The organism is Streptomyces sp. NPDC051243, from assembly GCF_044455405.1.
Classification (GTDB): domain Bacteria; phylum Actinomycetota; class Actinomycetes; order Streptomycetales; family Streptomycetaceae; genus Streptomyces.
In genome coordinates, this window is sequence record NZ_JBITES010000028.1 from 1 (window position 1) to 55,277 (window position 55,277).

Below are 55,277 nucleotides of genomic sequence, written 5' to 3' on the forward strand. Positions count from 1 at the left end.
GACCCTCGGCTCGCTGGTGCTCGGCGCGATCGCCGGGGCGCCGCTCGACAAGGCCATCGCCAGCTTCTCCACCGGGCTCGGGGCCCCCCCCGCCCGGCGGGGGGGGGGGGTAGGCCGCGGCGGCGGGGCGGGCCACAAGTGAGCCCGCCCCCGGCGCCCCCCCCCCCCCCGCCCCCCCCCCCCGGGCGGGCGTGGCCCGCCCCCCCCCCCCCCCCCCCCCCCGCGCCCCCCCCCCCCCCCCCCCCCCCCCCCCCCCCCCGCCGTAGAAGAAGGGGAAAGAGCCGGGCTACCGATCCGCGTCCAGTGGCTCCAGGTCCTCGTCCTCGTCCAGGTCGGTGTCGACTTCGTCCTCGAGATCGTCATCGTCGTCGATCTCGTCGTCGATCTCGTCGTCGAACACCGCGCTGACGTCGAACCGGCACACCACCCGCTCCGGATCGGCCCCCTCGAACGGCATCTCCAGCCACTCCCCGGGGTCGGCCGAGTCGTCCGCGGCGGTCACCCAGAGCGTGGAGTCGCCCTCCTCCAGGCCGAACTCCTTGTGCCGGGAGGCGATCTCGTCCGGTTCGAACTCGCCGAACAGGATGCCCAGCGCCCCGTGCACCGTGCCGGCGGCCTCCGCGCCCTCGTCGTCGTCCGCCGCCTCGACCCGCTGGGCCTGCGCCAGCAGCCGCTGTGGCTCCACCACGGTGTAGTCGCGGCGGATCAGCACGCTCAGCGCGTTCGGTTCCTCGGGGCCCGTGTACGGCGGCAGCGCGTCCTCCGTACCGGGGATCTCGAAGGGAGTGACCTCGTCATAGCGGTCGTAGAGCAGCTCGTCGTAGGCCTCGGCGGCCGCGGCCAACTGGTTGAACGCCTCGTAGACGGCAGGGTCGTCCTCACCCGACCGGCGTTCGACCGCGGCAAGGTGACGGTCGAGCGCGGTCTTGACCGCCTCGGCGGCGGCGCGTACCTCGGCAGCGGTGGGCTGCACAGCATCAGACATAGTGCAGACGCTATCCGTACCGGGCCCCAGCCCGCACAATAGATGCGATGCCCGAATACGAATTTGTCGACGTGTACGTACCTCGCGGGGTGTCCCGCAAGGACGCCACACGCCTGCTGACGGACCATGCCGAGTACGGACACTGGGAGTTGGACCGCCTGAGCCTGCTGCGTGACGGAAGCCGCAGGGTGCGGCTGCGCCGCAGGATCATCCGCCAGATGCGGGCCACGTGGTGAGCTGAGGCGACAGGAAGCCAGGACAGGCACAGCGGGAGAAGGAAGCACAGAACGGAGCGGCCCCGCCTCGGCGGGGCCGCTCCGTTCGTGCCGGAGACCGTGCCCTACGCCGATGCGCGTGCCTTGCGGTACAGCACGGCGCCCGCGAGCAGCGCTCCCGCGCCGACCGGCAGGGTCAGGCCCAGTGGCAGGTCACTGCCGGTCTGGGCGAGCTCCGCGCGACCCTGGGGCTGGGTGACGTCCTGGGTGCCCGGGTGGTTGCCGTTCGGGGAGTCGTCGCCCGGCGTGACGCCGCCCGAGCCGGGCGGCGTGCTCGGGGTGCCGGGCTGGTTCGGCTCCTCGGGGTTCTGCGGGCTACCGGGGTTACCGGGGTTGCCCGGGTTTCCGGGGTTGCCCGGGTTATCGGGATTCCCCGGCTCCTCGGGATCACCCGGGTTTCCGGGGTTGCCCGGGTTACCGGGGTTGCCCGGCTCCTCCGGCGACTCGGGCGGGTTCTCGTGACCGCCGCCACCGCCGTTGTTGGCGCAATCATTGCCCTCGGTGGAGTTGCCGATGCCGATGACGTCGACGCTGTTGCCGCACACGTTGACCGGCACATGGACCGGCGCCTGGACGTGGTTGCCGGAGCCGACACCGGGTGAGTCACTGGCGTGCCCGTCGGCCGACGCCCCTCCACCGCCGTGGTTGCCGCCTCCCCCCTGGTTGGTGCAGCTGTTGCCGACCGCCGGGTTGAGGATCCCGACGACGTTGACGGTGTTGCCGCAGACGTTGACCGGTGCGTGCACCGGCGCCTGCACCGTGTTGCCCGACAGCACGCCGGGCGAGTTCGAGGCGGCGCCGTTCGCGCCCGCTCCGGTGGCGTGGGCGGTGCCGCCGGCTGCGGCGATGACGCCGGTCGCGGCCGCCACGGTCAGCAGGCCCTTGCGGGTGACCTGTCGCATTGCTGATTCCCTGCCTTCGACCTTGTTCCGGGAAAGCGGCGCCGGAATCGGCCCGGCGCCGCCGAAAGGCCGGTCGGCCCCGGAGCGCATGGCACGCACTCCGGGGCCGACGGGCTCAGCCCCTTTCACGGGGCGAGGCACAACGTCACTTGTTGATGCAAACGTTGCCGAAGGCGGGGTTCAGCACGCCGACGACCGAGATCGTGTTGCCGCAGACGTTCACGGGAACGTGAACCGGCGCCTGAACGACGTTGCCGGACAGGATGCCGGGCGAGTGCACGGCGGCACCCTGGGCACCAGCGTCGGCGACAGCGAGGCCCGCGCCCGCGAGAACCAGCCCACCGGTGGCAGCCGCAGCGGCGACGACCTTCTTGATCATTATTCCTCCTTGTTGGCAATGCGATCACAAGTAGCTGATCGCATCACCTGTAACGAGGAGGAACTAATAGGGCTACGACCTTATGAGCGCGTTCACCCTCCCCAGCCACGCCCCGTACGTCCGGTCGAATTCTGAAGTGTCGTTTCAGTGGGCCAATTCAGGACGCATCGATGAACCGGTCGAGAACCCGCACCCCGAATTGCAGCCCGTCCACCGGCACCCTCTCGTCGACGCCGTGGAACATGCCGGCGAAGTCCAGCTCCGGCGGCAGCTTCAGCGGCGCGAAGCCGAAGCCCCGGATGCCGAGGTCGTCGAAGGACTTGGCGTCGGTGCCGCCGGAGAGCATGTAGGGGATCGCCTTGGCCGCCGGGTCCTCGGCCACCAGCGCGGACTGCATGGCCGCCACGAGCGCCCCGTCGAAGCCCGTCTCCACGGCCTTGTCGGCGTGCACGTCCTCGCGCCGCACGTTCGGCCCGAGGATCTTGTCGATGTCCGCGAGGAACTCCTCCTCGAAACCCGGCAGGAAACGGCCGTCGACGTGCGCGGTGGCCTCGCCCGGGATGACGTTGACCTTGTAGCCGGCGTTCAGCTGGGTCGGGTTGGCCGTGTTGCTGAGGGTCGCGCCGATGAGCTTGGCGATGCCGCCGAGCTTGGCGAGGGTGCCCTCCATGTTCTCCGGGTCGAGCTCGGTGCCGAGGGCGTCGCCGAGCTCGTCGAGGAAGGCCCGGGTGGTCTTGGTGACCCGCACCGGGAACTTGTGCCGCCCCAGCCGGGCCACGGCCTCCGACAGCTCGGTGATCGCGTTGTCCCGGTGGATCATCGACCCGTGCCCGGCCGTGCCGGCCACGGTCAGCTTCATCCAGTGCATGCCCTTCTCGGCCGTCTGGATCAGATAGAGCCGCCGCTGCTCGCTCACGGTGAACGAGAACCCGCCGACCTCGCTGATCGCCTCGGTGACGCCCTCGAAGAGGTCCGGGTGCTTGTCGACGAGGAACCGGGCGCCGTACTTGCCGCCGGCCTCCTCGTCGGCGAGGAACGCGAGCACGATGTCGCGCGGCGGCTTGCGTCCGCTGCGCAGCCGGTCGCGTACGACCGCCAGGGTCATCGCGTCCATGTCCTTCATGTCGACGGCCCCGCGCCCCCACACGCACCCGTCCGCGACCTCGCCGGAGAAGGGGTGGTGGGTCCAGTCGTCGGCGTTGGCCGGTACGACGTCGGTGTGCCCGTGGATGAGCAGCGCGGGCCGGGAGGGGTCCGCTCCCTCGATCCGCGCCACGGTGGAGGCGCGGCCCGGGTGCGACTCGAAGATCTTCGGTTCGAGGCCCACCTCGGCGAGCTTCTCGGCGACGTACTCGGCCGCCTTGCGCTCACCGGGCCCCGAGTGGTCGCCGTAGTTGCTGGTGTCGATCCGGATCAGCTCGCGGCAGAGGTCCACGACCTCGTCCTCGCCGGTGACGCCCCTGGCCGTGTCCGTCTGGCTCACGCTGCTTCCTCCCGCGCTGTCACTGCTGGTGGTCCCCCTCATCCTCCCCCTCGGCACAGCGCCACCCAAGGGCGGCCGCGCCCCGTCACACACCGTTCACGCCACGACGGGGGGTGATCGGGGCACCCTCCGGAGCCTGGTAATGTTTCCTGTGTCGCCGCGAGGGAAACCCCGCACGACAGACACCTTGTCCGGGTGGCGGAATGGCAGACGCGCTAGCTTGAGGTGCTAGTGCCCTTTATCGGGCGTGGGGGTTCAAGTCCCCCCTCGGACACGCGAGATGGCGAGGGCCGTGACCATGAGGTCGCGGCCCTCGGCCGTTGTGTGGGGGAAGTCTCCTCCCTCGAAGATCACCAGGTCAGCGCCCATTTGCCGCTGCCTCCGCGTACCCGAACGGCTGCTCCGAGTGGCGTATCGGAGTGCCCGAACCTAGCGTCGTACTAAAATTTCCGGCTTGTTACGGAGCTGGAGCCGGACAACCCCAGGCAAACCTGCGGGCCCGCCAGCGCCCCGGAGGCATCCGGGATCTAGACGCGAGGACCGGATGGCAGCCATACAGGAGAGCAACGCTCTCGGCCTGCTCGAGGAAGAGCTCGGCGCGGAGATCCACCAGCGGTTCGGGGACACGGCACGTTTCTCGGGAGGCCCGGCGGCCTCGCCGCGCACGCTCGTGGACGTCTTCGAGGCGTCCGTGCGGTCGTATCCGGACGAGCCCGCCCTGGACGACGGCACGACCTGCCTCACCTACCGCGCGCTGGCCGTGGAGGCGGAGCGGCTGCGGCGCCGGCTCGACTCCGCCGGGGTCGGGCTCGGGGACCGGGTCGGGGTCAGGGTTCCGTCCGGTACCAATGATCTTTACGTCGCGATCCTCGCCGTGCTCGCGGCCGGTGCCGCCTACGTCCCCGTCGACGCCGAGGACCCGGACGAGCGGGCCGAGTTGGTGTTCGGGGAGGCAGACGTACGGGCCGTGATCGGGGCCGGGCACGAGATCGCCGTGCACGGTGTCTCCGAGGTCCCCGCGGCCCGACCCGGTGTGGAGCACGACGCGTGGATCATCTTCACCTCCGGCTCGACGGGCAAGCCGAAGGGCGTCGCCGTCTCGCACCGCAGTGCCGCCGCGTTCGTGGACGCCGAGGCCGCGCTGTTCCTCACCGAGGAGCCGATCGGACCCGGGGACCGGGTCATGGCGGGGCTGTCGGTCGCGTTCGACGCGTCCTGCGAGGAGATGTGGCTGGCCTGGCGGTACGGGGCGTGCCTGGTGCCGGTGCCGCGCTCGCAGGTCAGGAGCGGGGCCGATCTGGGGCCGTGGCTGGTCGAGCAGGAGATCACGGTCGTGTCGACCGTGCCCACGCTGGCCGCGCTCTGGGAGCCCGAGACCCTCAACGACGTACGGCTGCTGATCTTCGGCGGTGAGGCCTGTCCGCCCGAGCTGGCGCAGCGCCTGGTGACCGAGGGGCGCGAGGTCTGGAACACGTACGGGCCGACCGAGGCGACGGTGGTGGCGTGTGCGTCGCTGATGGGCGGCGAGGAGCCGATCCGGATCGGGCTGCCGCTGGACGGCTGGGAGCTGGCCGTCGTCGACGAGGCCGGGGAGCCCGTGCCGATGGGCGGCAGTGGGCAGCTCGTGATCGGCGGGGTGGGGCTCGCGCGGTATCTCGACGCCGAGAAGGACGCGGAGAAGTACGCGCCGCTTCAGTCCCTGGGCTGGGAGCGGGCGTATCGCAGCGGGGACCTCGTCAAGGCGGAGCCCGAGGGACTGGTCTTCCTCGGGCGGGCCGACGAGCAGATCAAGCTCGGCGGTCGGCGCATCGAGCTCGGTGAGGTGGACGCCGCGCTGCAGGCGCTGCCGGGGGTGGCCGGTGCGGCCGCCGCCGTGCGGACCGCTCGCAGCGGCAATCAGCTGCTCGTCGGGTACGTCGTCACGCAGGACGGCTGGGATCACGCGGTCGCGGTTGAGAAGCTGCGGGCCGAGTTGCCCGCCGCGCTCGTGCCGCTGCTCGCGCCGGTCGAGGATCTGCCGACCAGGACGTCGGGCAAGGTCGACCGCAACGCGCTGCCCTGGCCGCTGGAGGGGCTGGAGAGCGGTGGTCCGGCCGAGCAGCTCTACGGCACCGAGGCCTGGCTGGCCGAGCAGTGGACCGAGGTGCTCGGCATCCCGGTCACCAGCGCCTCCGACGAGTTCTTCGCGATCGGCGGCAGCAGTCTGGCCGCCGCGCAGCTGACGACCCGGCTGCGGACCCGCTATCCGAGCGCGGCCGTGCTGGACATCTACCAACAGCCGGCCCTGCGCAAGCTGGCCCGGCGGCTGGAGGAGTCCGCGCAGGACGACGGCGCCGAGCGCGTCGTCGCGCCGGTGCCCCGTCGGGCGCAGGTGATCCAGCTCCTGCTTCTCCTTCCGTTGTTCACGCTGCTCGGCCTGCGCTGGACGGTCGTGCTGGCCGCACTCGGCAATGTGCTGCCCGGGTACGCGTGGCTGCCGACGGCCCCGTGGTGGCTCGTCGCGGTCGGGGCTGTCGTGCTGTTCAGCCCGCCGGGGCGGCTCGCGCTGGCCGCGGGTGGTGCTCGGCTGCTGCTGAGGGGCGTGAAGCCCGGACGGTACGCGCGCGGTGGCGGTGTGCATCTGCGGCTGTGGGCGGCCGAGCGGCTCGCCGAGTTCAGTGGGGCGACCTCGCTGACCGGGGCGTGGCTGGAGCGGTACGCGCGGGCCCTGGGCGCCAAGGTCGGGCCGGACGTCGATCTGCACTCGCTGCCGCCGGTCACCGGGCTGCTGAAGCTGGGGCGGGGCGCGGCCGTGGAGTCGGAGGTGGATCTGTCCGGGTGGTGGCTGGACGGTGACCGGCTGGAGATCGGCGCGATCAAGGTCGGCGCGCACGCCACCGTCGGCACCCGCAGCATGCTCTTCCCGGGTGCCCGGGTCGGCAAGCGGGCCGAGGTGGCGCCCGGCTCGGCGGTCACCGGGCAGGTCCCGACCGGCCAGCGCTGGGCCGGGGCGCCCGCGGTCAAGCTCGGCAAGGCCAAGCGCAACTGGCCGAAGGAACGGCCGCGGCGCGGGACGTACTGGCGGGTGATGTACGGCCTCACGGGCTTCGCGCTCAGCGCGCTGCCGGTGGTGGCCGGGGCGGCGGCGTTGCTCGTGGCCCGGGTGTTCTTCACGCCGGACGCGCCTCTCACGGGCGCTGCCCTCGCCCTCGTTCCGGCGACGCTCGCCTTCGGGCTGGCGTACGCCGTGCTGCTCCTGATCGCCGTACGGCTGCTGAGCCTGGGGCTGCGGGAGGGGACGTATCCGACGCACAGCAGGGTCGGCTGGCAGGCGTGGACCGTCACGCAGCTGATGGACCGCTCGCGCGAGACGCTGTTCCCGCTGTACGCCGGGCTGGTCACGCCGGTGTGGCTGCGGCTGCTCGGGATGCGGATCGGCAAGGGCGCCGAGGTGTCGACGGTGCTGGCGCTGCCCAGCCTGACGACGGTCGGCGAGGGCGCGTTCCTGGCCGACGACACGCTGACCGCACCGTACGAGCTCGGCGGCGGCTGGATGCGGATCGGGCGCGCGGAGATCGGGCGGCGGGCCTTCCTCGGGAACTCGGGGATGACCGCGCCCGGGCGGACCGTGCCGGACGGCGGGCTGGTCGGTGTGCTGTCGGCGACGCCGAAGAAGGCCAAGAAGGGCACCTCGTATCTGGGGCTGCCGCCGGTGAAGCTGCCGCGCAGTGCCGCCGACGGTGATCAGAGCCGGACGTACGAGCCGCCCGCACGCCTGCTGTGGGCGCGCGCGCTGGTGGAGCTGTGCCGGATCGTGCCGGTGTTCTGCTCGGCGGGGCTGGCGGTGCTGACCGTGGCGGCGCTGTGTGCGCTGGGGGTCTGGGCGCCGCTGCTGTCGGGGCTGGTGCTGCTCGGGGCGGGGGTCGTGGCGGGGCTGGTGTCGATCGTCGCGAAGTGGCTGCTGGTGGGCCGGCATCACAGCGGGGAGCATCCGCTGTGGTCCTCCTTCGTGTGGCGCAACGAGCTGGCGGACACCTTCGTCGAGGTGCTCGCGGTGCCGTGGCTGGCGGGTTCGGTGCCGGGTACGCCGGTGCTGACGGCGTGGCTGCGGGGGCTCGGCGCGCGGATCGGCAAGGGCGTGTGGGTGGAGAGCTACTGGCTGCCCGAGACCGATCTCGTGACCCTCGAGGACGCGGCCACCGTGAACCGGGGCTGTGTGCTGCAGACACACCTCTTCCACGACCGGATCTTGCGGACGGATACTGTGGTTCTCCGTGAGGGCGCGACGCTGGGTCCTGGCGGGATCGTCCTGCCCGGCAGCGCGATCGGGGCCCGTACGACGCTGGGTCCCGCGTCGCTCGTGATGGCGGCGGAGGCGGTCCCCGACGACACCCGTTGGCTCGGCAATCCGATCGAAGCATGGCGTTCCTGAGCGCGGCCCGCTCAGGGCCGGAGAACGTCGGGCCGGCACGGAGTGGCAGCAGTACGGCGCAGGGAGCACAGACAGCAGTGGCAGTTCAGCAGGCGGCGGGCGCGGACCCGTACTTCCCGGAGCACGGCGACCCCCGGTACCGGGTGCACCGGTACGAGCTGGTGCTGGACTACCGCCCCGGCCCCAACCGGCTGTCGGGGACGGCACGGATCAACGCCATAGCGGGGCGCTCGCCGCTCACCGAGTTCGTGCTGAACCTGGCCGACTTCAGGATCGGGCGGGTCCGGGTCGACGGACGGCAGCCGCATTACACGCACCGTGGCGGGCGCCTGCGCGTCCGGCCCGCCAAGCCGGTGCGCGCCGGTGCGGCCTTCACGATCGAGGTGCAGTGGTCGGGCAACCCCAAGCCGGTGAACAGCCCCTGGGGCGGCCTGGGTTGGGAGGAGCTGGAGGACGGGGCGCTGGTGGCGAGCCAGCCGATCGGGGCACCGTCGTGGTACCCGTGCAACGACCGGCCCGCCGACAAGGCGTCGTACCAGATCTCGATCACCACGCCGTCGGCGTACGCGGTGGTGGCGGGCGGGCGGCTGCTGACGCGGACGACGAAGGCGAGCACGACGACCTGGGTGTACGAGCAGTCGGCGCCGACGTCCAGCTATCTGGTCGGTCTGTCGATCGGCAAGTACCAGACGGTGCTGCTGGGCGACCCGGGGCTGGGCGGCGTGCCGCAGCACGGGCACATCCCGGCGCAGCTGCTCGGCGACTTCTCGCGGGACTTCGCCCGGCAGCCGCAGATGATGGAGGTCTTCCAGGAGCTGTTCGGGCCCTACCCGTTCGACGAGTACGCGGTCGTGGTGACCGAGGAGGAGCTCGATGTGCCCGTCGAGGCACAGGGGTTGTCGCTGTTCGGCGCCAACCACGTGGACGGGGCGCGCGGTTCGGAGCGGCTGGTCGCGCACGAGCTGGCGCACCAGTGGTTCGGCAACAGCGTGTCCATCGCGGACTGGCGGCACATCTGGCTGAACGAGGGGTTCGCGAAGTACGCGGAGTGGCTGTGGTCGGAGCGCTCGGGCGGCCGTACGGCCCAGCAACACGCCGCCGCCGCGCACCGGTTGCTGGCGTCGATGCCGCAGGATCTGCGGCTGGCGGATCCGGGGCGGAAGTCGATGTTCGACGACCGGCTGTACGAACGTGGCGGGCTGGTGCTGCACGCGGTGCGCTGCGCGCTGGGTGACATCGCCTTCTTCCGCATGCTGCGCGGCTGGGCGCAGCTGCACCGGGGTGGCACGGTGACGACCAAGGGCTTCGCCGCGCACGTTGCCCGCTTCACGGGCGAGCCGGTGGACGAGCTGTTCGAGGCGTGGGTGCACGGGGCGGCGCTGCCGCCGCTGCCCGGGGCCGAGACGCGGGCGGCGGGCTAGCAGAATGGCAGGCATGACCACACGTTCCTGCCCGTGCGGGCTGCCCAAGGCGTACGGCGAGTGCTGCGGCCGCTTCCACTCCGGTGCCGCCGCGCCGACCGCCGAGGCGCTGATGCGCTCGCGGTACAGCGCGTTCGTCAAGGGCGATGCGGCGTACCTGCTGCGGACCTGGCATCCGCGGACGCGGCCGGCGCGGCTGGAGCTCGATCCGGGGATGCGGTGGACCGGGCTGGAGATTCTGGAGGCGGTGGACGGGTCGGCGTTCCACTCGACGGGGACGGTGACCTTCCGGGCCTCGTTCCGGGGTGGGTCGCTGCATGAGCGGAGCCGGTTCGAGCGGGTGGACGGGGCTTGGGTGTACGTCGACGGGGAGTTCCTGGAGTGATGGCCTAGGCGGGGTCCCGGCGGCCCGGCGGGAACTCGTTGCCGTCGCGGTCGGAGACCGTGGCGAAGAAGGACGTCGCCCAGACGGTCAGGCAGTCGGGCTCGTGGACCGTCTCGAACGGGCGGTCGTTCCAGGTGCCGTACGAGGTGACGTACACGGTCTCCCCGGGCTCCAACCAGTAGTCCTGGCCGAAGGGCTCCAGCCACAGCTGCAACGGCTTTGGGCCGCTGTTCTCCACCAGCATGGGCATGGGGTTGCCCAGCCGTTTGATGGCCTCGAAGCCGAAGTCCCCGGCCTCGGGCATGTTCGCCTTCAGCGGCTCCAGGATCCGGTCGAGGCCGGGTGGGCCTGCATCGTTCATGGCGCGAGGATGTCCAGTTCCTGAAGCGCGCCCACCGTGATCTCCCGGGTGAGGTGTTCCGCCCGGGCCGCGTCGCCCGCGCGGACCGCCTCCGCGACCTGGACGTGCAGCGTGACGGCGGCCGGGTCGGGGTCCTCGAACATGACCTCGTGGTGGGTGCGGCCCGTGAGGACTTCGGCGACGACGTCGCCCAGGCGGGCGAACATCTCGTTGCCGGAGGCGTTCAGGATGACGCGGTGGAAGGCGACGTCGTGGACGAGGTAGCCCTCCAGCTGGTGGCCGCGGGAGTGGGCGACCATGCCGAGGGCGCACTCGGTGAGTTCGGCGCACTGCTCGGCGGTGGCGTGCTTGGCGGCCAGGGCGGCCGCCGCCGGCTCGATCGCCGAGCGCAGCACCGTGAGTGAGCGCAGCTGCTGGGGGCGGTCCGCGCCGGCCAGGCGCCAGCGGATGACCTGGGGGTCGTAGACGTTCCACTCGGACTTGGGGCGCACCGTCACGCCCACGCGGCGGCGGGACTCGACCAGGTGCATGGACTCCAGGACCCGGACCGCCTCGCGCATCACCGAGCGCGACACGTCGAAGCGCTGCGCCAGCTCGTCCGTACGCAGGACGCTGCCCGGCGGGTACTCACCCGCGGTGATCGCGGGGCCGAGGGTTTCCAGTACATGGCCGTGCAGCCCCCGGCCCGGTGTGCTCATGCACTCAGCGTACGGGGCAGATCACGGCAACAAAAAGTCAGACTTATTCATCACAGGGCCTTGAATTCGTCGTATCTAATGAGCTTCAGTTGCGTCGACATCACGTGTCGACGAAGACAGCAGACAGTGAGGCAGCGATGAACACCCCCCATGTCGTCGTGGTCATGGGCGTCGCGGGCACCGGCAAGACCACCATCGGTCCCCTGCTCGCCGCCCGGCTCGGCGTCCCGTACGCCGAGGGCGACGACTTCCACCCGCCGGCCAACATCGCCAAGATGTCGGCCGGCACCCCGCTCGACGACGCGGACAGGTGGCCCTGGCTCGACGCCATCGGCGCCTGGGCTCACGAGCGGACCGGGCTCGGCGGGGTGGTCAGCTGCTCGGCGCTGAAGCGGTCGTACCGCGACCGGCTGCGGGCCGCCGCGCCCGGCGTGGTCTTCGTGCACCTCACGGGCGACCGCGCGCTCATCGAGGACCGGATGTCGCACCGGCGGGGGCACTTCATGCCCACGGCGCTGCTCGACTCCCAGTTCGCCACGCTCCAGCCGCTGGAGCCGGACGAGGCGGGCGTCGAGGTGGACGTCACGGGCAGCCCCGAGGAGATCACCGGACGGGCCGCGACGGCCCTGAAGGCGCTCCCCGAGCCGACCCCCTGAGGCCTCCTGGAACCTTCCAGGGCCTGGTAGCCCCCCCCCACCCCTCCCCCATCCCCGTACCTGCAAGGGAACCCCGTGACCAGACTCAGCGTCGAGATGCTGGCAGCGGACACCGTCGAGCCCATCACCTCGGCCGGCCACGCCCAGCTGGGCATCGCCGTCCTGGCGGGCATCGCCGTCATCGTCCTGCTCATCACCCAGTTCAAGCTCCACGCCTTCCTGTCGCTGACCCTCGGCTCGCTGGTGCTCGGCGCGATCGCCGGGGCGCCGCTCGACAAGGCCATCGCCAGCTTCTCCACCGGGCTCGGCACCACCGTCGCCGGCGTGGGCGTGCTCATCGCCCTCGGCGCGATCCTCGGCAAGATGCTCGCCGACTCCGGTGGCGCCGACCAGATCGTGGACACGATCCTCGCCAAGGCCGGCGGCCGTTCGATGCCGTGGGCGATGGTGCTGATCGCCTCGGTGATCGGTCTGCCGCTGTTCTTCGAGGTCGGCGTGGTGCTGCTGATCCCGGTCGTGCTGATGGTCGCCAAGCGCGGCAACTACTCGCTGATGCGCATCGGTATCCCGGCGCTCGCCGGTCTGTCCGTGATGCACGGCCTGGTGCCGCCGCACCCCGGTCCGCTGGTCGCCATCGACGCGGTGGGGGCCAACCTGGGCGTGACGCTGGCGCTCGGCGTCCTCGTCGCGATACCGACGGTGATCATCGCCGGCCCGCTGTTCTCCCGGTACGCGGCCCGCTGGGTGGACGTCCCGGCGCCCGAGCGCATGATCCCATCGCGCGTCTCCGAGGACCTGGACAAGCGCCCCGGCTTCGGCCCGACGCTCGCCACGATCCTCCTCCCGGTCGTCCTGATGCTCTCCAAGGCGCTGGTCGACATCGTCATCGACGACCCCGGGAACACCGTCCAGCGGGTCTTCGACGTCATCGGCTCCCCGATGATCGCGCTCCTCACCTCCGTGCTCGTCGGCATCTTCACGCTGCTGCGACCCGCCGGGTTCGGCAAGGAACGGGTCTCGCCGCTGGTCGAGAAGAGCCTCGCGCCGATCGCGGGCATCCTGCTGATCGTCGGCGCGGGCGGCGGCTTCAAGCAGACGCTGATCGACACGGGCGTGGGCCAGATGGTCCTCGACATCTCCGAGGACTGGTCGATCCCGGCGCTGCTGCTGGCCTGGCTGATCGCGGTGGCGATCCGTCTCGCCACGGGTTCGGCGACGGTCGCCACGGTCTCGGCGGCCGGCCTGGTCGCCCCGCTCGCGGCCGACATGTCGACGACCCACGCGGCCCTGCTGGTCCTGGCCATCGGCGCCGGCTCGCTGTTCTTCAGCCATGTCAACGACGCCGGGTTCTGGATGGTGAAGGAGTACTTCGGCCTCAGCGTCGGCCAGAACATCAAGACCTGGTCCGTCATGGAGACGATCATCTCGGTGGTCGCCGGTGGTGTGGTCCTGCTGCTCTCACTGATCATCTAGGAGTACGACGATGACGGCTCACCCCCTCTTCGACATCAGCGGCCGCACGGCCCTGGTCACCGGCGCCGGCCGGGGCATCGGACTCGCCCTGGCCCGGGGTCTCGCCGAGGCCGGCTGCACGGTGGTCCTCAACGGACGGGACGGCGAACGCCTCGCCAAGGCCGCCGCCGAGCTCGGGGCCGCCGCCGGGCTGCCCGGCGACCGGATCCACACGGCCGTGTTCGACGTGACCGACGGCCCCTCGGTGGCCGCCGGGATCGCGGATGCCGAGGAGCGGGTGGGCCCGCTCGACATCCTGGTCAACAACGCGGGCATGCAACTGCGCGCCCCGCTCCTGGAGTTCACCGACTCCGACTGGCACCGCATCCTGGACACCAACCTGACCGGCGCGTTCCTGGTCGGCCGGGAGGCGGCCCGGCGGATGACGGAACGCGGCCACGGCAAGATCGTCAACATCTGCTCGCTGCAGAGCGAGGTGGTCCGCCCCGGCATCGCGCCGTACGCGGCCACCAAGGGCGCGCTGAAGATGCTCACCAAGGGCATGTGCGCGGACTGGGGCCCGTACGGCGTCCAGGTCAACGGTCTCGGCCCCGGCTACATCGAGACCGAGCTCACCCGCCCCCTCGTCCAGGACGAGGAGTTCAGCGCATGGGTGCGGCGACGCACCCCGGCCGGACGCTGGGGCCGTACCGAGGACCTGGTGGGCGGGGTGCTCTTCCTCGCCTCCCCGGCCGCGGACTTCATCAGTGGACAGATCCTGTACGTCGACGGCGGCATGACCAGCGTGCTGTGAAGGAGGCCTCGGGGATGCTCGGGTGTGTGATCCACGGTCAGGGCGATCTGCGGGTGGAGGAGTTGCCCGTGCCGGTGCCGGGCCCCGGGCAGGCCCTGGTCGCCGTGCGCTACGGCGGGGTCTGCGGCTCCGACCTGCACTACTGGCGGCACGGCGGGGTCGGGGACTTCCGGCTGAAGGAGCCGATGGTGCTCGGGCACGAGGTCGTCGGGACGGTCGTCTCGTACGGTGCCATAGCGTCAGGGCCGGTTCCCGGTACGGCCGTCGCGGTGCACCCGGCCACGCCCTGCGGGGTGTGCCCCGAGTGCGCGGACGGGCGGCGCAACGTCTGCCGGGACACCCGTTACCTCGGCAGCGCGGCGCGCTTCCCGCATGTGCAGGGCGGTTTCGCGGCCCAGGTGGCCGTCCCCGCGGGCCAGTTGAGGCCAGTCCCGGCCGGCCTGGAGCTGCGGCGGGCGGCGCTCGCCGAGCCGCTGTCCGTCGCACTGCACGCGGTGCGGCGGGCCGGGAAGGTGGCCGGACGGCACGTCCTGGTCACCGGTGCCGGGCCCATCGGCTGTCTGGTGGTCGCGGCGGCGAAGGCGGCGGGGGCCGCGCGCGTCACGGTGACCGACCTGCTGCCGGCCGCCCTCGAGTACGCGCGGACCGCCGGCGCCGACACCGTCGTACGGGCCGACGATCCGCAGGATGCCGGGTGGCCTGCCGAGGTGGACGTGGCGATCGAGGCGTCCGGGGTCGCGGCGGGGCTGGACGCCTGTCTGCGGCTGGTGCGGCGCGGGGGTGTCGTCGTGCAGCTCGGGATGCTGCCGCCGGGGCGGAGTCCGTTCGCGGGGAACCTCGTCGTGAGCCGGGAGATCGAGCTGCGCGGGGCGTTCCGCTTCGACACGGAGTTCGACGACGCGCTGGAACTGCTCGCCGCCGAGGCATCGTTCGACGGGCTGGTCAGCGCGGTGGTGCCGGTGCGGGAGGCCGAGTCGGCGCTCGCGCTGGCGGCGGACCGGAGCACGTCCTGCAAGGTGCTGCTGGACTTCGGGGCCTGAACAGCCGCTGTCCGGCGGGGATTCCGGTTCCCGCGGGTGGGACGGTTCTGTGTGCCTGAACTCGCACTGACGATCACATGAAGCGGCTTCCCCAAGGGGGTCGCGAGCCCGATGATGAGGGGACCCCCGCAGGCTTCCGCGGCCGCCGGGGGCCGGAACATCGGGGGGTGTCATGGCGGTCTCCCTCGGGATGCGTATCTCGGGGCTGCTGGTCGTAGGGGCGGTGGCGGTGGCCGCCGCGGCTTTCACCAGTGACGGGGGTGGCTCGGCGGACGGCCGGGGCGGCGGGGGCACCATCGTCACCGCCGGGCCCTCCGACGGCAGCCGGAGCCTGCCGGCCGGACCCTCGGTCAGCTCCGCTCCTCCGCTACGGCCGTCACCCGAGGGCCACATCGGCGCGCCGGCGGTCACCGACACACCGCACCCGTCCCGGAGCACACCGGCGAGCGAGCCCCCGGCCCCCACCCCCAGCCCCTCCATGAGCCGCAAGCTCCTCGAAGTCCCGGACTGGCTCCCGCCCGGCCCCGGCTCACCGAACGCCGACGGCGTTCCCGACCCGTCGAGCGTGTACGACCTGCTCCGCTCCCCCGCCGAGTGCCGTAACGCCCTGAGCGCGGTCCCCCGCACGCCGGACACCCCTGAGTGGACGCTGCTGCGGGGGCTGGCCACCGCCTGTCTGGTCGTGCAGGGCGAGGGCGGCGGCTGGGAGCGGGCGGCCCGGGACCATGCCGCGTCGGCGGGGAGGACCGACACCTGCAAGGGGCGCGCCGCGTCCGCCGTCCTGGGCGGGCTGCTCGACTTCCATCGGCGGCATCCCGGCGCCACCGTACGACTGAAGCCCACGTCGAGCGGCACACCCGCGGCCTGCGGTTTCCGGATCGCCGGGGTGGACACGGGCGGTGACGGGGAGGCGAAGCCCGGTGACACGATCCGGATCGCGTTGGCGGACGCCTACTTCGACCACGCCGAGCTGCAGTCGGCCGCGAGCGTGAGCATCGGTGGACAGCAGGTGCCCGGGGTGCCCGTACTGGAGCCCGAGTCGGGCGACGGGCTGGTGCTGTCCGTCGTCGTACCGGCGCTGGAGCGGGGTCCGGTCGACGTGGTGGTCCGGTACGCCGATACCGAGGTCCGCCTGCCGACCGCCTTCAGTGTGGCCGCTCCCGACGTGGTCCCGTCTCCGAGCGCGGCTCCGGGGACACCCGGCGAATCGGCGTCCGTGCTCGACGCGTTGGTGTCAGTGCCGCCACAGCGAGTGCTCCCGCTCCGCCCACTCCCGGCTCACCACGCCGGTCCGCATGCCCCGGCGGGCCTCCGGATCCCCGAGGGCCATGCCGATGTGCCCGGCCAGGACGATCCCGATGGTGAGCGCCAGCCAGTCGTGGACGAAGGTCGCGCTGGTGCGCCACACCAGCGGTGTGAGCTGGGTGAACCACATCATCAGGCCGGTACCGAGCATCACCAGCGTCGCACCGGCGAGCCACGCCGCGTAGATCTTCTGCCCGGCGTTGAACTTGCCCGCAGGGCGGGACGCGGCCCGCTTGTCACGGCGGAACGCGGCACGCAGCCAGACGCGGTCGTGCGGGCCGAAGCGGTTGAGGAAACCCAGGTCGGCGCGGAACGCGCGGGAGGCGAGAGCGGCCAGCACGGGCACGGGCAGGGCGAGACCGGCCCACTCGTGGACACGGACCACCAGCTCGCGGCGGCCGACGAGTTCGGCGAGCTGCGGGACGTACAGGCAGGCCGCCGTCACCACGCACACGCCCATCAGCGCGGCCGTCGTGCGGTGCACCCAGCGGGTGGCCGGGCCGAAGCGCCGCACGCCGGCGGTCCGGCCGGGGGTGTCAGCTCGTAGGCTCATCGTCGCGTCCGTTCGAGCGGCCGACCCAGGCGTCCACGTCGTAGCCGCGTTCCTCCCAGTAGCCGGGCTTCACGTCCGCGGTGACGGTGATGCCGGAGAGCCACTTGGCGGACTTGTAGAAGTACATGGGTGCCACATAGAGGCGGGCCGGGCCGCCGTGGGCGTGGCTCAGGTCCTTGTCCTGCATGCGCAGGGCGACGAGGACGTCCGCGCGGCGGGCCTGGTCGAGGGTGAGGCTCTCGGTGTAGGTGCCGTCGAAGCAGGTGAAGCGGACCGCCCCGGCTCCTTGGCGCACTCCCGCGGCGTCGAGCAGCCGGGACAGGCGCACCCCTTCGAACGGTGTGTCGGGGACCCGCCAGCCGGTGACGCACTGGACATCGCGCACCAGCCGGGTCTGCGGCAGGGCGCGCAGTTCGGCCAGCGTGTAGGTCCGGGGGCGGTCGACCAGGCCGTCCACCGCGAGGCGGTAGGTGGTGGCGTTCTTGCGGGGTACGGAGGAGGCCACCGAGTAGTAGCGGAAGCCGCCGCCGTTGGGGAGCAGACCGGTCAGGCCGGTGGGGTCCTTGTCGGAGGCGCTCGCGAGGAAGGACTCCAGGCCGCCTTGCAGGGTGGGCGCGGTGACCACGCCGAGGGCGCCCAGGCCGAGGGTGCCGAGGAAGACGCGGCGGCCGATGGGTTTGCCCCGCTGCTCCTCGGGTGGTTCGGAGTTCACGTACTCATTCGAGCACCCGCATCCCTCGCTGGGCCAGGGATCGCGGGTACTCGTCAGAGTTCGGTAACCACCTACGACGTCTCGGTCGCCGCCTTCTCCAGCTGGAACGCCTCGTTGCCGAGCCCGATGCGGGCGTGCCGCTCGGGGGCGCGGGAGCGCAGGAGCAGGCCCTGGGTCACGCCGGCGGCCAGGGCGGCGGCGATGACGGCGGGCAGCGCCCAGCTCAGGGCGGAGTCCGGGCCCGCCCCGATCAGGACGTCGAAGTCCTTGACGGTGTAGACGACGATGAACAGCAGTGCGAGGACGGAGAGCCCGGAGGCGGCCAGTCGCCAGAACTGCGCTGCGACGGCTCCGCGGCGGACGAAGAAGACGATGACGGAGAGCGACGCCGCGGCCATCAGGGCTGCCACGCCGAGTGCGCCGAGGCTGCCCATCCAGGTGAACAGGTGCAGGACCGGTGCGGTCGGGTCTCCGGTCGGCTTGTCGTCGGTGAGCGCGAAGGCGGCGACGACCACGAGTGCGACGACGGTCTGCAGCAGCGAACCCGTGCCGGGTGCGCCGCTCGTGCCGCTGGTGCGGCCGAAGGCGGCGGGCAGCAGGCCCTCTCGGCCCATGGCGAAGGCATAGCGGGCGACGACGTTGTGGAAGCTGAGCATCGCGGCGAACATGCCGGTCACGAACAGCACGTGCAGGACGTCGGTGAAGCCGGTGCCGAGCAGGTCCTCGCTGAGGAAGAACAGCAGTCCCGCGCTCTGCTCCTGCGCGGTGCCGACGATCGCCGAGGGGCCTGCGGCGACGGTGTACGCCCAGCAGCTGATCGTGTAGAAGACGGCGATGCCGCCGACGGCCAGGAACATCACGCGGGGCACGAGGACGTGCGGGCGGCTGGTCTCCTCGGCGTAGACGGGGGCCTGCTCGAAGCCGAGGAAGGCGGCCACGCAGAAGCACAGGGCGGTGCCTATTCCCGCGCCGGTGAGGGTGTCCGGGTCGAAGGCGTGCAGCGACAGGCCCTCCTTGCCGGGGTCGGCGATCGCGGCCACGTCGAAGATGACCACCAGGGCGACCTCGATGATCAGCAGCACGCCGAGCACGCGCGCGTTGAGGTCGATCTTCAGCCAGCCGAGGGCGCCGACGAGGAGCACGGCCGCGAGCGCCGGTATCCACCAGGCGACCTCGGTCTCGAGGTAGGTGGCGAACAGCCCGGAGACCTCGAAGCCGAAGATGCCGTAGATGCCGACCTGCAGCGCGTTGTAGGCGACGAGCGCGACCATCGCGGCGCCGGCGCCGGCCGTGCCGCCGAGGCCGCGCGAGATGTAGGCGTAGAAGGCGCCGGCGTTGTGGACGTGCCGGCTCATCTCGGCGTACCCGACGCTGAAGAGGGCGAGGACGAGGCCGAGGATCACGAAGAGCAGCGGCTGTCCCAGGACACCCATCACCCCGAAGGTCGTGGGCATGACACCCGCGACGACCATGAGTGGCGCTGTCGCGGCGAGCACGGACAGCAGCAGGCCCGTCGTGCCCAGCCGGTCGGCGCGCAGGGCGCGGTCCTGCCCCTTGAACGTACTGATGCCGCCGCTGCCGGCGGTGGCTCTGCTCGTGCTGGAACTGCCGGTGGTCATCGAAGGACCGTCCTTTGTCGGGTCGGGGGCGCTGATGGGATCAGGTCGGGTCGGTGCTCCTACGCCGTGCCGAGTGCCGTGGCGCGTGCGGCGCTGAAGGCGGGGTACGGGTCGCGGTCCGGGTACGACCAGGGCGAGGGGGTGGCGTGGTCGCCGATGCGGTGGAACAGGGCGGCCGCCTCGGCACCCCGGCCCTCGCAGACCTTGGCGTGGGCGAGGAAGTTCAGGTCGACGAGGCGGCGCGGGTGGCCTTCCTGCTCCCACTCCAGCCACCAGTCGAAGGCGGCCCGCATCACCTGCCGGGCCCGGCGGCCGGTCCAGTGCCCGGAGGCGGCCGCGTCCCGGGGCTCGTGCCCGGCCGCCGCGAGGACGCGGTAGCGCTCGGCGTGGGCGACGACCGGGAGGACGGCGAGCGGGGAGTCGGCGGGGGCGCGCTCGGCGGCGTGGTTGGCGAAGTCGTAGACCTCGTGGAGCGGGTCGGGGCCGGCGCCGGGATGGCGCTCGGCGAGCCGGGCGACCATCAGGTGGTGGGCGTGGTGATGGTCGGCGTAGCGGGCGCGGACCTCGGCGAAGACACGGCGCACCTCCTCCTCGGCGCCCAGCCGGTTCTCCAGCATGAGCAGGCCGAGCCAGGGCGTGGGGTCGGCGGGCACGAGTGCGGCGGCGGCGTGGCAGGACTCGCGGGCGCGCACCGGTTTCTCCTTGCCGCGCAAGGCGCGCCGCACCTGGGCGAGGGCGAGCAGCACGGCGGCATCGGCGGAGTCGGGCTCGGCGAGCAGCCAGTCGCGGGTCCAGGGGACGCAGTACGGCTCCTCGGCGAGGACCGTGACGCGGTGCCCTCTGCGGTCCCAGTCGTCGCCGGTCCGGGCGAGCAGTGAGCGGGCCGTCTGCCATCTGCCCTGGGCCAGCGCGGCGCGGGCCGCGGTGAGCTCGGCGTCGTCGAGGGCCGCGTCGAAGGTATGGGTTGCGCGCTTTCGACCGCGGCCGAGGGGTGGCGGAGGTGGGGACACCGTTTTGGGTTCTGTCGGGGGAAGTGTGTGGACCGTCATCAAGTGATCACGCACAGCAAACCCGCAGCCAATGGTTCGCGTCAAGGGCCGTCGTCGCGTTACACGCGTCAACTCGCGTTACTGGTGGGGCAGTTGAGGCACTCAACGAGCCCGGAATGTCGGAATTGTTCAGAGTGTGTGGCGTACGTCATGGCGCCGGCCGGTGAGCACACCGCAGGATGGCAGGACGCGCATGCCGGGCTCCTGGCCGCTACAGTCGGCCCTTACGCACCCCGTCCCCCCACACCCGGCAGGATGATCGAGGTACGCAGCGTGTCGCTTCAGATCCTGATACTCGCCGTCACCGCCGCGTGCTGCCTGGGCTTCGGCTTCGTACTGCAGCAGAACGCGGCCCAGAAGGCGCCGCTGAGCGACTTCCTGTCGCCGCGGATCCTCCTGGACCTGATGAAGGTGCCCCGCTGGCTCGGCGGCATCGGGCTGATGGTGGTCGGTATGGCGCTCGGCGCGATGGCGCTGGGCCAGGGCGAGATCTCCCTGGTGGAACCGCTGCTGGCGACGAACCTGCTGTTCGCGCTCATGCTCTCCCGCCGTCAGACCAAGCAGCCGCTGGGCCGCCAGGGCTGGACGGGCCTCGCGCTCCTCGCGGGCGGTGTGACGGCCTTCATCGTCGCCGGACAGCCCCACGGCGGAACGGCGACCGACAACCCCCTCCGGCACTGGCTGATCATCGGCGTCATGATCGGAGTGGCCCTGCTGCTCACGGGGTACGCCAAGCGCTCCCGGCTCAGCTCGGGTCCCGCGCTGCTGGCGACCGCCGCCGGCCTCCTCTACGGCGTGCAGGACGCGCTGACCCGCGTGACCGGGCAGCGCTTCGCCGAGGGCGGCATCACGGAGGTCCTGACCGGCTGGCAGCCGTACGCCGTGGTCGCGATCGGCCTGACCGGGCTGATCCTCGTCCAGAGCGCGTTCGAGACCGCGTCCCTGCGCATGTCCCTGCCCGCCCTGACCGCCGCCCAGCCGCTGGCCGGCATCGCCTGCGGCGTGGGCTTCCTCGGCGACCGGCTGCGCACCGACGCGGGCGCGCTGGCGTGGGAGGCGGCCGGGCTCGCCGGCATCGTGGTCGGCATCATCCTGCTCGGGACGCATTCGGCGATGCCGTCCGGCGCCACGCAGCCGCGGCGGGTCGCGGCGGCACTGCAGACGCCCTGAGCGACACGGGTGCCGCGGCGCAGTCGCGCCGACCGGGATGCGCCGCCCTGCTTGGATGGCCCCATGAGCGCTGCTGACGAAATCCTCGACATCGTCGACGAGCAGGACCGGGTCATCGGACAGTCCCCGCGCGGCGAGGCCTACGCCAAGGGGCTGCGCCACCGCTGCGTCTTCATCGAGGCCCGGGATGCACAGGGCCGTCTCTTCGTGCACCGCCGCACTCCTACCAAGCTGGTGTTCCCTTCGCGGTACGACATGTTCGTCGGCGGAGTGGTCGGCGCGGGCGAGTCGTACGACGAGGCCGCTCTGCGCGAGGCCGAGGAGGAACTCGGGGTGAGCGGCCTGCCCCGCCCGTCGTACCTCTTCAAGTTCCTGTACGACGACGGTGCCGGGCAGACCTGGTGGTCGGCGGTGTACGAGGTGCGCTGCGAGCTGCCCGTGAGCCCGCAGGTGGAGGAGGTCGCCTGGCACGGCTTCCTGCCCGAGGCCGAGGTGGAGCGGCGGCTGCCGGAGTGGGCGTGGGTGCCGGACGGGCTCGCCGCGTACGAACGGCTCAGGGCGTACCGGTCGGCCGGCTGATCCGCCCTCCGGCTGGCGGGACCGTCGGCGCCCTCCGAGAGCCGCCCGGATAGGGTCGTGCATGTGATCGAGTTCGTACGAAACGTCCGGCTGTGGTTCGAACCCCAGCAGATCCGGCGGGAGGGCGGCACCCCCGACTACCGGTTCTCGCTGGCGAACGAGCGCACCTTCCTGGCCTGGCTGCGTACCGCGCTCGCGCTGATCGGCGGCGGCTTCGCGGTGGACCAGTTCCTGCCGGACCTGCGCTGGGGCTGGCGCGTGGGGCTGGCGCTCGCGCTGCTCGCGGCGGGCGTGCTGTGCTCGTTGCGCGCGGTCAATCACTGGGTGCGCTGCGAGCGGGCGATGCGTCGCGGCGAGGATCTGCCGGTGTCCCGGTTCCCGGCGGTACTGAGCCTGGTGGTCGCGGTCGTCGCCGTCGCGATGGTCGTCGTCGTGCTCGTCGGGTGGGAGGGGTGAGCGCCGGGTCGATTGCGGAGCCGGTGCGGGATCCGGGGCTGCAGCCCGAGCGGACGCGGCTGGCATGGCGCCGTACGACACTGTCCGGCACCGTGGCCGCCGTACTCGCCATGAAGACCGCGCTGCACGGCGGGGTCTCGGTGGTCGGCATGGTCGTCTGCGCCCTGTGCTGCGGGCTGTGGCTGGGCTTCCTGGCCCTGGCACACCGCCGTATCCGCACCCTCGCCGCATCGGCCGAGCCCCCCGCCCTCACTCCCCGGCAGGCCACGGCCACGGCCCTGACAACCGTCGCGCCGGCCATGTACGCGGCAGCCCTCCTCCTCTGACGACAGCCACCCCGCGACCACGGTGGCCGACACGGCCCTCTACGCCCCGTGCTACGGGCCGTGGCCCGGCTTCCCGGCCCTGGCACACCGCCGCATCCGCACCCTCGCCGCATCGCCCGAGCCCCCCGCCCTCACTCCCCGGCAGACCACCACCACGGCCCTGACAACCGTCGCGCCGGCCATGTACGCGGCAGCCCTCCTCCTCTGACGACGGCCACCCCGCGGCCACCCCCGGACGGACGGCGCTCGCCGGCAGACACTCCCGGACGTGTCACTCCGCCCCCTGCCACAACCCCGCCGGCGCCACCCCCTCCTCCGCGTCCCAGTCCACCGTCACCACGATCTTGCCCCGCGTGCGGCCCTCCTGACTGAGGCGGTGGGCGTCGGCCGCCCGCTCCAGCGGAAGCGTCTCCGAGACGTGCACGGACACCACCCCCTCCTCCGCCAGCTCGGACAGCCGCAGCAGGTCCAGGGCGTCGGGGCGGACGAAGTAGTAGCGGCCGCCGTAGTCGAAGACGTCCGGGTCGGCGATCGACACCAGACGGCCCTCGGGCGCCAGGAGGTTCGCCGAGACCTTCAGGGCCTCACCGCCGATCGTGTCGAGCACCGCGTCCACACCCTCGGGTGCCAGCTCACGCACCCGGTCGAACAGGCTTCCGTCGGCGTACTCGACCGGCTCGCCGCCGAGGCCGCGTACGAAGTCATGGTTGTGCGCGCTCGCGGTACCGATGACCCGGGCGCCCAGATGACGGCCGAGCTGGACGGCGAGCGAGCCCACCCCGCCCGCCGCGGCGTGCACCAGAACGGTCTCGTCACGCTTGACCTGGAGCACCTTGGACAGCACCTGATAGGCGGTCAGTCCCACCAGCGGCAGCCCGGCCGCCGCCTCCCAGGTGAGGTTGCGGGGCTTGCGCGCGAGGGTACGCACGGGGGCCGCGACGTACTCGGCGAAGGTGCCCCGGGAGAGGAAGTCCTCACGTACGTAGCCGATGACCTCGTCGCCGACGCCGAACTCCGTGACCGAAACGCCCGGTTGGACCACGACACCGGAGACGTCCCATCCCGGCACCACCGGGAAGACGGGCTCCAGCATCCGGTCCATATGACCCTCGCGGCACTTCCAGTCCACCGGGTTGACCCCGGCCGCCCGTACCTTGACCAGCACCGAGTCGGGACCGACCCGCGGGTCGCGCACATCCCCGTATGCGAGCTCCTCGGGGCCGCCGTAGCGTGAGTAGCTGATGCCCTTCATGGGTCCGACCCTCTGGGGTGACAGGACGCCACGCAAGCCCGAATAAGCCGATATGCGCCGTTCGCGTGGCAGCCTGTCGACGTCACAACCCGCACCTCCGAAGGCGAGCACCATGACCACCCTGCACGTCGAACACTCCTCCCACACGCACGCGCACGGCCCCGACTGCGGCCACATCGCGGTGCCGCACGGCGACCACACCGACTACGCACACGACGGTCACCTCCACCGCGAGCACGCGGGCCACTGGGACGAGTGCGAGGCGGAGGGGCACGTCGCACACGAGGGCCACACCCATCAGCACGGCGCCGACTGCGGGCACGAGAGCGTGCTGCACGGCGACCACGTCGACTACGTCCACGACGGCCACCGGCACGCCGCACACGACGGCCACTGGGACGACCACTGAGCCCGCCCCCCGACTCCGGCCGGCCCCCGCACCGGCCGAGAAGACGCCGTCGACAGCTCCCCGGCACCCTGGCCGGGGAGCTGTCGACTTATGGTGGCCCCGATCACGTTCGGCTCTCCCACTGGACGACATACCGACTGGTCGGCATCATGAGTGAGGTCCCGTTCACCTGCTTGAGGAGCCCCGTATGAGCCCCGACCATCCGCCCGGCCTCGATCTCGACCGGCTGCGCGGCCTGCTCGAGAGCGAGTCGCCCGGCCTGGCCCAGGGTCCGCTGACCGGCAGGCTGATCGAGGGCGGACGGTCGAATCTCACCTACGCGGTCTCCGACGGCACCTCGAAGTGGGTCGTACGGCGGCCCCCGCTCGGCCACGTCCTCGCCACGGCCCACGATATGAAGCGCGAGCACCGCGTCATCAGCGCGCTGCACCCGACGAACGTGCCCGTGCCGCGGCCGGTGCTGCTGTGCGAGGACGAGGAGGTGCTCGGGGCACCGTTCTACGTCATGGAGTTCGTCGAGGGCACCCCCTACCGCACCGCTGACCAGCTCGCCCCGCTCGGCCCGGAGCGCACCCGGGACGCGGTGCTGTCGCTGGTGGACACGCTGGTCGAGCTGCACGCGGTGGACCCGGCGTCGGTGGGCCTCGCGGACTTCGGCCGCCCCGAGGGCTTCCTGGACCGGCAATTGCGCCGCTGGGGCAAGCAGTTGGACGCCTCCCGCAACCGTGAGCTGGCCGGCATCGACGAGCTGCACGCGACGCTCGGACGACGGCTCCCCGCCTCCCCCGCGCCGGCCGTCGTGCACGGCGACTACCGGCTCGACAACGTCCTCATCGGTGAGGACGACCGGATCAAGGCGATCCTCGACTGGGAGATGTCGACTCTCGGCGACCCGCTCACCGACCTGGGCCTGCTGGTGATGTACAGCATGCCGCTCGGGATGCCGAACTCCCCGGTCTCCACGACCGCCGAGGCACCGGGCCACCCGGAACCCGCCGAACTGATCGAGCGGTACGCCGCCCGCTCCGGGCGCGACGTCTCGGCCGTCTCCTGGTACACGGCGTTCGCCTGGTTCAAGCTCGCCGTGATCCTGGAGGGCATCCACTACCGCTACACGCTGGGCCAGACGGTCGGCCGCGGCTTCGACCGCATCGGCGACCTGGTCCCCGTCTTCATCGAGCACGGCCTGACCACTCTCCAAGACGGCATCCAGGAAGGCTGACGCACATGGACTTCGCGTTCGACGCGCGCACCGAGGAGCTGCGCGGCAGGCTGCTGACCTTCATGGACGAGTACGTCTATCCGGCCGAGGCGGTGGCGCAGGAGCAGCGGGCCGCGCTGGCCTCCCCCTGGGACACCCCTGCCGTGGTCGAGGAGCTGAAGGCCGAGGCACGCAGGCAGGGCCTGTGGAACCTCTTCCTGCCCGACGCCGAGCACGGCGCCGGACTCACCAACCTCCAGTACGCCCCGCTCGCCGAGATCACCGGCCGCTCCCCGCACCTGGCACCCACCGCCACGAACTGCGCGGCACCGGACACCGGGAACATGGAGGTGCTGGCGCAGTTCGGCGACGAGCGGCAGCAGAAGCAGTGGCTGGAGCCGCTGCTGGCCGGTGAGATCCGCTCGGCGTTCGCGATGACCGAGCCGGAGGTGGCCTCCTCCGACGCCACCAACATCACCACGCACATCGAGCGGGACGGCGACGAGTACGTCCTCACCGGCCGCAAGTGGTACATCTCCGGGGCGATGAACCCGGACTGCAAGATCTTCATCGTGATGGGCAAGACCGACCCGGACGGCGCGGACATCCGCCGCCAGCAGTCCATGGTCCTGGTCCCCCGCGACACCCCCGGTGTCACGGTCAAGCGCGCGATGCAGGTCTTCGGCTACGAGGACCACTCCCACGGCGGCCACGCCGAGGTGATCTTCGACCACGCGCGCGTGCCGGTGTCCAACCTGATCGGCGAGGAGGGCGGCGGCTTCGCCATCGCCCAGGCCCGGCTCGGTCCCGGCCGGATCCACCACTGCATGCGGCTGATCGGCATGGCCGAGCGGGCGATCGAGCTGATGTGCCGGCGCGCGGTGTCCCGTACGGCGTTCGGCAAGGCGCTCGCCCAGCAGGGCGTGGTGCACAACTGGATCGCCGACGCGCGCGTGACGGTCGAGCAGCTGCGGCTGCTGGTGCTGAAGACGGCCTGGCTGATGGACACCGTCGGCAACAAGGGCGCCCACACCGAGATCCAGGCCATCAAGATCGCCACGCCTCGCGCGGTCGTGGACATCATCGACCGGGCGATCCAGCTGCACGGCGCGGGCGGCGTCAGCCAGGACTTCCCGCTGGCCGAGCTGTACGCCGCGGCCCGGACGCTGATGATCGCCGACGGGCCGGACGAGGTGCACCAGCGGTCGCTGGCGCGGCGGGAGCTGAAGAAGTACCTGTAACCGGACGTAGGTAAGGGGCGGCCGCCAAAACGGCCGCCCCTTACGCATGGGCTTCAGGGACACATGGGCTTCAGGGACGCGTGGGGTCAGGGCCGCAGCGCGCGCAGCAGCAGGTCGGCCAAGTGGTCCGCGACCTCCTGGGGGCTCATCGGGCCGTCCGGGCGGTACCAGGTCGACAGATGGTGGACCGACCCGAAGTGGTAGTCCACGACCAGGTCCGCCGGGGTCGCCTTGGAGAAGACGCCCGACTCCTGGCCCTCCTCGATGAGCGCACGGAAGCGTTCGTGGTAGCGCCGGCGCTCGGCGCGCACCTGCTTGTTCTTCTCCGGGCTGAGGTGGTGCATGGAGCGGAAGAAGATCATCGCGTCGTCGAGGTTCTCGATCGTCGTCACGACGACGTCGGCGGCGGCGCCTCTGAGCCGCTTCTCGATGGGCTCGTCGGCGTCCGCGAAGGCGTCGAGGCGCTCCTGCTGAACGCGCAGCACGCGCGCGTACACCTCGTGCAGGAGGTCGTCCTTGGAGCCGAAGTAGTGGTACAGCGCCCCCTTGGTGACGCCGGCCGCCTCGACGATCTCCTGCACCGAGGTGCGGTCGTAGCCCCGCTCGGCGAAGAGCCGGGTGGCGGCGGCGAGCAGCCGCTGGGGGACGGGCGTACCGTCTCCGTCCGTCGTCCTGGCCACTGTGCCGCCACCTGCCCTTCCGAGATGTCTGCCTGCTGTCTAGCCTTCGTTCACGCGAGAACGAAGTTCCCGACGGAGGATCTTCCCACTTGCCGTCTTGGGCAAGTCGGGCAGGATCTCCACCTGACGGGGATATTTGTAGGCGGCCAGTCTCTCCTTGCAGTAGGCGGCGAGTGCGTCGGGGTCCGTTTCCGCACCCGGACGGAGGCTGATGTACGCCTTGACGGTCTCCCCGCGGTACCCGTCGGGTACCCCCACGACGGCCGCCTCGCGCACCGCCGGGTGGGTGTAGAGCACGTCCTCGACCTCGCGCGGCCACACCTTGAAGCCGGACGCGTTGATCATGTCCTTCTTGCGGTCGACGACGTACAGCCAGCCCTCGGCGTCCATGAAGCCGATGTCGCCGGTGCGCAGCTCGCCGCCGGGGAAGGTCTCGGCGGTGGCCTCGGGGCGCCGCCAGTATCCGGGGACGACCTGCGGCCCTCGTACGACGATCTCGCCCTGCTCGCCGAACGGCACCTCCGCGCCCTGGTCGTCGACGATGCGTACGACCGTCTCGGGACCCGGCAGGCCCACCGCGAGCGTCCCGGAGGCCGGGTCGACGGGGGCCTCCAGGCCGGGCGGGACGGAGGCGCAGGGGGCGGTGCACTCGGTGAGGCCGTAGCCGTTGCGGATGTACGGCCCGAAGCCGGAGCGGAACTTCTCCACCAGGGCGGGCGGCAGCGGGGCGCCGCCCGAGGAGATCATCCGGAAGGAGGCGAAGTGGTCGCGGGTGACGGCCGGGTGGGCGGCCAGCGCCATGAAGGCGGTCGACGGGCCGACGGTGTAGTGCGGCCCGTGCTCGGCGAACGCGTCGAGCACGACACCGGCCTCGAACCGGTACGCCAGGACGAGCGTGCCCGCGCTGTCCAGGCAGGCGCCGAGCTGGCAGACCATCCCGGTGATGTGGAACAGGGGTGCCAGCGCGAAGTAGACGGGCGCCTCGGGCAGCTCCAGTCCGGTTCGCTGCCGCTCGGCGTTGTACATGATGTTGCCGTGCGTGTTGGTGGCGCCTTTGGGGGCGCCGCTGGTCCCCGAGGTGTAGCTGATCAGTGCGATGTCGGCGGGGCCCGGGTCGCGTCCCTCGGGCGCCTTGTGTCCCGCGCGGGCCACGGCCGCCAGGTCGTCGGTGTCGTCGGCCTGCGGGAGCCGCTCGAAGGACAGCACGCGCGCGTCGTCGCGAGTCTGGAAATCCAACTCGCACCCGGTGAGCACGATCCGCACCGGCGAGTCGGCCGCCGTCTCGCGCAGATACGACTCCCAGGCCCGGTCGGAACAGATCAGCGTGGCCACCTCACCGTCCCGCAGGACATGACTGACCTCCCCCGACTTGTACATCGGGTTGACGGGCACGACGACCGCGCCCGCCTTCCAGGCGCCCAGCGCGGCGAGCACGAAGTGCGGGGAGTTCTGCAGCAGGATCGCCACCCGGTCGCCGCGCTGCAGGCCACGGGCGGCGAGGTGCCCGGCGACGGAGTCGCTGAGCTCGTCGACCTCGCGGTAGGTGAGGCGGCCGTCGAAGTAGGCGAGGAAGACGCGCTCCGGGGTGTCGGCGGCGGCCCGGCGCAGGGCGTGCACGAGCGAGTCCTCGGGGTCTACGGGGGCGCGCTGGGCGTCGCTGAGGAGGGCCAGCCAGGGCTTGGCGGTGTAACGCGAGGGGGAGGTGTCGGTCACCGGGTCGCCTCCCACTTCTGCTGGATGTGGTTCATGCCGGCCAGCCAGCGGTCCGGCTCGGCGGCCCGGGCCTGGTAGTACCCTGCGACCTCGGGGTGCGGCAGGATCAGGAACCGGTCCTCCGCCATCCCCTTGAACAGGGCGTCCGCCACGTCCTCCGGCGCGATGGCGGTGGGCTTGAGCACCAGGTCACCGGCGGCGCCGGTGGCGTCGAGCATGTCGGTGCGGACGCCCTGCGGGCAGATGGCGTGCACCTTGATCCCCCGGTGCCGGTACGTCAGCGACAGGTATTCCGCGAAGGCGTACGCGCCGTGCTTGGTGACGGCGTAGGGCGCGGCACCGATCATGGTGAGCAGCCCCGCGGCGGAGACGGTCGAGACGAACCGCCCGCTGCCACGCTCCAGCCAGTCGGGAAGCAGGGCGTGCGCCGCGCGGACGTGGGCCATGACGTTGACGTCCCAGGACGTCGACCAGGCCTTGTCGTCGGCGAGGTCGTCGACGTCCGGCCCGCCGAAGGCGACCCCGGCGTTGGCGCAGTACACGTCGACCGAGCCCCCGAGCGCGTCCCGGGCATCGCCGACGATGCCGGAGGCGTCACCGGGGACCGCGATACCGCCGATCTCCTCGGCGACCGCCTCGGCCTTCCCCGCGTCCAGATCGTTGACCACGACTCGGGCGCCCTCGGCCGCGAAGCGCCGGGCCAGGGCGGCCCCTATGCCGCCTCCCGCTCCGGTGACCACGACTCCGGCGTCTCGCAGGGCTTCCACCATCGGTCTCCTTATGACTGCGGCTCTACAGCATCGCCAGACTAACCGGTCGGTATGTAGCTGGGAAGGGGCGCGGTTACGCCCCTAGGGGCGCGGGGAACTGCGCGACAAGCCACGACGTACCGGCACCTTCCCCCCAACCTGTGGGAGCAATACCGTGCCCCCCATGCGCCTATCCAGACGAGCTCTCCTCGCAGCGACAACGGCAGCAGCAGCACTCCCCACGGCCTCCCAGGCCTCCGCGTCCGAGCGCCACAGACAACTGCGCACCGGTTTCGAGGCACTCGCAGCCGACGGCTACGCGATCCTCGAAGGCCGGAAAGTCGGGATCGTCACCAACCCCACCGGCGTCACCCGAGACGTCCGCCACATCGTAGACGTCATGCACGCGGACGAAAGGGTGAACCTCACAGCCGTCTTCGGCCCCGAACACGGCTTCCGCGGCACCGCCCAGGCAGGCGGCTCGGAAGGCCGCTACGACGACCCGGCCACCGGGCTCCCGGTCTACGACACGTACCTCAAGAGCGGCCGGCCCCTCGCCGACATCTTCACCGCCTCCGGCGTCGACACGGTCGTCTTCGACATCCAGGACGTGGGCGCCCGCTTCTACACCTACATCTGGACCCTCTACGACTGCATGGAGGCCGCCCGGCTGGCCGGCAAACGCTTCGTGGTCCTCGACCGCCCGAACCCGGCGACCGGGCGGGCGGCCCAAGGCCCCGTCCTGCACAAGGAGTTCGCCACCTTCGTGGGCCGCGAGCCCGTCTCCCAGGCGCACGGCATGACCGTCGCCGAGCTGGCACGGCTGTTCAACGGGGAGTTCCTCACCGCGCCGGTCCCGCTGGAGACCGTACGGATGACGGGCTGGCGGCGATCCGACTTCTACGACGCCTCGGGGCTGCCCTGGGTGCCGCCGAGCCCGAACATGCCCACCCCCGACACCGCCCTCGTGTACTCCGGCACCTGTCTCTTCGAGGGCACGAACCTCTCGGAGGGCCGCGGCACCACCCGCCCCTTCGAACTGCTGGGCGCGGAGGGCATCGACGGACGCTGGGCGGCAACAGCCAACGAACTCGGCCTCCCCGGCGTGCACTTCAGGGAGGCGTACTTCGCCCCCACGTTCTCCAAGTTCCAGGGCAAGACCGTCAGCGGCGTACAGCTCCACGTCCACGACCGCACCGCCTACGACCCGGTCCGCACCGGAATCGCCCTGCTGGTGACCGCCAAGAAGGTCTGGAGCGGCTTCGGTTGGCGCGCGGACAACTGGATCGACAAGCTCACCGGCTCCACCCGGGTGCGCACGGCGATCGACGCGGGAGCGAGTGCCGACGAGGTGGTGGCGGGCTGGCAGCAGGAGCTGGCGGCGTTCCGGCGGGTGCGCCGGGAGTACCTGCTGTACAAGTGAGCGCCCCACTGATGGGTGACGACGTATGGCCATTCCCGCCCACTAGCAGGACGATGCGCCCGTATCGCACCGCAATCGGGGGACGAGGGGGCCTGACATGGCGGATCCGGCAGTGAGCGTGACTCCCTACTGGGAGCTGACCTTCGACGCGGACGGGGACCCGGACGCCGGCCGGCGGGACCGGCTGCTGGCCGGCGTGGGGCGGCACCAGGTCCGTGATCTGATCGTCTTCGCGCACGGCTGGAACAACGACCGCTCGGGGGCGACCCGGCTCTACGACGGCTTCTTCGCGGCGATCCCGCGGCTGGCTCCGGCCGCGAGGATCGGGTACGCGGGGGTGGTCTGGCCGTCGATGCGGTTCTCGGACGAGCCGATCCCGGACTTTCCGCGGGCCGTCGCGGCGGAGATGCCCCGTCGCCCGGCGCTCGACAAGGACACGCGGCACGCCCTGCTGGAGACCTTCCCCGGACGGGCGACCGTCATCGACCAGATCGCGCGCATGCTGGACCAGCAGCCGCGCGAGGAGGCCGAGTTGGAGGAGTTCGGGCGGCTGGTGCGGATGCTGGTGGACGTGGTGCCGCCGGGGCCGCAGGCGCTGTTCGCGGCGGACACGCTGTGCGAGGGGGTGCCGCAGGACTCGCCGGACATGCTCTCGGGATCCGTCGCGGCCGTGTGCGAGGAGTTCGCTCAGGCGCTGACGCAGCTGGAGGCGTCCGGCGGAGCGCAGGACGGCGTGGCTTCCTTCTCGTTGCCGAACCCGTGGGAGGGCGCCCATGAGCTGCTGCGGCAGGCGACGTACTACACCATGAAGCGGCGCGCGGGAACGGTCGGTGAGCGTGGGCTCGGCCCGGTGATCGGGCAACTGGCCGCACGGGAGCCCGGGGTGCGGGTGCATCTCGTCGGGCACAGCTTCGGCGCGCGGCTGGTGTCGTTCGCGCTGCGCGGGCTGCCGAAGGGTGTGCGCTCGGTGAAGTCGGTGACGCTGCTCCAGGGCGCCTTCTCGCACTACGCGTTCGCGTCCCGGCTGCCGCACGACGCCCGTGCGGGCGGTGTGCTGGAGGGCCAGCACAACCGTATCGACGGGCCTTTGGTGTGCTGCTACTCACGGCACGACTCGGCCCTGTCCACGATGTACCCGCTGGCCTCGCGCATGGCCGGTGACGCACGAGGTGTCGCCGCTGTGGACATCGGCCGGATGCTGGGTGCCAAGTGGGGTGCGATGGGGCACGACGGCGTGCAGGCGGTACCCGGGACGAAGTCGTACAAGCTGGCCGAGGCGCTGAAGGCGACGCTGCCGACGTCGGGGTGCGTGAATGTCGACGCGGCGGCGGTGGTCAGGCGTGGCGGGCCGCCGGCGGGGGCGCACAGCGACATCGTGCACCGGGAACTGGCGCAGGTGGTAGTGGCGGCGGGCCGCATCAAGTGACCCGCCGCCGGACACCGGCCCCTCACGCGTGACCGGTCACCGCCCCGTCACCGGTGTGACGTGAACTCCACGACCTGCTGATACGTCGGCCGGTTCTGCCAGCTGATCTTGCCGTGCTTGATCCCGCCCAGGGTGCGCTGGACGATCGAGTCGGCGCACCACTGGTCGCCCGCCGAGCACTGGTCGTCGCCGGGGTAGACCTGGGCCGCGGTCTTGCCTGCCGCCTCCTTCAGGGTGCTGATGAGGATGTTCCGGCAGGCGCTGAGGCTGCCTCCGCCGCAGTACTCGCGGTCGAGCGGGCCCTGTACCGGCTCACCGAGCACGGACCGGATGTCCTTGTCGACATAGCTCCACCAGCCGTACTGGAAGGAGCTCCCGGCGTGCGAGCCGGTCGGGCCGTGTCCGGCCGACGGGGACTCGTCGATGGGCAGGTTGTTCGTCATCGCGGCGTACAGCTCGCTGCCGAGGCCCGGTTCGAACGCGGCCTTCACCAGCAGCGGCCACCACGCGTCCAGGATGCGGATCGCGTCGGCGTTGGCGTACGTCTTCGAACCGGCCGACGTCTCGGTGCGTTTGCCGCCCGCGGAGACCCACGTCTGGAGCTTGCCGGCCGCCCCGGCGGCCGTGGTGTCGGTCACCGGGGAGCTGTTGACGACCTTCAGCAGGTCCGGCAACACGTCCTCCGCCCGCAGGTCGGCCAGCCCCGCATCCGCCATGGCCTTCACGAGCGAGGCCCGGGTCACGCCGCCTGCGTCGACCAGCTTCTTCACCCGGTTCTCCAGCAGGTTGCCGCGGTGGACCGAGCCGTTGCCCCAGGGTGCGGTGGTGTAGTCCTTGGCCTGCTTGTTGTTCCAGGAGATGTAGTAGTCCTGGTCGATGGAGTTCGGGTGGGCCGACGGCGGGGTGTACTGCGCCGTGTTCGTCGCCGGGTCCCAGCCCCGCCACTCGTACGCCGGCTGCGCCCAGACCGGGAACTCCGCGTCGACGCCGGTCGCCCGGACCGGGTTGTCGCCGCTGTTGTAGTAGGCGGTGTGCTCGGAGTCGACGTAGAACCAGTTGAACGTGTAGTTGATGTGCTGCACCGCCTTCTGGAAGTCCTCCGGGCCCTTGACGTAGTCCGGGTCGTTCAGCATCTGGAAGCCGATGATCGAGTCGGCCTCGTGCATGAAGGACGAGCGCAGGGTGGTGTAGGCGACCTTCTTGCCGCCGACCGTCGCGCGGTGCGTGACGGGGCCGTACTTGGTGCGCCAGACCCGCATCGTGTACGAGCCCTCGGGGGTGCTGTCGGCGGTCGTCGGCTTCCAGGCGTTCTTCTGCTCGACCTTCTCCATGGCGGTGCAGGTGCCGCGGTAGAGGTAGTGGTGGTCGTCCTGGCACAGCTCGACGGCGTAGGTGTCGATGATGTCCTGGCCGGAGGTCGTGGCGCTCCACGAGTAGTCCTGGCCGCGGCCGAGCTCGACGTACATGCTGAGGCCGGCGAAGGAGGCGCCGCGGGCGCTGATGCCCGGACCCTGGATCTCCTGGAGCAGGAGGAGTTGGGGTGCGAAGTACCCGGTCTGCGGGCCGAAGACGGCGACCGGGTGGCCGCCGGCGGTGTGCTCGCCGCTGACCACGAGGGCGTTGGACATGCCCCGCTTGGCCGAGCTCATGGCGGTCTCGGCGGCCGTGGTGGAGGCGCCGGTCGCGGCGGTGCCGGCCGCGCTGCCCGTACGGTCGTACACGAGCTGCTCCTCGGTCACCGAGCCGGCGTCGGGCAGGGCCTCGCCCTGCGGGTCGGCGGGCTTGGTGGCGTACGGGAAGCTCTTGTCGTGGACGGTGACGACCGCCTCCGGGTCGTTGCGCTCACGGAACGACTCCCACAGCGCGGTGCCCTCGACCACGCCGTACTTCTCCTGGGCGGCCAGCAGGGAGATCGCGTTGTCGACCTCGCCACCGCCGCCGGAGCCGAACAGGGCGCCGATGACCGAGCCCAGCGCGACGAGGTCGGTGATCTTGAACTTCTCGATGGTGCCGGCGTTGGTGACGGAGTCCTTGTGTCCGGTCAGGACGTATTCGCCGGGGAAGTAGCGGCCACTGTCGGATGCGTCGATATAGGCGTTGATGCCGTCCAGGTACGCCTTCGCATCGGCGAGGGCCAGTTGCCCGCGTTCGCCGTTCGAGGCGACGGCGTTGTCGATCTGGGCCTGGAGGTCGGCCTCGGTGTACGGCGCGTTGCGCCAGAACTGCTGTTCAAGGCCCTGGTTGGAGGGCGCGCCGCCCGCGAAGGAGGTCAGCTGACCGCGTCCCACGTGCCGGAAGACGTCCATCAGCCACAGCCGGTCCTGGGCGGCCGCATAGCCGGCGCCGAACTCCGTGCCGTATCTGGTGGTACCGGTGATGTGCGGCACACCTGTCTTCTTGTCCCGGACGATCGTCACGTCGCTGCGTCCGGCGGGTCTCACGGTGGAGGCGACTTGATCGGAAGGGACGCCGAACGAGGCGTCGTTGAAGAAGTTGTTGATCGTCGCGTTGGTGAGACCGGAGTAGCCGGTGGCCAGGTTCGCGTAAGGGCCCAGCTGGTCGGAGGCGTGTTCCGGCATGCTTCCGAAGGCCTGGTTGAGCAGGATCTGGGCTAGCGTGGCGTTGCCGTTCTGGCCCGGCGGCAGGATGTCGGAGCACTGGTTACCGCAGTGGTCGTTCGCGGCCGCGGCCTCGGCCACGACCTCCTCGGTCGCGGCCACCGCTGGGGAAAGAGGCGACAAAAGACCGGCAATCAGCACGCATACGGATGCGGTCTTCAGGAACCCGGGGAATCTGCCGGGAGTTCTCAGTCTGTTCGGGGCGTTGCGGAAGTGACGCCGTGGCATGGCAGCTCCTACCGACGAGGGTGGGCCGAGAGTGTTACCGGCGGTATCCCCGGGATTGAAGATGAACATGCGTCATTTTTTGGAGTCACATGGGCCGGCTACGGAGTCACCAGGGCTCGCTATGGAGGTCATCGGAAATCGAATGGAGCCGAATCGCTTGTCGATACGTCTATTCGTCAACGTCGCGCGAAGTCCGTGCGACGACGCCGAAGTGACCGAAGTACAGGTGCAGGTGTGACGGAGGTGCAGGGCGATGGCCGGTTTCCGGAGTCTGGCGAGACAGGTGCGCGACGCACGGTGCGATCTGGCGCTACGGCGCTACTCGCTGCGTAAGTGCCTTGAGCGGTTCGCTCCTTATGGGCACAGGGCGACCTGGGACCACTTGTGCTCCCGGGCGGGATTCGGTCCGGAGGACCGGTCCCCCGATCCTGCGCGGCTCGTGGCCGCGTTGGACGAACTGGAGGAGGCGCGTTCGGTCTGGCTGGCCTACGAGGTCGAGTTCGCCGAGCGGCGCAGGAAGGAAAAGCACGACGGACTGCGCAGGCCGGGCAGCGTGGACGACTGGCACCGGCTGACCTGGGGCGGCTTCGGAGTCGCCTGGTGCGACAACCCCCGGGTCCACCCGCATGAACCGCTGGCCGAGGTGCTGCGCCGACTGATCTCCGCGCTGGAGCGCGAACCGGGCTCGGAGTGCCCGGTGTGCGGCGGGGAGCGGCTGATCTGGAAGTACGACCTGGCCCATGAACCGTCGTCGGGCCCGGTCTGCACGGACTGCGGAATCGTCGTACCGCGTCCGGTTCTCACGCCCGAAGCGCTGGCGGCGTCGCGGCGCGAACGGCGGCTGCTCATGTCCGCCTAGTACGACGGGGGTGCGCCGGGGATGCCGCACCCCCTCTTGCCGACGGTGCCGTTCGCTGGCGCTTCCCTGTCCGGCGTGCGCCGTTGTCCGTGGTGACTGGCACCATCGAGACATGATCCAGGTGTGTCTGAACGGGCCCCGAGGGGCGGACGACGGTGCGCGGGTGCCGCTGTCACCGGAGGCGATGGCCGAGTCCGCCGCCGCTGCCGTCGCGGCCGGGGCCACGGACGTCCATGTCCACCCGAAGACCCCCTGCGGACAGGACAGTCTGTCGCCGCGCGTGCTCGCGCCGGTGCTCGAGGCCATACGGGCCCGGGTGTCGGTGCCGGTCGGGGTGACCACGGGCGCCTGGGCGGAACCCGATCCGGTGGCTCGGCCGGCGCGCATACGGAGCTGGGTCGTGCTGCCGGACCACGCCTCGGTCAACTGGCACGAGGAGGGCGCCGAGGACGTGGCCGCGGCGCTGATCGAGCGAGGCGTGGGCGTCGAGGCCGGCATCTGGTCCGGCACGGACGGCGCGGCACGGTTCGCCGCCTCGCCGCTGGGGCCGAGGGTGCTGCGGGTGCTGGCGGAGGTGACGGACCCGGCGGCGCAGACCGCCGAGGAGAGCGCGCGTGCTCTCCTGGCCGAGCTGGGCTCGGCGTTCGGCCGTCCGATGCTGCTGCACGGCCAGGACGGGGGTGCCTGGCCGGTGCTGCGGCTGGCGGGGCGGCTGGGGCTGGCGACGCGTATCGGCCTGGAGGACACGCTGCTCCTGCCGGACGGGGAACAGGCCCGGTCCAACGCTCAGTTGGTGGCGGAGGGGTTGAACCAGTACGGATGGGCCCAGCGCTCGTCGTAGGGCAGGGCGAGGAGTTCGGACCGTGTCGCGAGGTCGGGCTCGCCCTGGGCGCGGAGGCGGGCGGGGGCGTGGGCGGCCAGCCAGGTCTGGAGTTCGGCGACGACGGCGTCGTCGTCGCCGTGGTACCACCAGCCGAGCGGCGAGTCGTCGACCACCAGGTGGTACAGCCACTCGCCCGCGCAGCTCACGAGGTGGCGGTCGGCCACAGGGTGCGCGCCGAACCGATCGAGCAGCGGGGTCATGGCGTGCAGGATCGTGGCGCACGTCTCGAACACGTCGTGGACGGGATAGGGCGGCTCGGGGGTCGTGAGGACGTCCTGCCACCACGCGTGCACGAACGCCTCGACGGCCGCCGCCTGATCGGCGGGCCAGGCGCGCCAGTCCACCCGGCTCAGACCGTGGGCACCCCAGCCGATCCCGTCGAAGCTGCCGTCGGCCATGGCCCGCGCGGTCTGCGGCAGCAGCCGCCGTATCACGGCGCCGTAGTCCTCGAAGTGAAGAGGGTCCTTGAAGGCGAATATGCGCAGAAGATCCGCCGGGACCCGCGTGTACGGCGTGCGCAGATACGCGATGTCCTGCGGGGCGAAGCAGTGCATACAGCCGGTCTCCGCGGGGCTGGCGAAGCCGTTGAAGACCGTGTCGATGTCCGCGAGGGCGGCGTCGAGGGAGGGCGAGGACATGGAGGGTCGTCCCGTCAGGACTCCGTGCGCGACGGCGTACCGCCGGCCGAAGATCGCGACGATACCAGCCGCTAAACCGTTCGATCCAGCCCTTTCCGGTACGGACAGTTGGGGGCGATGAAACGCGACCCGAGGCCTTGAAGGAGCCCCTGATGTCGACGCTGCGCGTCACCGCCGAAGTGCTGACCGTCCATGAGCATCCGAATGCCGACGCCCTCGAACTGGCCCAGGTGGGCCTGTACCGGGCCGTCGTCGCCAAGGGCGCGTACCGCACCGGTGATTGCGCGGTGTACATCCCCGAGCAGTCCGTGCTGCCGGCCGAGCTGATCGAGGAGCTGGGGCTGACCGGGCGGCTGGCGGGGAGCAAGGCCGACCGGGTCAAGGCGGTGCGGCTGCGCGGTGAGCTGTCGCAGGGGATCGTGTGCCGGCCGAAGGCACTGGCCGACGTGGATCTGGCGCGGGCGGCGGCCGAGGGCACCGACTTCGCCGAGCGGCTGGGGATCAGCAAGTGGGTGCCGCCGATACCGCCCACCATGTCCGGTGACGTGGAGTCCGCGCCGGATCTGCTGCCGTGGGTCGACGTCGAGAACATCCAGCGGTACCCGGACATCTTCACGCCGGGCGAGCCGGTGGTGCTGACCGAGAAGCTGCACGGGTCGGCGTGCCTGCTGACGTATGTCGCCGACGAGGAGCGGGTGTACGTGTCCTCCAAGGGCTTCGGGGCGAAGTCGCTGGCGCTGAAGGAGGAGGCGCGGAATCTGTACTGGCGGGCGGTGCGGGCGCACGGTGTCGCCGAGGCGGCGGCCCGGATCGCCGAGCGGCTCGGGGCCCGGCGGGTCGGGATCTTCGGGGAGGTGTTCGGGGCGGGGGTGCAGGACCTGACGTACGGGGCGGATGGGCGTCGGGAGAGCCTGGGCTACGCCGCGTTCGACGTGTCCGCGGAGATCGACGGGCAGGTGCGGTGGCTGGATGCGGCTGAGGTGCTCCAGGGGGAAGTGCCTTTGGTGCCACGGCTGTTCGAGGGGGCGTTCGACATCGAGCGGGTGCTTGAGGTCGCGAGCGGGCGGGAGACCGTGTCCGGGCGGGGGTTGCATCTGCGGGAGGGCGTGGTGATACGGCCGGCCAGTGAGCGGTACAGCGCGGTGACCGGGGGGCGGGCGATCGCGAAGGCGGTCAGTCCGGCTTATCTGACGCGGAAGGGTGGTACCGAGTACGAGTAAGCCGGCGCCGGTCGGTTGGGTCGCTCGCCCGCGCTTGGGGGGTACCTCCCCCAAGCTCTCGACTTCGCGCCAGGGAACTAGGCGTCCGATTGGCCCCTTCTCCCCTTTCGCCGACTCCCCCCGTGTTCCACCATCAGGCGCGACCCCGTGAGCCGTTCGCCGAACACGTCGTCCGGGTTGGACAGGACGCAGTTGTCGAGGGAGAGGCAGCCGCAGCCGATGCAGTCGGTCAAGTGGTCGCGGAGGCGGTTCAGTTGCTGTATGCGTTCGTCCAGTTCCGAGCGCCAGGCCTCCGACAGGCGTGCCCAGTCCTCGTGTGTGGGAGTGCGTTCCTCGGGGAGTTCGGCGAGGGCGTCGCGGATCGTGGCCAGCGGGATGCCCACCCGTTGCGCGGCACGGACGAAGGCGACCCGGCGCAGGGTGTCACGGGTGTAGCGGCGCTGGTTGCCTGAGGTGCGGCGGCTGCTGATCAACCCCTTGGACTCGTAGAAGTGCAGGGCGGAGACGGCGGCGCCGCTACGGGCGGCGAGCTGGCCGACCGTGAGCTCGTGGATCTTCTCGGGGATCTGGGGCACCCCACAAACCTACCTACCGCGTCACCGTGCCGGTCCGTTGACAGGGGCTGCCCGTCCTAGCATGCTAAGCAGTTGCTTAGACATGCGCAGCGACATACGCAGCGAAGTACGCGACGCGAGAGGCCGGGACATGGCAGAGCCGAGGATCTTCACGTCCGCCGACGAACTGAAGGCGGCGGTGGGTGAGCAGCTGGGGTACACGGACTGGCTGGAGGTCGACCAGAAGCGGATCGATCTGTTCGCGGAGGCCACCGGTGACCACCAGTGGATCCACGTCGATCCCGAGAAGGCCGCGGCGGGCCCCTTCGGGACCACCATCGCCCACGGGTATCTCACGCTGTCGCTGCTTCCGCTCTTCGGCCCTCAGCTCATCAAGGTCGAAGGTGTGAAGATGGGCGTCAACTACGGGACCAACAAGGTGCGCTTCCCCGCGCCGGTGCCGGTCGGATCCCGGCTGCGCGCCACCGCCACCATCACCGGCGTCGAGGACGTGACGGGCGGCATCCAGGTCACCGTGGCCTTCACCGTGGAGCGCGAGGGCGGCGACAAGCCGGTGTGCGTGGCCGAGTCCGTGTCCCGCTACTACCTCTGAGCCAGGCCGCCTCCGGGCCGGGCCCCCGAGCCGGCGGGGGTTACTTCGCTCCCACCATCCGCAGCACGAGGTCGGCGTCCAGCGCGCCGACCTCCTCGGGAGTCCATGGACCGTCGACGTTGAACCAGCGGGCCACGTCGATGCAGAGCGACATGACGGCCAGGGTCGTGCCCTTCACGTCCAGCACGTCGAAGTCACCGGCCGCCACGCCGTCCTCGATGATCGCGCGCACCTCGGCGTCGCACTGCCGGCGCAGCGCGAGGATCTCGGCGCGGGCGTCCGGGCCGAGGGAGTCCAGTTCGTACTGCACGACCCGGGCGGTGGTGCGTCCCCCGGCGTGCCAGCGGACGAAGGAGCTGACGGCGTCGGCGAGCCGCTCGGCCGGGGTGCCCTCGCGGCGGGCCGCCGTCCGCAGGATGTCGAGGGCCTTCTCGTGGCCGATCCTGCTGATGCGGTGGAGGAGCTCTTCCTTGGTCTTGTAGTGGATGTAGAGCGCGGCCGGGCTCATGCCGGCGCGACCCGCGATGTCACGGGTCGTCGTGGCGTGGTAGCCGCGCTCGGCGAAGGCCTCCACGGCGGCGATCAGCAGCCTCCTGGCCGCGTCGGGCGTGACCTCACCCCACGCCGACGTCTCGCCGCCGGCCGTCTCCTCCGCCGTACTCATCGCTCACTCGCCCCTCTCGCCCGCCCGGCAGCCACCACCGCCCTGACGGAGGCCCTTCGGGCCACACCTTTTCATCGGGCGAACCACCACCATACCGCCGATACTGAGCGAGCGCTTAGTGAGGTCGGTGGGAGGACGCCGTACGACTGTCAGCGTGTCTCGAAGGGGTCGTGCTCGGCCAGCAGCTTCTCCAGCCGTGCCTGGTCGACCCGGCTGACGATCTGGCCGGCCTCCTGACGGTCCCGGATGACCTTGGCGAGCGTGAACGCCGAAGTCACCAGGTAGAGAACCGCGATCGCGAGAAAGCCCCGCACCCAGGCGTCGGCGTTCAGCTGGTAGATGCCGATGCCCGTGGCGGCCATGGCGACCGCGAAGGAGGCCACGGCCTGCCCGTAGAACGCCGCCGTGCTCTGCTGCTTGACCGGTGTGTCACTCATGGGGAACAGGGTCGGCGAGTGTGGCACCGGCCACATCCGCTGAAGTACTCAGCCAGGTACTCAGAACGCCGAAATCCCCGTCAGCGCCCGCCCGATGACCAGTTTCTGGATCTGGCTCGTGCCCTCGTAGAGGGTCATCACGCGGGCGTCGCGCAGCAGTTTGCCCGCCGGGTACTCGTCGATGTAGCCATAACCGCCGAACACCTGGAGGGCGTTGTTGGCGGCGCGGACGGCGGCCTCCGAGGCGAAGAGCTTGGCCTTGGAGGACTCGACGGCGAAGGGCAGCCCGCGGTCGATCAGGTCGGCGACCCGCCAGGTCAGCAGGCGGGCGGCGTCCACGTCGACGGCGATGTCGCTGATCAGCTCCTGGACCAGCTGGTGATGGGCGATGGACTTGCCGAACTGCTCGCGTTCGCCGGCGTACCGGACCGCCGCGTCCAGCGCGGCCTGGGCTATGCCGACGCATCCCGCGGCGACCGACATCCGCCCCTTGGCCAGGGCGGACATCGCGACCGAGAAGCCCTTGCCCTCTTCCCCCAGCAGGGCCGCCGCGGGCACCCGTACGTCGTCCAGGACCAGTTCGGCGGTGGCCTGGCCGCGCAGGCCGAGCTTGCCGTGGATGGTGCGACGGGTCAGGCCTGGGGTGTCGGTGGGGACCAGGAAGGCCGAGACGCCCTTGTGGCCGGGCGCGTCGGTGGAGCGGGCGAAGAGCAGGACGACGTCGGCCCACGTGCCGTTGGTGATGAACATCTTGGTGCCGTTGATGACGTAGTCGTCGCCGTCACGCACCGCCCGCGTCGTGAGGTTGCCGGCGTCGGAGCCGGTGCCCGGCTCGGTGAGGCCGAAGCAGCCGACCAGCTCGCCCGCGGTGAGCCCCGGCAGCCAGCGGCGTTTCTGCTCCGCGCTCCCCCGGGCGGCGATCGTCTTGGCGACCAGGCCCAGCGAGACCGACACGATCCCGCGCACCGAGGAGTCGCCCCGGCCCAGCTCCTCCGTGACCAGGCAGTACGCGAGATGGTCGCCGCCCGAGCCGCCGTACTCCTCGTCGATCGTCAGCCCCAGGAAGCCGAGCTCGCCGAGCTTCTTGACGACTGCGCGGTCCACTTCCTCGGCGCGGTCCCAGGCGACGGCGTTCGGGGCGATCTCGCGGTCCACGAAGTCCCGGGCGAGTCGCCGGACGGCGGACTGCTCCTCGCTGAGCTCCAGGTTCATGCCGAGTCACCCCACAGTCAGTGGACACCGAAAGCCGCACATCGAAAGCCGCACATTAAATTATCACTGCTAGTTTACGTTCGGCAGCCCTACTATGTGCGCCATGGCCCGACCGCGCAAGCCCCTCCTCAGCTACGACCGGATCGTCGAGACGGCGCGCGAACTCGTGGACGGGGAGGGCCTGGCGGCCGTCTCCACCCGTCGGCTCGCCGCCGAACTGGGTGTGAGCGGGCCGTCCCTCTACAACCACTTCCGCACGAAGGACGAGATCCTGGAGGCGGTCGCCGACTCGGTGAGCGCGCAGGTCGATCTGTCGATGTTCGAGGACGGCCGGGACTGGCGCACCGCACTGCACGACTGGGCCGTCTCCTACCGGGCCGCCCTGCGTGACCACCCGAACATCGTTCCCGTCCTGGCCCGCGGCCCCGGCCGCCGCCCGGCGGCGCTGCGGCTCGCGGACGCGGTCTACGGCGCGATGGTCGAGGCCGGGTGGCCTCCGGCGCAGGCCACGTCCATCGGCGCGCTGATGCGGTACTTCATCATGGGCTCGGCCCTCGGCTCGTTCGCGGGTGGCTTCGTGGACGACGCGAGCGCGTACGACCCCGCCGACTATCCCCACCTCGGACAGGCCCACCTCCTCGCCGAGCAGCAGGAGAAGATCGACGAGCGGGCCTTCGAGACGGGGCTGACGGCGCTGCTGGACGGGCTGGCGCGGCAGTACGAGCAGGTCGGGCGAGCCGGCTAGCCATATTTCGGCGGGCACCGAAGTGTCCGTGCCGCATGCTGGGAGGCATGGCCACCAGGGATCCGCAGGCACCGCAGCTGGCCCGGCTCGCCGGGCTCCTCGCCGACGAGACCCGCGCCGCCTGTCTGCTGGCGCTGCTGGACGGGCGGGCCTGGACCGCGGGTGAGCTCGCGCGGCATGCGGGGGTCGCCGCGTCCACACTGAGCGAGCACCTGGGCAAGCTCGTCGCGGGCGGGCTGCTCGCCGAGGAGCGGCAGGGGCGGCACCGGTATGTGCGGCTCGCGGACACGCGGGTCGCGCAGCTCGTGGAGGACCTGGCCGCGCAGGTGTCGCCTGGTGTCGTCGTACAGCCCCGGAATCTGCGTGAGTCCAGCGCAGGGTCCGCGATGGCGCGGGGGCGCACCTGTTACGACCATCTCGCCGGGCGGCTCGGTATCGCGATCACCGACGCGTTCGCGCTGCGCGGGCTGTTGCGGCAGGACACGGGGTTTGCGCTGACGGATGCGGGGCTTGGCTGGTTCGCCAGCGCGGGTATCCGTCTCGACCGTTCGAGTCGCCGTCCGTTGGCCCGGGCCTGCCTCGACTGGACGGAGCGACGGCCCCATCTCGCGGGCGTCGCGGGGGCGGCGCTGTGCCGGCATGCGCTGGAGGCGGGGTGGTGTGTGCGGATCGGGTCGGAGCGGGCCGTGAAAGTGACTCCGTCGGGGGAGCGGGCGCTCAGGGAGCTGCTCGGTGTCGACGCGGCTGTACTGCGCTGATCGGCTACTGGGGTGGGGACTTCTCCGATGTGCCGAGTGCGGGAGCGTCGTGGCTCGTCGCGCCCACGCGGCGGTAGCCGCAGATTCAACACAGCCCCGCGCCCCTTGAGGAGCACTGCCGGCAACCCCGTCCGAAATCCGCGAGCCTCCCGATCCACCACCTCCTAGCCTCTGGAGCATGATGAGCGCCTTCCCTGCCCGCCGTACCGAACTGCTCGCCACCGCTGCTGCCACCGTCACCGTCGTCCTGTGGGCTTCGGCCTTCGTCTCGATCCGCAGTGCGGGCGAGGAGTACTCGCCGGGCGCGCTCGCGCTGGGGCGGCTGCTCGTGGGCGCTGCGGTGCTGGGGCTCATCTGCCTCGTCCGGCGGGAGGGGGTGCCTCCCCGTGCCGCCTGGCCCGGGATCGCGATATCCGGGCTGCTGTGGTTCGGGTTCTACAGCGTCGCGCTGAACTGGGGCGAGCAGCAGGTGGACGCCGGTACGGCGGCCCTCGTGGTGAACATCGGGCCCGTCCTCATCGCGCTGCTGGGCGCCCGGCTGCTCGGTGATCCGATGCCGCGGCGGCTGCTGGCCGGGATGGCGGTGTCGTTCGCCGGTGCGGTGACCGTGGGGCTGTCGATGTCGGGCGGGGGCGGATCATCGGTGCTCGGGGTGGTGCTGTGTCTGCTGGCCGCGGTCGGGTACGCGGGCGGAGTCGTGGCGCAGAAGCCCGCGCTCGGGCATGCGAACGCGCTCCAGGTGACGACGTACGGGTGTCTGGTCGGCGCGGTGCTGTGTCTGCCCTTCGCCGGGCAGTTGGTCGGCGAGGCGGCCGAGGCGTCCCTGTCCGCCACGCTCAACATGGTCTACCTGGGCGTCTTCTCGCTGGCGCTCGCCTTCACGACCTGGGCGTACGCCCTGGCCCGTACGACCGCCAGCCGCATGGGCGCGACGACGTACGCGGTGCCCGCGCTGGTCGTGCTGATGTCGTGGCTGGCGCTGGGCGAGGTGCCGGGGCTGCTCACGCTGGCGGGCGGGGCATTGTGTCTGGCCGGGGTCGCCGTGTCGCGGTCCGGGAAGCGGGCCGCTCGGGTCGTGGCGGGCGTGCCACAACCCGAGCAGGCCCGGGAATCAGCGTGAACGCGCCTTGTCCGCAAGGACCTTGATGGACAGCAGCGCGATCACCGCGAGGGCGATGATGTAGCCGGAGACGGCCACCGAGGTGCCCGTGGCCTCCAGCAGCAGCACCATGATGAACGGGGCGAGACCACCGCCGAGCACGGCCGCGATCTGGTAACCGAGGGAGGCGCCCGTGTAGCGCATCTCCGGCGTGAACAGCTCGGCGAACAGGGCCGCCTGGGGACCGTACATGATGCTGAGGAAGCAGCTCGCGACGAACGTGCCGACCGCCAGCCACAGCAGTGAGCCGGTGTCGATCAGCAGGAACAGCGGGACCGCCCACAGACCGATGCCGGCCGCGCCGAGGGCGTAGATGCGGATGCGGCCGATCTTGTCGGAGAGCGCCGCGGCGGCCGGGATCAGCACGAGCTGGGTGAGGCTGATGCAGAGCGAGACGGTGAGGACGGCGCTCTTCTTCATCCCGAGTTCGCGGGTCGTGTAGTCGAGCACGCCGGTGATGATGATGTAGAAGGTCGCGGTGTTCACGGCGAAGGAGCCGCCGGCGAGGAGCACCGTGCCGAGGTGGCCCTTCAGGATCGTGCGCAGCGGGGAGGACTGCTCGGCCTTCTCCTGCTCGGCCAGCTTCCGCTCCGCCTCGCGGAACTCGGGGGTCTCCTCGACACGCGTGTGGATGTACCAGGCGAGCACGAGCACGAACAGGCCCACGAGGAACGGCACCCGCCAGCCCCAGGACGCGAACTCGGAATCGGTCGTGAATGCTCCGGCCAGCAGGAACACCGTGTTGGCGGTCACCACGCCGATGGGGACGCCGAGCTGGACGAAGCTGCCGTAGACACCGCGCTTGCCCTCGGGGGCGTACTCGGTGGCCATCAGCATCGCGCCGCCCCACTGGGCGCCGACAGCGATGCCCTGCATCACGCGGAAGGCGACCAGCAGGATCGGGGCGGCGACGCCGATCGTCTCGTACGTCGGGAGGAGGCCGATGCCGGTGGTGGCGAGGCCCATCAAGGTGAGCGCGAGGACCAGCATCGGCTTGCGGCCGCGCTTGTCGCCGAGCTGACCGGCGACGATGCCGCCGAGGGGGCGGGCCAGGAAGCCGACGGCGAAGGTGGCGAAGGAGGCGAGTACCCCGGCGGTGGGGCTGCCGGCCGGGAAGTAGAGGTCGCCGAGCACCAGGGCGGCGGCGATGCCGAAGACGAAGTAGTCGTACCACTCGACGGCGGAGGCGAGGGCTGCGGCGGTGGCCACGCGGCGGCGGTTGCCCGCGGCGGGAGCGGTGGTGGTGAGCGGCTGGGCGGAAGGTGCCGTGTCCATGCGTGCACACTCCGGTGGGTGCGGGGACGGAACAGGGACAGAACCGGGGGGTGGCTCGGGTTCCGGGGAACGTACTGACCGGACGGTATGGACGTCAACGGGTCGTACAGCAGCAGTTTTGCCTGTACAGGGCACGGAGAGCTGGATCCGGGCATGCCGAGGGCCCCGGTCTCGGGTGGAGACCGGGGCGTGTGCGGACGGGCGCTAGAAGACCACCAGGGCCCGCCCGCCCTTCCCGGCGATCATGTTCTCGAACGCGGCCGGGATGCCCTCCAGGCCGATCCGTTCGGTCACCAGTCCCCCGAGGTCCAGGCGGCCCGCCCGCACGTGCTCGGCGAGTACCGGCACATCCCGCGCCGGGTCGGAGTCGCCGTAGACGCAGCCGGAGAGGGTGCGGCCCCAGTGGAAGATCTCCAGGGCGTTGAAGGTGACCTGCTGGTCCTTGCCGCCGATGCCGACGACCGTGGTGCGGCCGCCGCGGCGGGTGGAGTCCCAGGCCGTGCGGATGGTGGTGGCGCGGCCCACGCACTCGACGGCGACGTCCACGCCCTGCTTGTCCGTCAGGCCCCGGATCTCGCGGGCGGTGTTCTCGGAGGCGATGACGAAGTCGGTGGCTCCCGCGGCTCGTGCCAGCTCCTCCTTCGCCGGGGAGACGTCGACCGCGACGATCTTCGCCGCGCCCGCGATCCGCGCCGACTGGAGGGCGGCGAGCCCCACACCGCCGACGCCGAACACCGCGACCGTCTCCCCCTGCCTCACCCGCGCCGAGTGGTGCACGGCGCCGTAGCCGGTGAGGACGGCGCAGCCCAGCAGGGCGGCGTCGGTGAGCGGGATGCCGTCGGGAAGGGGCAGGACGCAGCCGGCCGGGACGACCGTCTCCTCGGCGAACGCGGCGACGTTCAGGCCGGGGTGGAGGTCGGTGCCCTCGGCGGTACGGGCGTACACGTCGGCGGCGCCGTTCAGCGCGTTGGCGCACAGCCAGACCTCGCCGAGCCCGCAGGCGTGGCAACGTCCGCAGGACGGCGCCCAGTTGAGGACGACGCCGTCGCCGGGCGCGACGTGGGTGACGCCCTCCCCCACGGCCATCACCGTGCCGGCGCCCTCGTGGCCGAGGACCGCGGGGACCGGGACGCGCATGGTGCCGTTGGACAGGGACAGGTCGGAGTGACAGACACCGGCGGCGGCGAGGCGGACGTGGACCTGGCCGGGGCCGGGTGCCGGCAGGTCGATGTCGGTGACCTCCAGAGGAGCGCCTACGGCGGGGAGAACTGCTGCGCGAACCACGTGAAGGCTCCTCAGAACTGCAGGGACTTGGTCTGGAGGTACTCGGTCAGGCCGTGCGCGCCGAGTTCGCGCCCGACGCCCGACTGCTTGTACCCGCCGAAGGGGGCGAGGGGGTTGAACCGGCCGCCGTTGATGTCCACCTGACCGGTGTCCATGCGGCGCGCGAAGGCGACCGCCTCCGCCTCGTCCCCCGCCCAGACGGCGCCCGCGAGACCGTAGACGGTGCCGTTGGCGATCCGCAGGGCGTCCGCCTCGTCCTCGTACTTCAGGATCGACAGGACCGGGCCGAAGATCTCCTCCTGCGCGATGGTCATCTCGGGCGTCACGTCGGCGAAGACGGTCGGGCTGACGAACCAGCCCCGCTCGCGCGGCGCTTCGGGCCCGCCGGCCACGAGCCGCGCCCCCTCGGCCACACCCTTCTCGATGTAGCCGAGCACCCGCGTCTGCTGCTTGGCGCTCACCACCGGTCCGATGCGCTCGCCGTACTTGGCCGCGGCGGCCGCGGCCAGCTCCACGGCCTCGTCGTACTGGTCCCGGTGCACCAGCATCCGCGTCCAGGCGCTGCACGTCTGCCCGGAGTTCGACATGACGTTGGCGACGCCGACGTTGACCGCCTTGGCCAGGTCGGCGCTGGGCAGGATGACGTTGGCGGACTTGCCGCCCAGCTCCAGGGCGACCTTCTTGATCGCCGCGCCGGCCACCGCGGCGATCTGCCGGCCGACTGCGGTGGAGCCGGTGAAGGAGACCAGGTCGACGTCCGGGTGCTCGGCGAGCGCCTGGCCCGTGACCGGGCCGAGGCCGGTGACCAGGTTGAAGACGCCCGCCGGGACGCCGGCCTCGTGCACCGCCTCGGCGAAGAGCTGGGCGACGAGCGGGGTGTCCTCGGCCGGCTTCAGGACCACCGTGCAGCCGGCGGCCAGCGCCGGGGCGACCTTGGCGACGACCTGGTGGAGCGGGTAGTTCCAGGGCGTGATGGCGCCGACCACACCGATGGGCTCGTGGAAGACGGTCGAGTTGCCGACCTTCTCCTCGAAGGCGTACGTCGCGGCCAGCTCGGCGTACGAGCCCGCGACCGCGATCGGCACGCCCGCGTGGACCGCCTCAGAGAACTTCAGCGGCGAGCCCAGTTCGGCGGTGACCGTCTCGGCGATCTCGTCCTTGCGGGCCTCCAGGACGTCCCGGAGGGCGGTCAGCCGCGCGGCCCGCTCGGCGGGCGGGGTCGCGGCCCAGCCCGGGAGGGCGGCGCGGGCGGCCCGTACGGCGCCGTCGACGTCGGCGGCGGTGCCGGCCGGGACCCGGCCGATGACCTGCTCGTCGGCCGGGTTCACCACCTCGATCACGTCCCCGCCGGACGCCGGGCGCCAGGCGCCGTCGATGTACATGCCGTCGTGTGCCTTCATCGTGCTTCCTCCCGGCGGACCACTCGTCATCCGGCACATAAACTAGCGGCGATAGTTTTCCTGCGCCAGACGCTACCCATGATGCCGGTCGGTGACGACGCAGCCCGGCGTGCGGTTCGGCCACGCCCCAAAAGCGCGGGGCTGTATCGATATGCGGCTCCGCCGGCGCGACCAGCGACCCCGTCTAGGAACCCCCAGCGGAGCGCCCGTCACTCCTCCAGATCCGGCAGCCGGCCCGGGGCCGGGCAGATGCGGTCGCCGTGCTGGTCGAAGACGAACAGGTGGGCGAGGTCGACGAGGAGCGGAACGTGCATGCCGTGCCGGAGTTCGATGTCGGGTGTGGTGCGGACGATGAGGTCGCCGGGCGGGCGGCCCTCGGTCGGCGCCTGCCCGGACCCGGCGGCCGGTGGGTCGTCGAGGGCCACCACCGGGCCGGCGCGCAGGGCGCCGGCGCGTTCCCTGAGGCGGTCCAGGACCGTGCCGCCCTCGCGGCGACGGCGGCGCGAGGGGCGGGCGGTCGGGCGGGGGGCCTCCAGATCGGGTACGAGGGCGGGCCGCGAACCGGTGTCGAAGTGGACGAGGACCTCGTGGCCCTGGAACTCCACATGCTCGACCAGACCGGTGATGTGCACCTCGCCGGGGCGGGCGGCCGCGGGCTTGGCGATGCGGACCGCCTCCGAGCGCAGGCCCACGATGACCTCGCGGCCCTGCTGCACCCGGAGCAACTGGTGGTCCAGACACAGAGGTTCGGGCAGCCGGAGGTACTGCTTGCCGAGGCTGATGGTCATCGCCCCGTCGAGCGGGGCGCGTACGACGCCGCGCAGGAGGTTGATGCGCGGGATGCCGATGAAGGCGGCGGTGAAGACGTTGCGGGGCAGGGCGTACACCGAGCGCGGGGTGCCGACCTGCTGCAGGACGCCGCCGCGCAGGACGGCGACCCGGTCGCCGAGCGACATCGCCTCGGCCTGGTCATGGGTGACGTACACCGTGGTGACGCCCAACTTCCGGGTGAGGCCGGAGATTTCCGCCCGCAGGTGGTTGCGGAGCTTGGCGTCGAGGTTGGACAGCGGCTCGTCCATCAGGAACGCGGTGGGGTGGCGGGCGATGGCCCGGCCCATGGCGACACGTTGGCGTTCACCGCCGGAGAGCTGGGCGGGGAAGCGGTCGAGGAGGTCCTCGATGCCCAGCATGCGTGCGGTGGCGTCCACGCGGGGGCGCGGGTCGGCGCCGGGCGACTCGATGCGCAGCGGGAAGCCGATGTTGTCGCGGCTGGTCATGCTCGGGTAGAGGGCGAAGTTCTGGAAGACCATCGCCATCCGCCGGTCGGCGGGCAGCAGGTCGTTGGCGTACTCGCCGTCCAGCAGCAGCTCGCCCTCGTCGATCTCCTCCAGTCCGGCGATCATTCTGAGCACGGTGGACTTGCCGCACCCGGAGGGCCCGAGGAGGACGAGGAACTCGCCGGCCTCGATGTCCAGCGAGAGCCGGTCCACGACGGGGACGCCTCGCGTGTAGTACTTGCTCACGTCGTGCAGGGAGATGGCGCGTGTCATGACTGTCGCCCCCGGGGGTCGGCCGGAGCGCCGCTGCTCCGTGATTCCGAGGCCCTGTCGTCACATTCCCGATGTCCGCCTGCCCGGCGGGCAGGCCCGCCGGGCAGGCGGGAATGTGACGACAGGGCCTCAGGCCCCGTGCGGGTCGTACGGGGCCTGTGAGTCACGGAAGTTAACGGAATGTGCCCGGCCGGGGAAGGGGTGGCTCGCGGAACGACCGGTCGGGGGCGGTCACTTGGTCGCGGTCAGGTGACCGAAGACCACCACGTTGCTGGTGTATCCGTTCTGCCGGTCGAAGAAGCCGCCGCAGGTGAGCACGCGGATCTCCGGGCGCCGGGTCGGACCGTAGACCTCCTTGTCGGGGAAGTTCGCCTTGTCGTAGACCTTGACCCGGTCCACGGTGTAGACGGCGGTACGGCCGTCCTCACGCCGCGCCTCGATCTTCTTGCCGGGCTTCACCGAGGCGAGTCCGGCGAAGACGGCGCGGCCGGTCGTGGTGTCGCGGTGGCCCACGGCGATCGCGACGCCCTGCTCACCGGGCGTGGCACCGCCCCGGTACCAGCCGATGAGGTTCGGGTCGTCGACCGGCGGCGTCTCCAGCTCCCGGCTGCCGGTGAGACCGATGCCCGCGATCGGGGCGTCGATGCCCAGGGACGGAATACGGACGGACGTCGGCCGGGAGCGCGGCAGAGGGCGTGGCGGGGGTGTCGGCTCGGCGGCCGCCACGGCGTGCCGTCCGCCGGGTCCGTCAGGCGCGATCGCGTCGTGGTCTCCCCCGCACCGGACCACCACCGTCACCAGGACCACCGTCAACACGGCCGTCCTGGCGAGGCGGTAGGCGCGGGTCCGGTACCAGGGCCTGCGTCTGCGCCTACGCGGCACCATCGGGCTGCCGGCGGGTCCTGCGGAAGTACACGGTGCCGCCGACGGCGGTCAGGCCCACCACCGCGGCGCCCGCCACCGGCGCGTACGCGGCCACGGTGTCGACGAGCCCGCCACCGCCCGCGTGCACACCGCCCCTCGGACCATGGTCGTCACCGCGCCCCCAGCCGCCCTCGCCCCGCTCGTTGTCCTCGATCCGCCCGGGCGGACCGTCGTTCCTGCCGTCACCCCTGCCGTCCCTGCCGTCCCTGCCGTCCCTGCCGTCGCCGTCCCGCCGGTCGTCGGGGCACCTGACGCGGAAGACCTTCTCCCTCGGGGGAATGCCCGTCACGACCCAGGTGAGCTTGTACTGACCTTCCGCGAGCCCCAGCACATCGGTGTGTCCGGCGCCTCCGGCGAGTTGGATGGCGCCGGTGACGGTGGCACCGGTGGGCAGCGGAGGCTGCGGCGAGATGGTGTACGTGATCGACGCGAGGATGTCGAAGTTGACGGCGTCCAGGTAGAACCGGCAGACCACCGCGTCGTCCTTCGGGACCCCGAAGGGCACGCCCTCGCGGTGGATCCTGATGTCGCCGTTCTCCCCCTGGGCCGACGCGGTCGGCGCAGCCACCCACGACACACCTGCCGCGGCGAGGGCGGTGAGGACGACTGTGGCGCCCGCGCGGGCGCGGAAGGTACGTGAGGGTGTCAGGGTGGGCATACACGCTCCTCAAATCAGACGATTTTCATACAAATCGTTCTTTCGCCTGACTCTCCGTCACGCGCACCGCGACGCGCCGCACGACGTCCGGCGCGTCGTCAGATTTCGCTCGTCCGGCGCAGTCCGGGCCGCTTCGGCCGCTGCCACGTGTCCGTTCCGGGCCCTCCGGGCCGCTTCGGCGTACGCACCGCGACCCCCGCCGACAGCAGCAGCAACGCCGCCAGCATCACAAACGGCGCCGCCACCCCCGCGACGCCCGCGACCAGGCCCGCCGACGCCGGGGCGGCGACCTGGCCGAGGCGGTTGCCGGTCAGCCGCAGGGCCAGGGCGGTGGAGCGGGCGCCCTCGGGGGCCGCCTGGACGACCGTCGTCATGGACAGCGGCTGCCCGACGCCGAGGCAGAAGCCGAGCACCGCGAGCATCAGGGCCAGCGCCCACACGGGCACCGGCAGCGCGATCCCGGCGCACAGCAGGGCAGCCAGCAGACAGGTCACCGTCAGCAGCAGCGTGCGGCCGAGCAGCCGCAGCAGGGGCGTCAGGACCAGGCGGCAGGCGATGGTGGCCGCCGCGCGCAGGCTGAGCAGGAGGCCGATCACGGACGGCGCGATGCCCCGGTGCTCGCCGACCACCGGGAGGTAGGCGGTGAGGATGTCGGTCGCGGACAGCACGGCGAGGCTGATGAAGATGCCGGCGGGTACGCCGCGGGCGCGCAGTATGCGCCGTACGGGGACGCGTTCGCCTTGTTCCTCGCGGGACTTGGCCGTCGTACGGCTCTCTGTCCGCCACAACGAGGTCAGCGCGACCGCGCCGCCCGCGCCCGCCACCAGCAGGGCGAGGGCGCTGGTGCCCGCCATGTCCCGGCCGCCGATCAGCGCGCCCGCGGCGATCGGGCCGACCAGCTGGCCGAGGGAGGCGCCGATGGTGAAGTGGCCGAAGTTGCGGTCCTGTTCGTGCGGGGCTGACTGGCGGGCGACCAGCGACTGAGCGCCGATGACGAAGCAGAGGTGACCGAGGCCCATCACCCCGCTCCAGACCGCCATCGCCCACAGGGAGTCCGCGAGGCCGCTCATCGCGCAGCCGCCGGAGATCAGGACGACTCCGACGGGCAGCAGCGGTGCACAGCGGCCGTGGTCGGTACGGCGGCCCAGCGGGACCGCGGCGAACAGCGGGAGCAGGGCGTACACCCCCGCGATCACACCGATCGCCCGCTCGTCCGCGCCCAACGCCAGCGCCCGGTAGGACACGGCGGGCCGGGCCATCGACACCGCCCCCTGCGCGAAGCTGAAGGCGATGACGAGGCGGAGCAGCCAGCCGCGGTTCCCACCGGGCGTCATGTGCGGATCCTCCATGGAAAAGTCAGATGATTCCGAAGAGCATCCCTGCCCCGAGGATGACGAGGCATGTGAGCGCGGCCCACTTCACGACGAACCGGGTGTGGTCGCCGAACTCCACCTTGGCCATGCCGACCAGGACGTAGACGGCCGGGACGAGCGGGCTCGACATGTGCAGCGGCTGGCCGACGAGCGAGGCGCGGGCCATCTCCAGCGGGGAGACGCCGTGGGCGGCACCGGCCTCGGCGAGGACCGGAAGGACGCCGAAGTAGAAGCCGTCGTTCGACATGAAGTACGTGAGCGGGAGGCTCAGCAGACCGGTGACCAGGGCCATGTGCGGGCCCATGCCCTCGGGGATGACGTCCACCATCCAGCGGGCCATGTGGTCCACCATGCCGGTGCCCTGCAGGACGCCGGTGAAGACGGCGGCGGCGAAGACCATGCCCGAGACGTTGAGGACGTTGTCGGCGTGGGCGGCGAGGCGGGCCTTCTGGTCCGGGATGTGGGGGAAGTTGACGGTGAGCACGAGGGCGGCGCCGAGCAGGAACAGCACCGGGATCGGCAGCCACTCCATGATCATGGCGGTCAGCAGGGTGGCCGTGACCAGCGCGTTGAACCAGTACAGCTTGGGACGCAGGGTGGCGCGGTTCGGGTCGAGGACCGTGAAGCGCTCCTCCTCGTCGTCCTCCGCGTCGGCGCCGGAGCCGGCGCCGCCGGTGGCCTTGCCCGCCCCGGAGGCACCGGAACCGGAACCGGCCGCGGAACCCGCGCCGACCAGGACCGTCTCGGTCTCCTTCTCCTCGACCTTCGCCTCGGCCTTCACCTCCGCCTTCCCGCCGGCCTGCTCCTCGTCCAGGACCTCGTCCAGCGTCAGCACACCCAGGCGCTTGCGCTCGCGCAGACCGAGGAAGTACGACAGGACGAAGACGCCCAGCAGGCCGACTAGCAGCGCCGGGATCATCGGGACGAAGATCTCGCTGGCGTCGAGCTTGAGCGCGGTGGCGGCACGGGCGGTCGGGCCGCCCCACGGCAGGGTGTTCATCACGCCGTTGGCCATGGCGGCGACACCGGTCATCACGACCAGGCTCATCTTCAGGCGCTTGTACAGCGGGTACATCGCCGAGACCGTGATCATGAAGGTG

Annotated in this window: 53 protein-coding genes and 1 tRNA gene (1 of these 54 running past the window's edge); 26 read left to right on the top strand and 28 right to left on the bottom strand. The window is 71.5% G+C overall.

Annotation, left to right across the window (positions count from 1 at the left end; genetic code table 11):
• Window positions 1-286: 286 nt before the first annotated feature.
• Entirely contained in the window at window positions 287-985 is a 699-nt protein-coding gene (locus tag ACIBAG_RS43975) for a hypothetical protein (RefSeq protein WP_399113562.1), read from the bottom strand.
• 47 nt (window positions 986-1,032) lie between these two features.
• Here ACIBAG_RS43975 and ACIBAG_RS43980 point away from each other — a divergent pair, with 47 nt between their 5' ends.
• The gene (locus ACIBAG_RS43980) at window positions 1,033-1,221 is read left to right on the top strand and encodes a DUF5703 family protein (RefSeq protein WP_399113564.1); all 189 of its coding nucleotides are present in this window, start codon (window positions 1,033-1,035) and stop codon (window positions 1,219-1,221) included.
• A 104-nt stretch (window positions 1,222-1,325) separates the two neighbouring features.
• Here the strand turns inward: ACIBAG_RS43980 and ACIBAG_RS43985 are convergent, their stop codons facing one another.
• From ACIBAG_RS43985 to ACIBAG_RS43995, 3 genes are all read right to left on the bottom strand, one after another.
• Window positions 1,326-2,162 carry a chaplin gene (locus ACIBAG_RS43985; RefSeq protein WP_399113566.1) on the bottom strand — a complete coding sequence of 279 codons (837 nt, stop codon included), beginning with the start codon at window positions 2,160-2,162 and terminating at the stop codon, window positions 1,326-1,328.
• 145 nt (window positions 2,163-2,307) lie between these two features.
• Window positions 2,308-2,541 carry a chaplin ChpH gene (gene chpH, locus ACIBAG_RS43990; protein WP_031487002.1) on the bottom strand — a complete coding sequence of 78 codons (234 nt, stop codon included), beginning with the start codon at window positions 2,539-2,541 and terminating at the stop codon, window positions 2,308-2,310.
• 157 nt (window positions 2,542-2,698) lie between these two features.
• A complete protein-coding gene (locus ACIBAG_RS43995; RefSeq protein WP_399113568.1) occupies window positions 2,699-4,024 on the bottom strand; it encodes a M20/M25/M40 family metallo-hydrolase in 1,326 nt (441 codons plus the stop codon).
• A gap of 189 nt (window positions 4,025-4,213) precedes the next feature.
• Between ACIBAG_RS43995 and ACIBAG_RS44000 the strand changes: the two genes are divergently transcribed.
• From ACIBAG_RS44000 to ACIBAG_RS44015, 4 genes are all read left to right on the top strand, one after another.
• Window positions 4,214-4,298 (top strand) — tRNA-Leu (locus tag ACIBAG_RS44000).
• Window positions 4,299-4,568: 270 nt separating this feature from the next.
• Window positions 4,569-8,435: a Pls/PosA family non-ribosomal peptide synthetase gene (locus tag ACIBAG_RS44005; protein WP_399113570.1), complete on the top strand. Its 3,867-nt coding sequence runs from the start codon at window positions 4,569-4,571 to the stop codon at window positions 8,433-8,435.
• A gap of 77 nt (window positions 8,436-8,512) precedes the next feature.
• Entirely contained in the window at window positions 8,513-9,856 is a 1,344-nt protein-coding gene (locus ACIBAG_RS44010; RefSeq protein WP_399113572.1) for a M1 family metallopeptidase, read from the top strand.
• 13 nt (window positions 9,857-9,869) lie between these two features.
• Complete coding sequence (locus tag ACIBAG_RS44015; protein WP_399113573.1) at window positions 9,870-10,241, top strand: YchJ family protein; 372 nt, start codon at window positions 9,870-9,872, stop codon at window positions 10,239-10,241.
• Between the two features lie 4 nt (window positions 10,242-10,245).
• Here ACIBAG_RS44015 and ACIBAG_RS44020 read toward each other — a convergent pair whose 3' ends face one another.
• Together ACIBAG_RS44020 and ACIBAG_RS44025 are read right to left on the bottom strand one after the other, a co-directional pair.
• Window positions 10,246-10,602, bottom strand: a complete 357-nt coding sequence (locus ACIBAG_RS44020; RefSeq protein ID WP_399113574.1) for a hypothetical protein — start codon at window positions 10,600-10,602, stop codon at window positions 10,246-10,248.
• Complete coding sequence (locus tag ACIBAG_RS44025) at window positions 10,599-11,300, bottom strand: FadR/GntR family transcriptional regulator (protein WP_399113575.1); 702 nt, start codon at window positions 11,298-11,300, stop codon at window positions 10,599-10,601. The genes ACIBAG_RS44020 and ACIBAG_RS44025 overlap by 4 nt, the downstream gene beginning before the upstream one ends.
• A 137-nt stretch (window positions 11,301-11,437) precedes the next feature.
• Between ACIBAG_RS44025 and ACIBAG_RS44030 the strand changes: the two genes are divergently transcribed.
• The 4 genes from ACIBAG_RS44030 (at window position 11,438) to ACIBAG_RS44045 (ending at window position 15,262) form a co-directional block, all read left to right on the top strand.
• Window positions 11,438-11,956, top strand: a complete 519-nt coding sequence (locus ACIBAG_RS44030) for a gluconokinase (protein WP_399113576.1) — start codon at window positions 11,438-11,440, stop codon at window positions 11,954-11,956.
• 75 nt (window positions 11,957-12,031) lie between these two features.
• The gene (locus tag ACIBAG_RS44035; protein WP_399113578.1) at window positions 12,032-13,429 is read left to right on the top strand and encodes a GntP family permease; all 1,398 of its coding nucleotides are present in this window, start codon (window positions 12,032-12,034) and stop codon (window positions 13,427-13,429) included.
• Between the two features lie 10 nt (window positions 13,430-13,439).
• Window positions 13,440-14,222: an SDR family oxidoreductase gene (locus ACIBAG_RS44040; protein ID WP_399113579.1), complete on the top strand. Its 783-nt coding sequence runs from the start codon at window positions 13,440-13,442 to the stop codon at window positions 14,220-14,222.
• A gap of 14 nt (window positions 14,223-14,236) precedes the next feature.
• A complete protein-coding gene (locus ACIBAG_RS44045; protein WP_399113580.1) occupies window positions 14,237-15,262 on the top strand; it encodes an L-idonate 5-dehydrogenase in 1,026 nt (341 codons plus the stop codon).
• Between the two features lie 1,234 nt (window positions 15,263-16,496).
• Here the strand turns inward: ACIBAG_RS44045 and ACIBAG_RS44050 are convergent.
• The 4 genes from ACIBAG_RS44050 to ACIBAG_RS44065 form a co-directional block, all read right to left on the bottom strand.
• Window positions 16,497-17,120: a cytochrome b/b6 domain-containing protein gene (locus tag ACIBAG_RS44050; RefSeq protein ID WP_399113581.1), complete on the bottom strand. Its 624-nt coding sequence runs from the start codon at window positions 17,118-17,120 to the stop codon at window positions 16,497-16,499.
• Window positions 17,104-17,832, bottom strand: coding sequence for a molybdopterin-dependent oxidoreductase (locus tag ACIBAG_RS44055; RefSeq protein WP_399113583.1), 729 nt, complete (start codon window positions 17,830-17,832; stop codon window positions 17,104-17,106). The genes ACIBAG_RS44050 and ACIBAG_RS44055 overlap by 17 nt, the downstream gene beginning before the upstream one ends.
• 71 nt (window positions 17,833-17,903) lie before the next feature.
• Complete coding sequence (locus ACIBAG_RS44060) at window positions 17,904-19,451, bottom strand: APC family permease (protein ID WP_399113584.1); 1,548 nt, start codon at window positions 19,449-19,451, stop codon at window positions 17,904-17,906.
• A gap of 59 nt (window positions 19,452-19,510) precedes the next feature.
• On the bottom strand, window positions 19,511-20,461 hold the full coding sequence (locus tag ACIBAG_RS44065) for a hypothetical protein (RefSeq protein ID WP_399113586.1): 951 nt from the start codon (window positions 20,459-20,461) through the stop codon (window positions 19,511-19,513).
• Window positions 20,462-20,773: 312 nt separating this feature from the next.
• Between ACIBAG_RS44065 and ACIBAG_RS44070 the strand changes: the two genes are divergently transcribed.
• The 5 genes from ACIBAG_RS44070 to ACIBAG_RS44090 all read left to right on the top strand — a co-directional run bounded on the left by ACIBAG_RS44070 (window position 20,774) and on the right by ACIBAG_RS44090 (window position 23,239).
• Complete coding sequence (locus ACIBAG_RS44070; protein ID WP_399113587.1) at window positions 20,774-21,670, top strand: DMT family transporter; 897 nt, start codon at window positions 20,774-20,776, stop codon at window positions 21,668-21,670.
• 63 nt (window positions 21,671-21,733) lie between these two features.
• On the top strand, window positions 21,734-22,249 hold the full coding sequence (locus ACIBAG_RS44075) for an NUDIX domain-containing protein (RefSeq protein WP_399113589.1): 516 nt from the start codon (window positions 21,734-21,736) through the stop codon (window positions 22,247-22,249).
• Window positions 22,250-22,312: 63 nt separating this feature from the next.
• A complete protein-coding gene (locus tag ACIBAG_RS44080; protein WP_399113591.1) occupies window positions 22,313-22,705 on the top strand; it encodes a YidH family protein in 393 nt (130 codons plus the stop codon).
• Window positions 22,702-23,031: a DUF202 domain-containing protein gene (locus ACIBAG_RS44085; RefSeq protein ID WP_399113592.1), complete on the top strand. Its 330-nt coding sequence runs from the start codon at window positions 22,702-22,704 to the stop codon at window positions 23,029-23,031. The genes ACIBAG_RS44080 and ACIBAG_RS44085 overlap by 4 nt, the downstream gene beginning before the upstream one ends.
• Before the next feature lie 22 nt (window positions 23,032-23,053).
• Window positions 23,054-23,239: a hypothetical protein gene (locus ACIBAG_RS44090; protein WP_399113594.1), complete on the top strand. Its 186-nt coding sequence runs from the start codon at window positions 23,054-23,056 to the stop codon at window positions 23,237-23,239.
• 63 nt (window positions 23,240-23,302) lie between these two features.
• On the opposite strand, the gene ACIBAG_RS44095 is transcribed toward ACIBAG_RS44090, so the two are convergent.
• Complete coding sequence (locus tag ACIBAG_RS44095; protein ID WP_399113595.1) at window positions 23,303-24,283, bottom strand: NADP-dependent oxidoreductase; 981 nt, start codon at window positions 24,281-24,283, stop codon at window positions 23,303-23,305.
• 112 nt (window positions 24,284-24,395) lie between these two features.
• On the opposite strand from ACIBAG_RS44095, the gene ACIBAG_RS44100 reads away from it, so the two are divergent.
• The 3 genes from ACIBAG_RS44100 (at window position 24,396) to ACIBAG_RS44110 (ending at window position 27,134) form a co-directional block, all read left to right on the top strand.
• The gene (locus tag ACIBAG_RS44100) at window positions 24,396-24,692 is read left to right on the top strand and encodes a hypothetical protein (protein ID WP_399113597.1); all 297 of its coding nucleotides are present in this window, start codon (window positions 24,396-24,398) and stop codon (window positions 24,690-24,692) included.
• Window positions 24,693-24,879: 187 nt separating this feature from the next.
• Window positions 24,880-25,914 (top strand): phosphotransferase family protein, encoded by a 1,035-nt coding sequence (locus ACIBAG_RS44105; protein WP_399113598.1) that lies wholly within the window; start codon window positions 24,880-24,882, stop codon window positions 25,912-25,914.
• A gap of 5 nt (window positions 25,915-25,919) precedes the next feature.
• Window positions 25,920-27,134, top strand: a complete 1,215-nt coding sequence (locus ACIBAG_RS44110) for an acyl-CoA dehydrogenase family protein (RefSeq protein WP_399113599.1) — start codon at window positions 25,920-25,922, stop codon at window positions 27,132-27,134.
• 86 nt (window positions 27,135-27,220) lie between these two features.
• Here ACIBAG_RS44110 and ACIBAG_RS44115 read toward each other — a convergent pair whose 3' ends face one another.
• The 3 genes from ACIBAG_RS44115 to ACIBAG_RS44125 are packed head-to-tail and all read right to left on the bottom strand — an operon-like array spanning window position 27,221 to window position 30,297.
• A complete protein-coding gene (locus ACIBAG_RS44115; protein WP_399113600.1) occupies window positions 27,221-27,814 on the bottom strand; it encodes a TetR/AcrR family transcriptional regulator in 594 nt (197 codons plus the stop codon).
• Window positions 27,815-27,853: 39 nt separating this feature from the next.
• Window positions 27,854-29,527, bottom strand: coding sequence for a class I adenylate-forming enzyme family protein (locus ACIBAG_RS44120; RefSeq protein ID WP_399113602.1), 1,674 nt, complete (start codon window positions 29,525-29,527; stop codon window positions 27,854-27,856).
• A complete protein-coding gene (locus ACIBAG_RS44125) occupies window positions 29,524-30,297 on the bottom strand; it encodes an SDR family oxidoreductase (protein ID WP_399113604.1) in 774 nt (257 codons plus the stop codon). The genes ACIBAG_RS44120 and ACIBAG_RS44125 overlap by 4 nt, the downstream gene beginning before the upstream one ends.
• 163 nt (window positions 30,298-30,460) lie before the next feature.
• Between ACIBAG_RS44125 and ACIBAG_RS44130 the strand changes: the two genes are divergently transcribed.
• Together ACIBAG_RS44130 and ACIBAG_RS44135 are read left to right on the top strand one after the other, a co-directional pair.
• Window positions 30,461-31,699: an exo-beta-N-acetylmuramidase NamZ domain-containing protein gene (locus tag ACIBAG_RS44130; protein ID WP_399113606.1), complete on the top strand. Its 1,239-nt coding sequence runs from the start codon at window positions 30,461-30,463 to the stop codon at window positions 31,697-31,699.
• Window positions 31,700-31,796: 97 nt separating this feature from the next.
• Entirely contained in the window at window positions 31,797-33,125 is a 1,329-nt protein-coding gene (locus ACIBAG_RS44135; RefSeq protein ID WP_399113607.1) for a serine-threonine protein kinase, read from the top strand.
• Between the two features lie 47 nt (window positions 33,126-33,172).
• On the opposite strand, the gene ACIBAG_RS44140 is transcribed toward ACIBAG_RS44135, so the two are convergent.
• Entirely contained in the window at window positions 33,173-35,971 is a 2,799-nt protein-coding gene (locus ACIBAG_RS44140; RefSeq protein ID WP_399113609.1) for a penicillin acylase family protein, read from the bottom strand.
• A 253-nt stretch (window positions 35,972-36,224) separates the two neighbouring features.
• Here ACIBAG_RS44140 and ACIBAG_RS44145 point away from each other — a divergent pair, with 253 nt between their 5' ends.
• Window positions 36,225-36,830 carry a hypothetical protein gene (locus tag ACIBAG_RS44145; protein WP_399113610.1) on the top strand — a complete coding sequence of 202 codons (606 nt, stop codon included), beginning with the start codon at window positions 36,225-36,227 and terminating at the stop codon, window positions 36,828-36,830.
• Between the two features lie 112 nt (window positions 36,831-36,942).
• Window positions 36,943-37,671 carry a 3-keto-5-aminohexanoate cleavage protein gene (locus ACIBAG_RS44150; protein WP_399113612.1) on the top strand — a complete coding sequence of 243 codons (729 nt, stop codon included), beginning with the start codon at window positions 36,943-36,945 and terminating at the stop codon, window positions 37,669-37,671.
• Here ACIBAG_RS44150 and ACIBAG_RS44155 read toward each other — a convergent pair.
• Entirely contained in the window at window positions 37,617-38,351 is a 735-nt protein-coding gene (locus ACIBAG_RS44155) for a hypothetical protein (RefSeq protein ID WP_399113614.1), read from the bottom strand. The genes ACIBAG_RS44150 and ACIBAG_RS44155 overlap by 55 nt on opposite strands.
• A 152-nt stretch (window positions 38,352-38,503) precedes the next feature.
• Between ACIBAG_RS44155 and ACIBAG_RS44160 the strand changes: the two genes are divergently transcribed.
• The gene (locus tag ACIBAG_RS44160) at window positions 38,504-39,571 is read left to right on the top strand and encodes an RNA ligase (ATP) (RefSeq protein WP_399113615.1); all 1,068 of its coding nucleotides are present in this window, start codon (window positions 38,504-38,506) and stop codon (window positions 39,569-39,571) included.
• A gap of 77 nt (window positions 39,572-39,648) precedes the next feature.
• On the opposite strand, the gene soxR is transcribed toward ACIBAG_RS44160, so the two are convergent.
• Complete coding sequence (gene soxR / locus ACIBAG_RS44165) at window positions 39,649-40,146, bottom strand: redox-sensitive transcriptional activator SoxR (protein WP_399113617.1); 498 nt, start codon at window positions 40,144-40,146, stop codon at window positions 39,649-39,651.
• 130 nt (window positions 40,147-40,276) lie between these two features.
• Between soxR and ACIBAG_RS44170 the strand changes: the two genes are divergently transcribed.
• A complete protein-coding gene (locus tag ACIBAG_RS44170) occupies window positions 40,277-40,738 on the top strand; it encodes a MaoC family dehydratase (protein ID WP_399113618.1) in 462 nt (153 codons plus the stop codon).
• Window positions 40,739-40,778: 40 nt separating this feature from the next.
• Here ACIBAG_RS44170 and ACIBAG_RS44175 read toward each other — a convergent pair whose 3' ends face one another.
• The 3 genes from ACIBAG_RS44175 to ACIBAG_RS44185 all read right to left on the bottom strand — a co-directional run bounded on the left by ACIBAG_RS44175 (window position 40,779) and on the right by ACIBAG_RS44185 (window position 43,051).
• On the bottom strand, window positions 40,779-41,402 hold the full coding sequence (locus ACIBAG_RS44175) for a TetR/AcrR family transcriptional regulator (RefSeq protein ID WP_399113619.1): 624 nt from the start codon (window positions 41,400-41,402) through the stop codon (window positions 40,779-40,781).
• Between the two features lie 149 nt (window positions 41,403-41,551).
• Window positions 41,552-41,839 (bottom strand): YiaA/YiaB family inner membrane protein, encoded by a 288-nt coding sequence (locus tag ACIBAG_RS44180; protein WP_399113620.1) that lies wholly within the window; start codon window positions 41,837-41,839, stop codon window positions 41,552-41,554.
• Window positions 41,840-41,899: 60 nt separating this feature from the next.
• The gene (locus tag ACIBAG_RS44185; RefSeq protein ID WP_399113621.1) at window positions 41,900-43,051 is read right to left on the bottom strand and encodes an acyl-CoA dehydrogenase family protein; all 1,152 of its coding nucleotides are present in this window, start codon (window positions 43,049-43,051) and stop codon (window positions 41,900-41,902) included.
• Between the two features lie 103 nt (window positions 43,052-43,154).
• On the opposite strand from ACIBAG_RS44185, the gene ACIBAG_RS44190 reads away from it, so the two are divergent.
• The 3 genes from ACIBAG_RS44190 to ACIBAG_RS44200 all read left to right on the top strand — a co-directional run bounded on the left by ACIBAG_RS44190 (window position 43,155) and on the right by ACIBAG_RS44200 (window position 45,674).
• Window positions 43,155-43,796: a TetR/AcrR family transcriptional regulator gene (locus tag ACIBAG_RS44190; RefSeq protein ID WP_399113622.1), complete on the top strand. Its 642-nt coding sequence runs from the start codon at window positions 43,155-43,157 to the stop codon at window positions 43,794-43,796.
• Between the two features lie 35 nt (window positions 43,797-43,831).
• Entirely contained in the window at window positions 43,832-44,554 is a 723-nt protein-coding gene (locus ACIBAG_RS44195; RefSeq protein WP_399113623.1) for an ArsR/SmtB family transcription factor, read from the top strand.
• A 181-nt stretch (window positions 44,555-44,735) separates the two neighbouring features.
• A complete protein-coding gene (locus tag ACIBAG_RS44200) occupies window positions 44,736-45,674 on the top strand; it encodes a DMT family transporter (protein ID WP_399113687.1) in 939 nt (312 codons plus the stop codon).
• Here ACIBAG_RS44200 and ACIBAG_RS44205 read toward each other — a convergent pair.
• From ACIBAG_RS44205 to ACIBAG_RS44240, 8 genes are all read right to left on the bottom strand, one after another.
• Window positions 45,666-46,988, bottom strand: a complete 1,323-nt coding sequence (locus ACIBAG_RS44205) for an MFS transporter (RefSeq protein WP_399113625.1) — start codon at window positions 46,986-46,988, stop codon at window positions 45,666-45,668. The genes ACIBAG_RS44200 and ACIBAG_RS44205 overlap by 9 nt on opposite strands.
• 204 nt (window positions 46,989-47,192) lie before the next feature.
• Window positions 47,193-48,272 carry a Zn-dependent alcohol dehydrogenase gene (locus tag ACIBAG_RS44210; RefSeq protein ID WP_399113626.1) on the bottom strand — a complete coding sequence of 360 codons (1,080 nt, stop codon included), beginning with the start codon at window positions 48,270-48,272 and terminating at the stop codon, window positions 47,193-47,195.
• Window positions 48,273-48,283: 11 nt separating this feature from the next.
• On the bottom strand, window positions 48,284-49,672 hold the full coding sequence (locus ACIBAG_RS44215; RefSeq protein WP_399113628.1) for an aldehyde dehydrogenase family protein: 1,389 nt from the start codon (window positions 49,670-49,672) through the stop codon (window positions 48,284-48,286).
• 209 nt (window positions 49,673-49,881) lie between these two features.
• A complete protein-coding gene (locus ACIBAG_RS44220; protein ID WP_399113630.1) occupies window positions 49,882-51,222 on the bottom strand; it encodes an ABC transporter ATP-binding protein in 1,341 nt (446 codons plus the stop codon).
• A gap of 231 nt (window positions 51,223-51,453) precedes the next feature.
• Window positions 51,454-52,107 (bottom strand): class F sortase, encoded by a 654-nt coding sequence (locus ACIBAG_RS44225; RefSeq protein WP_399113631.1) that lies wholly within the window; start codon window positions 52,105-52,107, stop codon window positions 51,454-51,456.
• Window positions 52,094-52,804 (bottom strand): hypothetical protein, encoded by a 711-nt coding sequence (locus ACIBAG_RS44230; RefSeq protein WP_399113632.1) that lies wholly within the window; start codon window positions 52,802-52,804, stop codon window positions 52,094-52,096. Before ACIBAG_RS44230 ends, ACIBAG_RS44225 begins: the two co-directional genes overlap by 14 nt.
• A 98-nt stretch (window positions 52,805-52,902) precedes the next feature.
• Complete coding sequence (locus tag ACIBAG_RS44235) at window positions 52,903-54,138, bottom strand: MFS transporter (protein WP_399113633.1); 1,236 nt, start codon at window positions 54,136-54,138, stop codon at window positions 52,903-52,905.
• Window positions 54,139-54,160: 22 nt separating this feature from the next.
• Window positions 54,161-55,277, bottom strand: the 3' portion of a protein-coding gene (locus tag ACIBAG_RS44240; protein ID WP_399113634.1) for a CitMHS family transporter. The gene runs 347 nt beyond the window's last position; 1,117 of the gene's 1,464 nt are visible here — the last part of the coding sequence; its start codon lies beyond the right edge, outside the window; it ends in the stop codon at window positions 54,161-54,163.

Excerpts from the sequence above, each read along its gene's own strand:
- ACIBAG_RS43975 (WP_399113562.1), bottom strand. The coding sequence starts at position 985 with ATGTCTGATGCTGTGCAGCCCACCGCTGCCGAGGTACGCGCCGCCGCC.
- ACIBAG_RS43980 (WP_399113564.1), top strand. The coding sequence starts at position 1,033 with ATGCCCGAATACGAATTTGTCGACGTGTACGTACCTCGCGGGGTGTCC.
- ACIBAG_RS43985 (WP_399113566.1), bottom strand. The coding sequence starts at position 2,162 with ATGCGACAGGTCACCCGCAAGGGCCTGCTGACCGTGGCGGCCGCGACC.
- chpH (WP_031487002.1), bottom strand. The coding sequence starts at position 2,541 with ATGATCAAGAAGGTCGTCGCCGCTGCGGCTGCCACCGGTGGGCTGGTT.
- ACIBAG_RS44005 (WP_399113570.1), top strand. The coding sequence starts at position 4,569 with ATGGCAGCCATACAGGAGAGCAACGCTCTCGGCCTGCTCGAGGAAGAG.
- ACIBAG_RS44015 (WP_399113573.1), top strand. The coding sequence starts at position 9,870 with ATGACCACACGTTCCTGCCCGTGCGGGCTGCCCAAGGCGTACGGCGAG.
- ACIBAG_RS44020 (WP_399113574.1), bottom strand. The coding sequence starts at position 10,602 with ATGAACGATGCAGGCCCACCCGGCCTCGACCGGATCCTGGAGCCGCTG.
- ACIBAG_RS44025 (WP_399113575.1), bottom strand. The coding sequence starts at position 11,300 with ATGAGCACACCGGGCCGGGGGCTGCACGGCCATGTACTGGAAACCCTC.
- ACIBAG_RS44030 (WP_399113576.1), top strand. The coding sequence starts at position 11,438 with ATGAACACCCCCCATGTCGTCGTGGTCATGGGCGTCGCGGGCACCGGC.
- ACIBAG_RS44040 (WP_399113579.1), top strand. The coding sequence starts at position 13,440 with ATGACGGCTCACCCCCTCTTCGACATCAGCGGCCGCACGGCCCTGGTC.
- ACIBAG_RS44045 (WP_399113580.1), top strand. The coding sequence starts at position 14,237 with ATGCTCGGGTGTGTGATCCACGGTCAGGGCGATCTGCGGGTGGAGGAG.
- ACIBAG_RS44050 (WP_399113581.1), bottom strand. The coding sequence starts at position 17,120 with ATGAGCCTACGAGCTGACACCCCCGGCCGGACCGCCGGCGTGCGGCGC.
- ACIBAG_RS44060 (WP_399113584.1), bottom strand. The coding sequence starts at position 19,451 with ATGACCACCGGCAGTTCCAGCACGAGCAGAGCCACCGCCGGCAGCGGC.
- ACIBAG_RS44075 (WP_399113589.1), top strand. The coding sequence starts at position 21,734 with ATGAGCGCTGCTGACGAAATCCTCGACATCGTCGACGAGCAGGACCGG.
- ACIBAG_RS44095 (WP_399113595.1), bottom strand. The coding sequence starts at position 24,283 with ATGAAGGGCATCAGCTACTCACGCTACGGCGGCCCCGAGGAGCTCGCA.
- ACIBAG_RS44100 (WP_399113597.1), top strand. The coding sequence starts at position 24,396 with ATGACCACCCTGCACGTCGAACACTCCTCCCACACGCACGCGCACGGC.
- ACIBAG_RS44105 (WP_399113598.1), top strand. The coding sequence starts at position 24,880 with ATGAGCCCCGACCATCCGCCCGGCCTCGATCTCGACCGGCTGCGCGGC.
- ACIBAG_RS44110 (WP_399113599.1), top strand. The coding sequence starts at position 25,920 with ATGGACTTCGCGTTCGACGCGCGCACCGAGGAGCTGCGCGGCAGGCTG.
- ACIBAG_RS44125 (WP_399113604.1), bottom strand. The coding sequence starts at position 30,297 with ATGGTGGAAGCCCTGCGAGACGCCGGAGTCGTGGTCACCGGAGCGGGA.
- ACIBAG_RS44130 (WP_399113606.1), top strand. The coding sequence starts at position 30,461 with ATGCGCCTATCCAGACGAGCTCTCCTCGCAGCGACAACGGCAGCAGCA.
- ACIBAG_RS44135 (WP_399113607.1), top strand. The coding sequence starts at position 31,797 with ATGGCGGATCCGGCAGTGAGCGTGACTCCCTACTGGGAGCTGACCTTC.
- ACIBAG_RS44140 (WP_399113609.1), bottom strand. The coding sequence starts at position 35,971 with ATGCCACGGCGTCACTTCCGCAACGCCCCGAACAGACTGAGAACTCCC.
- ACIBAG_RS44145 (WP_399113610.1), top strand. The coding sequence starts at position 36,225 with ATGGCCGGTTTCCGGAGTCTGGCGAGACAGGTGCGCGACGCACGGTGC.
- ACIBAG_RS44150 (WP_399113612.1), top strand. The coding sequence starts at position 36,943 with ATGATCCAGGTGTGTCTGAACGGGCCCCGAGGGGCGGACGACGGTGCG.
- ACIBAG_RS44155 (WP_399113614.1), bottom strand. The coding sequence starts at position 38,351 with ATGTCCTCGCCCTCCCTCGACGCCGCCCTCGCGGACATCGACACGGTC.
- ACIBAG_RS44160 (WP_399113615.1), top strand. The coding sequence starts at position 38,504 with ATGTCGACGCTGCGCGTCACCGCCGAAGTGCTGACCGTCCATGAGCAT.
- ACIBAG_RS44170 (WP_399113618.1), top strand. The coding sequence starts at position 40,277 with ATGGCAGAGCCGAGGATCTTCACGTCCGCCGACGAACTGAAGGCGGCG.
- ACIBAG_RS44175 (WP_399113619.1), bottom strand. The coding sequence starts at position 41,402 with ATGAGTACGGCGGAGGAGACGGCCGGCGGCGAGACGTCGGCGTGGGGT.
- ACIBAG_RS44180 (WP_399113620.1), bottom strand. The coding sequence starts at position 41,839 with ATGAGTGACACACCGGTCAAGCAGCAGAGCACGGCGGCGTTCTACGGG.
- ACIBAG_RS44185 (WP_399113621.1), bottom strand. The coding sequence starts at position 43,051 with ATGAACCTGGAGCTCAGCGAGGAGCAGTCCGCCGTCCGGCGACTCGCC.
- ACIBAG_RS44190 (WP_399113622.1), top strand. The coding sequence starts at position 43,155 with ATGGCCCGACCGCGCAAGCCCCTCCTCAGCTACGACCGGATCGTCGAG.
- ACIBAG_RS44195 (WP_399113623.1), top strand. The coding sequence starts at position 43,832 with ATGCTGGGAGGCATGGCCACCAGGGATCCGCAGGCACCGCAGCTGGCC.
- ACIBAG_RS44200 (WP_399113687.1), top strand. The coding sequence starts at position 44,736 with ATGAGCGCCTTCCCTGCCCGCCGTACCGAACTGCTCGCCACCGCTGCT.
- ACIBAG_RS44205 (WP_399113625.1), bottom strand. The coding sequence starts at position 46,988 with ATGGACACGGCACCTTCCGCCCAGCCGCTCACCACCACCGCTCCCGCC.
- ACIBAG_RS44215 (WP_399113628.1), bottom strand. The coding sequence starts at position 49,672 with ATGAAGGCACACGACGGCATGTACATCGACGGCGCCTGGCGCCCGGCG.
- ACIBAG_RS44220 (WP_399113630.1), bottom strand. The coding sequence starts at position 51,222 with ATGACACGCGCCATCTCCCTGCACGACGTGAGCAAGTACTACACGCGA.
- ACIBAG_RS44225 (WP_399113631.1), bottom strand. The coding sequence starts at position 52,107 with ATGGTGCCGCGTAGGCGCAGACGCAGGCCCTGGTACCGGACCCGCGCC.
- ACIBAG_RS44230 (WP_399113632.1), bottom strand. The coding sequence starts at position 52,804 with ATGCCCACCCTGACACCCTCACGTACCTTCCGCGCCCGCGCGGGCGCC.
- ACIBAG_RS44235 (WP_399113633.1), bottom strand. The coding sequence starts at position 54,138 with ATGACGCCCGGTGGGAACCGCGGCTGGCTGCTCCGCCTCGTCATCGCC.